The 51,811-nt window shown below is 71.9% G+C and carries 73 protein-coding genes and 3 pseudogenes (2 of these 76 running past the window's edge); 65 read left to right on the top strand and 11 right to left on the bottom strand.

All coding sequences use genetic code 11. The annotated features are described in order from the left end of the window. The 16 genes from DJ476_RS16570 to DJ476_RS16510 all read left to right on the top strand — a co-directional run. Positions 1-274: the 3' portion of a hypothetical protein gene (locus DJ476_RS16570; RefSeq protein WP_112490916.1), read on the top strand. Its footprint begins 5 nt before the window's first position; the window shows 274 of its 279 coding nt (coding positions 6-279); its start codon lies beyond the left edge, outside the window; its stop codon occupies positions 272-274. Next, positions 271-408 carry a hypothetical protein gene (locus DJ476_RS34550; protein WP_162638730.1) on the top strand — a complete coding sequence of 46 codons (138 nt, stop codon included), beginning with the start codon at positions 271-273 and terminating at the stop codon, positions 406-408. Before DJ476_RS16570 ends, DJ476_RS34550 begins: the two co-directional genes overlap by 4 nt. Further along, positions 408-764 carry a hypothetical protein gene (locus tag DJ476_RS16565; protein ID WP_112490915.1) on the top strand — a complete coding sequence of 119 codons (357 nt, stop codon included), beginning with the start codon at positions 408-410 and terminating at the stop codon, positions 762-764. The genes DJ476_RS34550 and DJ476_RS16565 overlap by 1 nt, the downstream gene beginning before the upstream one ends. After that, on the top strand, positions 757-1,005 hold the full coding sequence (locus DJ476_RS16560) for a hypothetical protein (RefSeq protein WP_112490914.1): 249 nt from the start codon (positions 757-759) through the stop codon (positions 1,003-1,005). The genes DJ476_RS16565 and DJ476_RS16560 overlap by 8 nt, the downstream gene beginning before the upstream one ends. Before the next feature lie 65 nt (positions 1,006-1,070). Next, positions 1,071-1,214 carry a hypothetical protein gene (locus DJ476_RS16555; protein ID WP_318294716.1) on the top strand — a complete coding sequence of 48 codons (144 nt, stop codon included), beginning with the start codon at positions 1,071-1,073 and terminating at the stop codon, positions 1,212-1,214. Next, a complete protein-coding gene (locus tag DJ476_RS16550) occupies positions 1,211-1,660 on the top strand; it encodes a hypothetical protein (protein ID WP_112490912.1) in 450 nt (149 codons plus the stop codon). The genes DJ476_RS16555 and DJ476_RS16550 overlap by 4 nt, the downstream gene beginning before the upstream one ends. A 138-nt stretch (positions 1,661-1,798) precedes the next feature. Beyond that, positions 1,799-3,274 (top strand): hypothetical protein, encoded by a 1,476-nt coding sequence (locus DJ476_RS16545; protein ID WP_162638728.1) that lies wholly within the window; start codon positions 1,799-1,801, stop codon positions 3,272-3,274. Further along, positions 3,271-3,585, top strand: coding sequence for a hypothetical protein (locus tag DJ476_RS16540; protein WP_112490910.1), 315 nt, complete (start codon positions 3,271-3,273; stop codon positions 3,583-3,585). The genes DJ476_RS16545 and DJ476_RS16540 overlap by 4 nt, the downstream gene beginning before the upstream one ends. Further along, entirely contained in the window at positions 3,573-3,794 is a 222-nt protein-coding gene (locus DJ476_RS34545) for a hypothetical protein (RefSeq protein ID WP_318294715.1), read from the top strand. The genes DJ476_RS16540 and DJ476_RS34545 overlap by 13 nt, the downstream gene beginning before the upstream one ends. A gap of 103 nt (positions 3,795-3,897) precedes the next feature. Further along, positions 3,898-4,305 carry an Lsr2 family DNA-binding protein gene (locus DJ476_RS16535; RefSeq protein ID WP_112490909.1) on the top strand — a complete coding sequence of 136 codons (408 nt, stop codon included), beginning with the start codon at positions 3,898-3,900 and terminating at the stop codon, positions 4,303-4,305. Then, positions 4,302-4,520, top strand: a complete 219-nt coding sequence (locus DJ476_RS16530) for a hypothetical protein (RefSeq protein ID WP_112490908.1) — start codon at positions 4,302-4,304, stop codon at positions 4,518-4,520. The genes DJ476_RS16535 and DJ476_RS16530 overlap by 4 nt, the downstream gene beginning before the upstream one ends. Beyond that, positions 4,517-4,648, top strand: a complete 132-nt coding sequence (locus DJ476_RS35620) for a hypothetical protein (protein WP_318294714.1) — start codon at positions 4,517-4,519, stop codon at positions 4,646-4,648. The genes DJ476_RS16530 and DJ476_RS35620 overlap by 4 nt, the downstream gene beginning before the upstream one ends. Continuing rightward, positions 4,645-5,226, top strand: coding sequence for a hypothetical protein (locus DJ476_RS35615; RefSeq protein ID WP_318294713.1), 582 nt, complete (start codon positions 4,645-4,647; stop codon positions 5,224-5,226). Before DJ476_RS35620 ends, DJ476_RS35615 begins: the two co-directional genes overlap by 4 nt. Further along, the gene (locus DJ476_RS16520) at positions 5,219-5,428 is read left to right on the top strand and encodes a DUF6011 domain-containing protein (protein WP_112490907.1); all 210 of its coding nucleotides are present in this window, start codon (positions 5,219-5,221) and stop codon (positions 5,426-5,428) included. The genes DJ476_RS35615 and DJ476_RS16520 overlap by 8 nt, the downstream gene beginning before the upstream one ends. A 26-nt stretch (positions 5,429-5,454) precedes the next feature. Further along, on the top strand, positions 5,455-6,198 hold the full coding sequence (locus DJ476_RS16515) for a hypothetical protein (protein WP_112490906.1): 744 nt from the start codon (positions 5,455-5,457) through the stop codon (positions 6,196-6,198). A gap of 78 nt (positions 6,199-6,276) precedes the next feature. Continuing rightward, on the top strand, positions 6,277-6,987 hold the full coding sequence (locus tag DJ476_RS16510; protein WP_112490905.1) for a DNA-methyltransferase: 711 nt from the start codon (positions 6,277-6,279) through the stop codon (positions 6,985-6,987). A gap of 73 nt (positions 6,988-7,060) precedes the next feature. Here DJ476_RS16510 and DJ476_RS16505 read toward each other — a convergent pair whose 3' ends face one another. After that, positions 7,061-7,279, bottom strand: coding sequence for a hypothetical protein (locus DJ476_RS16505; protein WP_019763309.1), 219 nt, complete (start codon positions 7,277-7,279; stop codon positions 7,061-7,063). A 181-nt stretch (positions 7,280-7,460) separates the two neighbouring features. Here DJ476_RS16505 and DJ476_RS16500 point away from each other — a divergent pair, with 181 nt between their 5' ends. The 36 genes from DJ476_RS16500 to DJ476_RS16335 all read left to right on the top strand — a co-directional run bounded on the left by DJ476_RS16500 (position 7,461) and on the right by DJ476_RS16335 (position 34,669). Continuing rightward, positions 7,461-7,763 (top strand): hypothetical protein, encoded by a 303-nt coding sequence (locus DJ476_RS16500; RefSeq protein WP_112490904.1) that lies wholly within the window; start codon positions 7,461-7,463, stop codon positions 7,761-7,763. Next, positions 7,763-7,933 carry a hypothetical protein gene (locus DJ476_RS34935; protein ID WP_167480384.1) on the top strand — a complete coding sequence of 57 codons (171 nt, stop codon included), beginning with the start codon at positions 7,763-7,765 and terminating at the stop codon, positions 7,931-7,933. The genes DJ476_RS16500 and DJ476_RS34935 overlap by 1 nt, the downstream gene beginning before the upstream one ends. Positions 7,934-7,990: 57 nt before the next feature. Next, positions 7,991-8,854, top strand: coding sequence for a protein transporter Sec31 (locus DJ476_RS16495; protein WP_112490903.1), 864 nt, complete (start codon positions 7,991-7,993; stop codon positions 8,852-8,854). Then, positions 8,851-9,501, top strand: a complete 651-nt coding sequence (locus DJ476_RS16490; protein ID WP_112490902.1) for a hypothetical protein — start codon at positions 8,851-8,853, stop codon at positions 9,499-9,501. Before DJ476_RS16495 ends, DJ476_RS16490 begins: the two co-directional genes overlap by 4 nt. 13 nt (positions 9,502-9,514) lie before the next feature. Next, positions 9,515-9,964 (top strand): hypothetical protein, encoded by a 450-nt coding sequence (locus tag DJ476_RS34540; protein WP_162638726.1) that lies wholly within the window; start codon positions 9,515-9,517, stop codon positions 9,962-9,964. Position 9,965: 1 nt separating this feature from the next. Then, the gene (locus DJ476_RS16480; RefSeq protein ID WP_112490900.1) at positions 9,966-10,535 is read left to right on the top strand and encodes a hypothetical protein; all 570 of its coding nucleotides are present in this window, start codon (positions 9,966-9,968) and stop codon (positions 10,533-10,535) included. Positions 10,536-10,955: 420 nt separating this feature from the next. Then, a complete protein-coding gene (locus DJ476_RS16475; RefSeq protein WP_112490899.1) occupies positions 10,956-11,372 on the top strand; it encodes a hypothetical protein in 417 nt (138 codons plus the stop codon). Positions 11,373-11,601: 229 nt separating this feature from the next. After that, positions 11,602-11,853 carry a MerR family transcriptional regulator gene (locus tag DJ476_RS16470; protein ID WP_112490898.1) on the top strand — a complete coding sequence of 84 codons (252 nt, stop codon included), beginning with the start codon at positions 11,602-11,604 and terminating at the stop codon, positions 11,851-11,853. Between the two features lie 14 nt (positions 11,854-11,867). Continuing rightward, positions 11,868-12,965, top strand: a complete 1,098-nt coding sequence (locus tag DJ476_RS35610) for a hypothetical protein (protein ID WP_318294712.1) — start codon at positions 11,868-11,870, stop codon at positions 12,963-12,965. 60 nt (positions 12,966-13,025) lie between these two features. Further along, complete coding sequence (locus tag DJ476_RS16460; RefSeq protein WP_112492539.1) at positions 13,026-13,451, top strand: hypothetical protein; 426 nt, start codon at positions 13,026-13,028, stop codon at positions 13,449-13,451. A gap of 137 nt (positions 13,452-13,588) precedes the next feature. Further along, positions 13,589-13,828, top strand: coding sequence for a hypothetical protein (locus tag DJ476_RS16455; protein WP_112490897.1), 240 nt, complete (start codon positions 13,589-13,591; stop codon positions 13,826-13,828). Positions 13,829-13,979: 151 nt separating this feature from the next. Further along, positions 13,980-14,246: an HNH endonuclease gene (locus tag DJ476_RS16450; protein WP_318294886.1), complete on the top strand. Its 267-nt coding sequence runs from the start codon at positions 13,980-13,982 to the stop codon at positions 14,244-14,246. Beyond that, on the top strand, positions 14,243-14,383 hold the full coding sequence (locus DJ476_RS16445) for a hypothetical protein (RefSeq protein WP_162638724.1): 141 nt from the start codon (positions 14,243-14,245) through the stop codon (positions 14,381-14,383). Before DJ476_RS16450 ends, DJ476_RS16445 begins: the two co-directional genes overlap by 4 nt. 112 nt (positions 14,384-14,495) lie before the next feature. Next, complete coding sequence (locus DJ476_RS16440) at positions 14,496-14,978, top strand: phage terminase small subunit P27 family (protein ID WP_112490895.1); 483 nt, start codon at positions 14,496-14,498, stop codon at positions 14,976-14,978. After that, entirely contained in the window at positions 14,947-16,725 is a 1,779-nt protein-coding gene (locus DJ476_RS16435) for a terminase large subunit (protein WP_112490894.1), read from the top strand. The genes DJ476_RS16440 and DJ476_RS16435 overlap by 32 nt, the downstream gene beginning before the upstream one ends. Before the next feature lie 16 nt (positions 16,726-16,741). Then, on the top strand, positions 16,742-18,082 hold the full coding sequence (locus tag DJ476_RS16430; RefSeq protein WP_112490893.1) for a phage portal protein: 1,341 nt from the start codon (positions 16,742-16,744) through the stop codon (positions 18,080-18,082). After that, positions 18,079-18,771 carry a hypothetical protein gene (locus DJ476_RS16425; protein ID WP_112490892.1) on the top strand — a complete coding sequence of 231 codons (693 nt, stop codon included), beginning with the start codon at positions 18,079-18,081 and terminating at the stop codon, positions 18,769-18,771. Before DJ476_RS16430 ends, DJ476_RS16425 begins: the two co-directional genes overlap by 4 nt. A 1-nt stretch (position 18,772) precedes the next feature. Continuing rightward, positions 18,773-19,606, top strand: coding sequence for an HK97 family phage prohead protease (locus tag DJ476_RS16420; protein WP_112490891.1), 834 nt, complete (start codon positions 18,773-18,775; stop codon positions 19,604-19,606). Next, positions 19,603-20,886 (top strand): phage major capsid protein, encoded by a 1,284-nt coding sequence (locus tag DJ476_RS16415; protein WP_112490890.1) that lies wholly within the window; start codon positions 19,603-19,605, stop codon positions 20,884-20,886. The genes DJ476_RS16420 and DJ476_RS16415 overlap by 4 nt, the downstream gene beginning before the upstream one ends. A 12-nt stretch (positions 20,887-20,898) precedes the next feature. Next, positions 20,899-21,255: a hypothetical protein gene (locus tag DJ476_RS16410; protein WP_112490889.1), complete on the top strand. Its 357-nt coding sequence runs from the start codon at positions 20,899-20,901 to the stop codon at positions 21,253-21,255. Further along, positions 21,242-21,787 (top strand): mobile element protein, encoded by a 546-nt coding sequence (locus DJ476_RS16405; RefSeq protein WP_112490888.1) that lies wholly within the window; start codon positions 21,242-21,244, stop codon positions 21,785-21,787. Before DJ476_RS16410 ends, DJ476_RS16405 begins: the two co-directional genes overlap by 14 nt. Then, on the top strand, positions 21,784-22,125 hold the full coding sequence (locus DJ476_RS34530; RefSeq protein WP_162638722.1) for a hypothetical protein: 342 nt from the start codon (positions 21,784-21,786) through the stop codon (positions 22,123-22,125). The genes DJ476_RS16405 and DJ476_RS34530 overlap by 4 nt, the downstream gene beginning before the upstream one ends. Further along, positions 22,125-22,436: a hypothetical protein gene (locus DJ476_RS16400; RefSeq protein ID WP_167480383.1), complete on the top strand. Its 312-nt coding sequence runs from the start codon at positions 22,125-22,127 to the stop codon at positions 22,434-22,436. The genes DJ476_RS34530 and DJ476_RS16400 overlap by 1 nt, the downstream gene beginning before the upstream one ends. Next, on the top strand, positions 22,436-22,825 hold the full coding sequence (locus tag DJ476_RS16395; RefSeq protein WP_112490887.1) for a phage tail termination protein: 390 nt from the start codon (positions 22,436-22,438) through the stop codon (positions 22,823-22,825). The genes DJ476_RS16400 and DJ476_RS16395 overlap by 1 nt, the downstream gene beginning before the upstream one ends. A gap of 70 nt (positions 22,826-22,895) precedes the next feature. Continuing rightward, positions 22,896-23,555, top strand: a complete 660-nt coding sequence (locus DJ476_RS16390) for a phage tail tube protein (RefSeq protein ID WP_112490886.1) — start codon at positions 22,896-22,898, stop codon at positions 23,553-23,555. Positions 23,556-23,668: 113 nt separating this feature from the next. Next, on the top strand, positions 23,669-23,992 hold the full coding sequence (locus DJ476_RS16385) for a hypothetical protein (protein WP_112490885.1): 324 nt from the start codon (positions 23,669-23,671) through the stop codon (positions 23,990-23,992). Between the two features lie 116 nt (positions 23,993-24,108). After that, positions 24,109-24,414: a hypothetical protein gene (locus DJ476_RS16380; protein WP_112490884.1), complete on the top strand. Its 306-nt coding sequence runs from the start codon at positions 24,109-24,111 to the stop codon at positions 24,412-24,414. Between the two features lie 3 nt (positions 24,415-24,417). Next, positions 24,418-27,921 (top strand): phage tail tape measure protein, encoded by a 3,504-nt coding sequence (locus DJ476_RS16375; RefSeq protein WP_112490883.1) that lies wholly within the window; start codon positions 24,418-24,420, stop codon positions 27,919-27,921. Next, positions 27,922-28,893, top strand: coding sequence for a phage tail family protein (locus DJ476_RS16370; protein ID WP_112490882.1), 972 nt, complete (start codon positions 27,922-27,924; stop codon positions 28,891-28,893). It abuts the gene before it with no gap. 12 nt (positions 28,894-28,905) lie between these two features. Further along, on the top strand, positions 28,906-30,090 hold the full coding sequence (locus DJ476_RS16365) for a siphovirus ReqiPepy6 Gp37-like family protein (RefSeq protein WP_112490881.1): 1,185 nt from the start codon (positions 28,906-28,908) through the stop codon (positions 30,088-30,090). Positions 30,091-30,092: 2 nt separating this feature from the next. Further along, a complete protein-coding gene (locus DJ476_RS16360; RefSeq protein WP_112490880.1) occupies positions 30,093-31,028 on the top strand; it encodes a hypothetical protein in 936 nt (311 codons plus the stop codon). A 1-nt stretch (position 31,029) separates the two neighbouring features. After that, complete coding sequence (locus DJ476_RS16355) at positions 31,030-32,445, top strand: hypothetical protein (protein ID WP_112490879.1); 1,416 nt, start codon at positions 31,030-31,032, stop codon at positions 32,443-32,445. Between the two features lie 68 nt (positions 32,446-32,513). Continuing rightward, positions 32,514-33,413, top strand: a complete 900-nt coding sequence (locus tag DJ476_RS16350) for a peptidoglycan-binding protein (protein WP_112490878.1) — start codon at positions 32,514-32,516, stop codon at positions 33,411-33,413. 12 nt (positions 33,414-33,425) lie between these two features. Beyond that, a complete protein-coding gene (locus DJ476_RS16345; protein ID WP_208853507.1) occupies positions 33,426-33,659 on the top strand; it encodes a hypothetical protein in 234 nt (77 codons plus the stop codon). A 30-nt stretch (positions 33,660-33,689) separates the two neighbouring features. Beyond that, positions 33,690-33,956: a hypothetical protein gene (locus DJ476_RS16340; RefSeq protein ID WP_112490876.1), complete on the top strand. Its 267-nt coding sequence runs from the start codon at positions 33,690-33,692 to the stop codon at positions 33,954-33,956. Next, entirely contained in the window at positions 33,953-34,669 is a 717-nt protein-coding gene (locus DJ476_RS16335) for a collagen-like domain-containing protein (protein ID WP_112490875.1), read from the top strand. The genes DJ476_RS16340 and DJ476_RS16335 overlap by 4 nt, the downstream gene beginning before the upstream one ends. Before the next feature lie 36 nt (positions 34,670-34,705). Here the strand turns inward: DJ476_RS16335 and DJ476_RS16330 are convergent, their stop codons facing one another. Next, entirely contained in the window at positions 34,706-34,918 is a 213-nt protein-coding gene (locus DJ476_RS16330; protein WP_112490874.1) for a hypothetical protein, read from the bottom strand. 106 nt (positions 34,919-35,024) lie between these two features. On the opposite strand from DJ476_RS16330, the gene DJ476_RS16325 reads away from it, so the two are divergent. The 4 genes from DJ476_RS16325 (at position 35,025) to DJ476_RS16315 (ending at position 37,513) form a co-directional block, all read left to right on the top strand. Continuing rightward, on the top strand, positions 35,025-36,251 hold the full coding sequence (locus DJ476_RS16325) for a helix-turn-helix domain-containing protein (protein WP_112490873.1): 1,227 nt from the start codon (positions 35,025-35,027) through the stop codon (positions 36,249-36,251). Between the two features lie 109 nt (positions 36,252-36,360). Further along, complete coding sequence (locus DJ476_RS16320; RefSeq protein ID WP_112490872.1) at positions 36,361-36,780, top strand: hypothetical protein; 420 nt, start codon at positions 36,361-36,363, stop codon at positions 36,778-36,780. A gap of 133 nt (positions 36,781-36,913) precedes the next feature. Further along, complete coding sequence (locus DJ476_RS34525; RefSeq protein ID WP_162638720.1) at positions 36,914-37,084, top strand: hypothetical protein; 171 nt, start codon at positions 36,914-36,916, stop codon at positions 37,082-37,084. A 135-nt stretch (positions 37,085-37,219) separates the two neighbouring features. Beyond that, positions 37,220-37,513, top strand: coding sequence for a hypothetical protein (locus DJ476_RS16315; protein ID WP_112490871.1), 294 nt, complete (start codon positions 37,220-37,222; stop codon positions 37,511-37,513). Positions 37,514-37,557: 44 nt separating this feature from the next. Here DJ476_RS16315 and DJ476_RS16310 read toward each other — a convergent pair whose 3' ends face one another. Then, positions 37,558-37,797 carry a helix-turn-helix domain-containing protein gene (locus DJ476_RS16310; RefSeq protein ID WP_112490870.1) on the bottom strand — a complete coding sequence of 80 codons (240 nt, stop codon included), beginning with the start codon at positions 37,795-37,797 and terminating at the stop codon, positions 37,558-37,560. Between the two features lie 107 nt (positions 37,798-37,904). On the opposite strand from DJ476_RS16310, the gene DJ476_RS34520 reads away from it, so the two are divergent. Next, positions 37,905-38,111: a hypothetical protein gene (locus DJ476_RS34520; RefSeq protein WP_162638718.1), complete on the top strand. Its 207-nt coding sequence runs from the start codon at positions 37,905-37,907 to the stop codon at positions 38,109-38,111. Here DJ476_RS34520 and DJ476_RS16305 read toward each other — a convergent pair whose 3' ends face one another. After that, positions 38,112-39,062, bottom strand: a complete 951-nt coding sequence (locus DJ476_RS16305; RefSeq protein ID WP_318294711.1) for a hypothetical protein — start codon at positions 39,060-39,062, stop codon at positions 38,112-38,114. A 192-nt stretch (positions 39,063-39,254) separates the two neighbouring features. Here DJ476_RS16305 and DJ476_RS34515 point away from each other — a divergent pair, with 192 nt between their 5' ends. Next, entirely contained in the window at positions 39,255-39,419 is a 165-nt protein-coding gene (locus DJ476_RS34515) for a hypothetical protein (RefSeq protein WP_162638716.1), read from the top strand. A gap of 535 nt (positions 39,420-39,954) precedes the next feature. On the opposite strand, the gene DJ476_RS16295 is transcribed toward DJ476_RS34515, so the two are convergent. Together DJ476_RS16295 and DJ476_RS16290 are read right to left on the bottom strand one after the other, a co-directional pair. Further along, on the bottom strand, positions 39,955-40,806 hold the full coding sequence (locus DJ476_RS16295; RefSeq protein ID WP_112490868.1) for a protein kinase domain-containing protein: 852 nt from the start codon (positions 40,804-40,806) through the stop codon (positions 39,955-39,957). A 70-nt stretch (positions 40,807-40,876) separates the two neighbouring features. Beyond that, positions 40,877-41,200, bottom strand: a pseudogene (locus DJ476_RS16290) (hypothetical protein); the annotation flags it as partial. Between the two features lie 1,628 nt (positions 41,201-42,828). Here DJ476_RS16290 and DJ476_RS16280 point away from each other — a divergent pair. Continuing rightward, positions 42,829-43,335 carry a MarR family winged helix-turn-helix transcriptional regulator gene (locus DJ476_RS16280; RefSeq protein ID WP_112490866.1) on the top strand — a complete coding sequence of 169 codons (507 nt, stop codon included), beginning with the start codon at positions 42,829-42,831 and terminating at the stop codon, positions 43,333-43,335. A gap of 105 nt (positions 43,336-43,440) precedes the next feature. Here DJ476_RS16280 and DJ476_RS16275 read toward each other — a convergent pair whose 3' ends face one another. Continuing rightward, positions 43,441-44,262 (bottom strand): aminoglycoside phosphotransferase, encoded by an 822-nt coding sequence (locus DJ476_RS16275; RefSeq protein ID WP_112490865.1) that lies wholly within the window; start codon positions 44,260-44,262, stop codon positions 43,441-43,443. A gap of 387 nt (positions 44,263-44,649) precedes the next feature. Between DJ476_RS16275 and DJ476_RS16270 the strand changes: the two are divergent. Then, positions 44,650-45,252 (top strand): annotated as a pseudogene (locus DJ476_RS16270) (GntR family transcriptional regulator); the annotation flags it as partial. Positions 45,253-45,294: 42 nt separating this feature from the next. On the opposite strand, the pseudogene DJ476_RS16265 reads toward DJ476_RS16270, so the two are convergent. Together DJ476_RS16265 and DJ476_RS16260 are read right to left on the bottom strand one after the other, a co-directional pair. Further along, a pseudogene (locus tag DJ476_RS16265) lies at positions 45,295-45,825 on the bottom strand (NUDIX hydrolase); the annotation flags it as partial. 63 nt (positions 45,826-45,888) lie between these two features. Beyond that, complete coding sequence (locus DJ476_RS16260) at positions 45,889-46,146, bottom strand: hypothetical protein (RefSeq protein WP_318294710.1); 258 nt, start codon at positions 46,144-46,146, stop codon at positions 45,889-45,891. 95 nt (positions 46,147-46,241) lie between these two features. On the opposite strand from DJ476_RS16260, the gene DJ476_RS16255 reads away from it, so the two are divergent. Beyond that, on the top strand, positions 46,242-46,793 hold the full coding sequence (locus DJ476_RS16255) for a YcxB family protein (protein WP_112490864.1): 552 nt from the start codon (positions 46,242-46,244) through the stop codon (positions 46,791-46,793). On the opposite strand, the gene DJ476_RS16250 is transcribed toward DJ476_RS16255, so the two are convergent. Continuing rightward, entirely contained in the window at positions 46,780-48,108 is a 1,329-nt protein-coding gene (locus DJ476_RS16250) for an NAD(P)/FAD-dependent oxidoreductase (RefSeq protein WP_112490863.1), read from the bottom strand. The genes DJ476_RS16255 and DJ476_RS16250 overlap by 14 nt on opposite strands. 96 nt (positions 48,109-48,204) lie before the next feature. Next, entirely contained in the window at positions 48,205-49,149 is a 945-nt protein-coding gene (gene sigJ / locus DJ476_RS16245; protein ID WP_112490862.1) for an RNA polymerase sigma factor SigJ, read from the bottom strand. 210 nt (positions 49,150-49,359) lie between these two features. On the opposite strand from sigJ, the gene DJ476_RS16240 reads away from it, so the two are divergent. From DJ476_RS16240 to DJ476_RS16225, 4 genes are all read left to right on the top strand, one after another. Continuing rightward, complete coding sequence (locus DJ476_RS16240; RefSeq protein ID WP_112490861.1) at positions 49,360-50,109, top strand: excalibur calcium-binding domain-containing protein; 750 nt, start codon at positions 49,360-49,362, stop codon at positions 50,107-50,109. A gap of 84 nt (positions 50,110-50,193) precedes the next feature. Then, positions 50,194-50,766 carry a hypothetical protein gene (locus DJ476_RS16235; RefSeq protein ID WP_112490860.1) on the top strand — a complete coding sequence of 191 codons (573 nt, stop codon included), beginning with the start codon at positions 50,194-50,196 and terminating at the stop codon, positions 50,764-50,766. Positions 50,767-50,872: 106 nt separating this feature from the next. Continuing rightward, on the top strand, positions 50,873-51,763 hold the full coding sequence (locus DJ476_RS16230; protein ID WP_112490859.1) for a DUF2797 domain-containing protein: 891 nt from the start codon (positions 50,873-50,875) through the stop codon (positions 51,761-51,763). A gap of 33 nt (positions 51,764-51,796) precedes the next feature. Then, positions 51,797-51,811, top strand: partial view of an amidohydrolase family protein gene (locus DJ476_RS16225; protein ID WP_112490858.1) — the beginning only. 867 nt of this gene lie beyond the right edge of the window; 15 of the gene's 882 nt are visible here — the first part of the coding sequence; it begins with the start codon at positions 51,797-51,799; its stop codon lies beyond the right edge, outside the window.

The raw sequence follows: 51,811 nt of genomic DNA, 5'->3' as shown, positions 1-51,811 counted from the left end.
CCCCGCAGAGGAGCTGGAGGCCCTCGAGTCGGCGCTGCTCCGCCTCCTGCCTACCGCCCCGCCGACCACGACCGGCCCCCCGGCCGAGGTCGCGGCGGAGGCCGGGCGGTGGGAGGCGTGGCAGCAGGTCGCCCACGTCCTGGGCGTGCGCCTGCCGTACGTGGTGCCGCTGGACGAGGAGCCCGTCCCCTACGCGCTCACCCCCGAGGCCCATATCGCCGCCGCGGCGGCCCGGTTACGGAGGCTGCTCGCCCCCTCCGGGGCCCGGCCGTGAGCGGGGACCTGTGGGTCCTGTGCTCCCTGATCGGTCTCGGCCTGGCCGTCGGCGTGCTCATCGCCGTCGGCTGGGCCGCGGACCACCGCATCACCACCACCGCCAAGCACCGCAAGACCGAAGGGACCACGTGATGGCAGCGCCTGGGTTCACCGCGCCGAAGAGGAAGGCGGCGCCGCGCAAGAAGAGCGCCGGCAGGGCGCAGCAGGAGTGGAACGGCGGGTCGTACGGGGCGCCGCAGCCCGGCCGCCCGGTCGAGACTCCCGGCCAGTGCCGCACCCCCCGGTGCGGCACGAAGGCCGACGCCCTGGACGAGGCCGACCCGGCGCTGGCGGGGTGGACGCGGGCCGGTGTGTACGGGTCGCGGGAGCCGGACCGGGTGTGGTGCTCGGGGCAGTGCGCCGCGTACGGAGTCGCCCTCGCGGAGCTGCGCCTGACCGCCGCCGCCCGCCGCCTGGTCGCCGCCCGTCAGGAGCGGGCCGATGTCTGAGTGGCTGCTCGTCGGGTTCTGCTCCGTGGTCCTGGCCGTCGTCCTCCCCTGGGCCTCCCGGCTCCTGCCCCGCCGCCGCCCCCCGGCCCCCGCCCCGGGGCCGGCCGCCCGGGACACCGAGCGGCGGATGTGGGCGCGCTGCGACCGGCCGCGGTGCGGGCACATGGAGTGGCCGCACGACGTCACCTCGGCCGGTCTGCGCTGCACCCACTGCGGCCACATCAACACCTCGGCCTCGTGAGGCGGCGGCCGCCGCCGTGCGGGGACGTTGGCTTCCCGCACGGCCTGGCCTACGCCCGCCGGTACGTGACCGGCTGGAAGTGCAACCTCCACACCCCCTCCGCGCTGCGCGGCCTGCCCGAGCCCCCGCCGGGCCCGGGCTGGCCGCCCGGCTCCTACCTCAACCACCCCGACAACCAGCCCGACCTCGACGAACAGGAGCAGCCGTGACGATCTCCGACCCCCGCCCGTCGCCCGCCCAACTCGCCACCCCTGCCGCGAAGGCCCGGGCGGCGCGCCGGATGGCCGGCCTGATGGCCCCTGTCGAACTCGGCACGTGGCGGTTCCGCCCGGCCTACACACAAGCCATCCGCCAGTCCGGGATGACTCCCCACCCTCGCCTCCTGGCCCTCGTCATCGGTACGTACGCCAACGGCGAGACCGGTGTGATCCGGGACGACCGGCAGCCCGGCCTGCACCGCCTGGCCACCGACACCGGCCTGACCGTGGGCCAGGTCCTCATCGCGCTGCGGGTCCTGGAGTCCCGCGGCTGGGTCTCCACCGCCGAGCCCACCCCCGGCCGCACCACCCTGCAGCCCCACGTCCCTCGCCACGCCATCGCCACCCTGCGCGCGGCCCGCACCGCCTCCGCCAAGACCGACCAGCCCACCCCGTAACACCCCACCCTGGAGCACGAGTTGTCCGCCGTCGCCGCGCCGCGCACCGCAGCACATGCTGCGGCTGCGCCGTGCCCCCAGCCGCCCCGCGCGGCCACCGGGGCACGCCCGCGCAGCGGCGGCGGCCTGCGTGTTCGTGTGCCCCTGCGCCTGGTTGTAGGTGCTCAGTACCGGGATTCGGCCCTGAGCGTCTACATCAAGATCGCAGCCCTGGCCATGCGCCCGGAAAACTGCCGCGCGAAGGTCACCACGATCGCGGCCTACCTCGGTCTGTCCGTGTCCGAGGTCGAGCGGGCCCTGACTCAGCTCACGACCGCCGGCAGCGACGGGATAGCCGAGGTCATCACCCGGCGCCGTACCTCCCGCGACGGCGAGGGCGAGTCCGCCGAGCGCTGGGTACGCCCGGCCGAGGAGGGCGAGCTGTTCGTGTGGGTCCCCGCCCCTGCCGCCACGTCCCTTCCGCCCCGCCAGCTGCGCCTGTACGCGGTCATCGCCTACGCCCAGATCCGCCGCATGCCGCTCTCCCTCGCGGAGCTGCGCGCCGTCGTGCGCCACCAGTACGGCGACAGCGCGGGTGAGCCGCTGGGCGAGCGGCAGGTGATGCGCCTTCTGGACGACCTGGAGGGCTCCGGGTGGGTCACCATCCACCGCCGCCAGGGGCCGCGCGGCCGCCACGCCTACGAGGCCCACCCGCGCCCGCTGCACCCCGTCCTCGACGACCCCGACACCGCCCCGGCCGAGCCCCCGGCGCCCGCCGCCCGGGCCACCGCGGCCCCTGACATACATGACGGATCGGCTCCCCGCACAGCTGACGGATCCCCCGCGACTGAGGAAGACCGTACGACTGACCGACCGTTGACGAGCGAGGGTTGTGGGGGGATCCGCCGTAGGCGAGATGCGGGTAGTAGCGCGACCGGTCACGGCGAAAAGCGCAGCAACAAGGCGGCGGCCGGTTCGTACCGCGGGCCGGGCCTCCAGCTCTCCCCGAGGGTGTGGCAGGTCCTCGAGCCCGTACGCCACGAACTCGAGCGCATCAGCCCGTACGTGCTGCGGCGGATCGGGCAGGAGATCGGCCGGCAGCTCTCCGCAGGCGTCGGCACCGAGCGCCTCACGGCACGGCTGACCGCCCGCTTCTCCCGCCTCACCGCCCACGGCCCCGCCGCCGAGCACGCCCACCGCGGAGAGGTCGGCCGGTGGATCCTCGGCGCCGGACTCGTCCGGCACGGATGCCGCCTGCCCTCCTGCGAGTCCGGCACCACCTGGTCCACCGGCGAACGCTGCCACCTGTGCGCCAACATCGCCGCCACCGCCCAGGAGATCGCCGCCGAGGAGGCGACCGGGGCGCAGCGGCGGACGGTGGTAGAGCCCCGGCCCGAACCGCCCGCCCGGCCCAGGCCGCCGGTGCGGTGGTTGCCCTGGCCGCCCCCGCCGGAGCCCGGGCCCGAGCCGCCCGGGCCGGACGTACGGGAGCAGCTGCGCGCGGCGGCCACCCCGGAGGCCGTCCGCCAGGCGCTCGTCGAGCACGGCGCCCCGGCCGCGATCCGCCTCTACGGCAGGGCGCTGGTCCTGCCCCACCTGATCGATCCCGAGCACGACGGAAGGACCACCGGATGAAGCCCGCGCCCCGCCACCTGACGCACTGCCGCCGCTGCCGCGCCCCGATCGTGTGGTGCCTCACCACGGCCAACGGGCGCAGGCAGCCCGTGAACGCCGAGCCGGACGAGGAGGGCAACGTCGCGGTGATGCAGGGTCCGGACGGGGTCCTCTACGTCCGTACGGTCACCGCGGCCCGCCCGGACATCAAGCCGGGCGAGTGGCGGGCGATGCCCCACCACGCCACCTGCCCCTCCCCGCCGCCCAGGCGCAGCAGCGGTGGTGGGCAGCGGCAGGTGTCGGGCGTGAGGCCGGTGCCGTGGCAGCGGTGAACCCGACGGTGGCCGCTGCCCGGGACACGCGCGCGCTCCTCGATGAGGAGTGGCCCACCGGAACGTACGGCGGCCGCCGCCCGGGCCCCTGCCCCCACCCCGATCAGGACGCCGCCGCGCACCGCCAGGCCCTCCTGGACGGCCTGGCCGGCTGGACGTGCGGTACCACCACCGAACTCCGCGACCGGGCCACGGGCGAGGGCCCGTGACGGTCGCCGCGCTCCAGGCCCTCATCGATGAGGAGACGCCCGGCATCCCCCGCCACCCGGCCCCCGCCTGCCCCGTATCCGCTTCTCCGCGAAGGACACCACGATGACCACCCCGCCCGTACCCCAGCCCCCGGCCGACGTGCCGCTCACCGTGGGGGCCCTGATCGCCTGGGCACACGCCCACACCGACAAGAGCATTCAGCGCCTGGCCGCCCAGGCCCACGACGCGCTCGGCACCCTGCGCACCCGCCACCACGAGGAACAGGAGCTGGCCCGGGTCACGGCGGAGGAGGCCGAGCTGGAAGAGCGCCTGGCCGAGATCCGTGCCCGTAAGGCCCGGCTCGCTCCCCGGCGCAAGCCCGCCCGGGACTACGACCCGGCGACCGTCCGTACCTGGGCCCGCGGCAAGGGCCTGACCGTCCCGGACCGAGGCCAGATCCCGACCGCCGTCCTGGCCGCCTGGCGGGAGCACCACCCCACGTGCACCGGGGCCGGGGTGCAGCAGCGGTGAGCCTCACCCTGACCATCCGCTGCGACGCCCCCCTCGGCCCGTACGGGGGGTGCGCCGCGTACCTGCCGACCGGGAGCACCGACCAGGGCGAGGCGTACGCGACCGCCGTACGGGCCGGGTGGCAGACCGGCCCCGACCGCTGCCCCGGCCACGCCTACCGGCCCCGGCCCGTCCCGCCCGTACGACACCTCACGAAGGGAACTCCGACCCGATGAACACCCAGCCCAGCCCGGCCCGTACGGCCGCCGAGGACCTCGCCGCCGAGGGCGAGCACGTCCACTACGTCAGCGAGGGACAGAGCCTGTGCCTGTCCGGCGTGTGCACCGTGGTGGTAGGCCCGTGACCGCCGTCTTCGCCCGTCCCTTCCGCCTGATCCAGCGCAACGGTGAGCCCCTCGATGGCGCCGTGTTCCCCAACGGCCGCGCCGTCGTCATGGATGACCCGGACTGGGGGATTTGCTCCGGCGCCCGCACCCTCGACCTCCTGCTCGCCCACAGCTACCACGGCGCCCACATCGAATGGCCCACCGACGTCCCAGCCGAGCACTGCGGACATCCGAAGCCCCCCTTCAGCGAGCACACTCCGCCCACCGAGTGCGTCCTGCGCCCGCACCACCAGGGCAGCCACGCCGACGAGCACGGAACCCGCTGGTGGCAGACCGTCCCCGAGGGGGAGCAGCCGCCCACCACGAACGAGGCGCGCCGAGGAGACCACACGATGACGTCCTGCCCCAGCTGCCGCACCGAACCGAAGGAAAGCGGCCTGTACCTGTGCCGCACATGCTGGTACGGCCTGACGACCGAGGCTCGCAAGCGGCTGCGCCGCCGTGACGGGCAGGCCGTCGCCCGGTTGCGGTCCCTGCACACCCAGCTCGGCCAGCGCGTGCCCCTGGCGGACATCCGGGTGATGCCCGATGCCTGACGTACGCCGCTGCGCCGTGTGCGGGCGCCGCCTGACCGGCCAGACCTCACTGCGCCTGGGCATCGGCCCGGTCTGCGCCCGCAACACCCGCCAGGCCCGCCCCGCCCGGCCGGTCCGGCTGCCCGTGCCGCAGCGGCCCCTCCTGCCCGCCCACATCAACGGCCGCCCGATCGACGACGTCCCCGCCGGCCCCCTCCTCTGAACACCCCGCACCGCCCGGAGCGCACCATGGACACCACCTGCGAGGCCTGCCACGGCCACGCCCCCGCCGACCACTACCTGTGCGAGGCCTGCCAGCACACCCACCTGGCCTGGCTCAGGGAGCTGCCCCACCAGGTGGTGCTGCTCCGGACCCTGCTCCACCCCGACACCGGCCCGGCCCGCCGCGGCTCCACCGGCCGCGCCCACGCCCCCATCCCCGTACGCCTCGACGTCCTGGACCTCCTGGGCCCCGGCCAGGCTCACACGGTGGTGGACCCGCACGGCGACCAGACCGGAGGCGTTCCGATCGGGGCGTTCCTTTCGGGGTGGGCGCACTACATCGCCTCCGACGTCCCCACCGCCTACCGAGACGCCCACGGCACCGCCCACATCGCCCAGGCCCGTCCCGCGACCGCCTGGCCGCGCACCGGCACCGGCCTGGCCGCCTGGTGCACCTGGCACGAGCGATACCTCCCCTACACCGCGACCCGCCCGTACGCCGCCACCCTGCACACCGAACTGGAGGGCCTGATCCACCGCCTCCGGGGGCTCAACCACTACCGCCCGGAGACCCGGGCGCTGGACGCCCCGTGCCCGGGCTGCTCCGGATGGTCGCTCGTCGAGCGCGACGACGAGCTGCACATCACCTGCACACTCTGCCCGGCCCGGCTCACCCCCGCCGAGTACGTCGCCCACCGCACCACCACCATGCGCCAGCTCGCCACCACCGTCCTCCTCACCCTCGACACCCACGGCCCCACCGCCGCCTGACTCCGGTGCACCGTAAAGACGCGAACGTCCGTTCGAATCGATGATCGATACGGACCACCCGACGACTTTGGAGCACCGATGAGCTGGACCGTTCACCAGGGCGACGCCCTTACCCTCCTGCCGACCCTGACCGAGCCGGTGGACGCCGTGATCTGCGACCCGCCGTACAACTCCGGCGGCCGCACCAACGCCGAGCGGCGCTCCCAAGGCGCCCGCGACAAGTACGTCACCGGCGACGCCCAGCACTCACTCCCCGACTTCGACGGGGACACCCGCGACCAGCGCAGCTACACCTACTGGCTGGGGCAGATCCTCGCCGCGGCCTACGCCCGCACCAGACCCGGCGGGAGCGCCCTCGTGTTCACCGACTGGGCGCAGCTGCCCGCCACGTCCGACGCCCTGCAGGCCGGCGGCTACACCTGGCGCGGCATCATCCCGTGGCGCAAGCCCATCTCGAGGCCGACGCCGAACGGGTTCCGTCGCGAGTGCGAGTACGTCCTGTGGGGCAGCCGCGGCGACCCGCTGCGCCACGCCCCCACGATCTACCTGCCCGGCTGGCTGGAGGGCTCCCAGCCCCGCGGCCGCACCCGGGTCCACATCACCCAGAAACCGGAATCGATCATGCGGCAGCTGGTGCAGATCGCGCCCCCCGGCGGGCTGGTCCTGGATCCGTTCGCCGGGTCCGGGACTACCGGGGTCGCGGCACTGGCCGAGGGCCGGCGGTTCGTCGGCATCGAGGCCTCGCCCAGCTACGCAACCACCGCCCGCGAACGCCTCGCTGCGGCCTGACTCGTACGCTGCTTCACAGCGCTGCGCCCCCTGCCCAACTCCCATGGGCGGGGGGCGCAGCTTCGTACGGCGGTCAGCCCTCGTCGGGCGCGCTCAGGTCGTTCCGTCGGCCCTGGGTGATGCCGGCCTGCCGCTGCTCCCAGTAGGCGTCGAACCAGGCGACGTCGTACTCCGGCCTGCTGCTGCCGGGGCGGAAGACGGGGGCCGGCCAGCCCTCGGCCGGGGTGGTCGCCAGCCGGTGGATCAGGGTGCGGCTGCGTCCGACACGTTCGGCCAGTTTCGGGATGGTCATGGTCTCCGGCTCCTGTTCTGGCCCTTCGGGAGGTTCGGGCATGGGGTCATCCTCTCCGAGAAGTGTGGACAATGTCCACACTTCTCGCTACGGTCGTACTCGCCAACAGAACGGCCCCGGTCGGCGCTGGAACGCCATGTGACCGGGGCCGGTCACCCCCTGATGAGCCCAGGAGACGACCATGCGCGATGGTATCCGCGCCATCCAGGCATTACACCGCCCCGCCCCCGACGTACGGACCCGCCGCCTGCTGACCGAGATCGGCCACACGCTGCGCACCGTCAACCCCGGCCAGACCATGCGGGAGGTCACCCGCCTCGCCTACGCCGGACGCACCGCCGCCACCCTCTACGGCTTCGGCACCGCGCAGGCCGTAACCACCACCGCCCTCCTGCTGCGCCACATGCCGCGCCTCGACTCGCCCCCCACCGACATCACCCGCGCCGAGTACGGCATGCGCCTCCTCGCCCAGGCCCGCGACTGATGGCCCGCCCCGCCGGGGAGATCAGCCCCGCCGACGCCGCCCGCCGCTACCAGGCCGGTCTGTCCGCCGCCCGCCGCGCCCCGCTCCCCTCCACCGGGGAGACCCGCACCCAGCTCGGCTCCGCCCGCACCGCGGGCAACGCCGCCGCCACCACCCGCGCAACCCGCTGAACCGCCCGGCCGGGCGCACCAGCACGCGCCCGGCCGGCCTTCGCTCCCGGAGACCCCATGCCCCGCACTCGCACCGTCGAGCGCTCCCGCCTCGTCCCGCACACCATCGACGGCACCACCCACCTCGTCCTCGACCGCTACAAGGAAGAGCTGCCGCTCCCGCCGCGCGACTGGGACCGCATCGTCCTGACCGGCGTCACCGCGGCCGCCGCCGTCATCGGCGTCGCCAGCATCCTCTGGTCCACCGCCAGCATCGGCAGCCTCCTCGACCTCGTCGTCCCGCTCACCGCCGCCGCATACGCCGCCGCCGTCGTCTTCGACCTCGCCTGGCTCACATGCATGGCCCTAGAGTGGCTCGCCCGCTACGACCAGGACCGCGCCGCCCTGCCCCGCGTCGGCTACGTAGCGCTCGGCATCGCCATGGGCGCGGTCGGCACCCACGGCTGGATCAGCGGCCAGTTCGCCATCGGCTGCGTCGCCGCCGCCGTGTCCGGCCTCGCGAAGGCCCTGTGGACCGTCGTGCTCCGTCACCACGCCAAGCCCCTCGACGCCCGCACCCAGCAATGGGTCGACGCCGAGCGCGCGAAGGCCGGCGGCCGCCTTGCCATGGTGTCCGTACGCCGCGAACTGACCCGCGCCGAGCAAGCCGTCACCGCAGAGCAAGCCGCGATCTCCGGAACCTCCGGAACGCCTTCCGGAGAGATTCCGGAACCTCCGGAAGACAACGAGGAGTCTCCGGAGGCCACTCCGGAACCGGCACTGACCGGCCCCATGACCATGGCGGATGCCGTCCGGATGGCGCTCTCCTGCGGCATCTCCGATCCGGAAAAGGTCCTCAGCTACGTCCGCCAGGTGGCCAACGCGAACGCCAAGGAGGAGAGCGTCCTCCGGATTCTCCGGATGGAGCGGAAGACCGCATGAGCGACGATGAGAGCACGATCAAGGCCTGGCTGCGCGACCGGATCGACGGCCCCGCCGTACCCGAGGCAGAGCCGGATCCCCTCGTCCAGGTCCGCTACGTCCCCCCAGCCACCACCCCCGCCAGCCCCGATCCCGACCTGGACCAGGACGACGGCCAGGACGACGACCAGGAGCAGGGGGAGGAGCGGCGCCCGTGGTGGCACCTGGCCCCCGGCCCCTTCGGCACGCCCCGCCGCACCCCCGAGCCGCCCGCCCCGGCCGAGACGGAGATGGCCCCCGGCCTCTACGTCACCGTCCACCAGCCCCAGCCCGCCGCACCCCCGTGGACCGCCCCCGACCCGGCCGCCGAGGCCGCCGCCGAACGCCTCCACCGCCGCAGGATCTGGCTCGCCTACCACGCCGCAGCCGCCGCCGTCGGCTGGGTCACCGGCCTCGTCGCCCTCATGCGCGACCTCCTGGCCGACACCGGCCCCGCCGCCCCCGGCGTCGGTATCGCCATGGGACTGGTCACCTACATCGTCGCCAGCTACCTCCCCGGCCTGCCCTACATGCCCCCCGCGCTACGCCCCGTCATGGTCTGGGCCGCTCGCATCCCCGTCTGCTCCGCCGCCCTCGCCCTGGCCCTCCACGCCCCCGGCACCCTCTAAGGACCCCCCGAACATGCACGTCATCGCAGCACCCTCCAGCGGCGGAGCCGTCCTCGGCTCCCTCGGCGCCGGCGGCATCGCCCTCGCCCTCACCGTCCTGCTGGTCCTCGGCGTACGGGGCCGCGGCCGCATCAAGCTCACCACCGGGCGAGCCGGTACCGTCGCGTTCCTCGCCGGGACCTCCTACGTCGCCGCCGGGAAGATCTGGGCCAACGCCGAGAAGGTCGTCGGCCAGGGCCTGACCGGCTTCGGCGTCGGCTCCGACGGCCCCTTCGGACACGTCGGGATCGGCGCCGTCGCCCTCCTCCTCCTGATCTTCATGCTCGCCGCGCCCCTCACCCCCGTACGGGCCGCCGCCCTCGCGCTGCTCGCCGCGTTCGTCTGGCCCGCGACCGGAGACGGCACCCTCTGGGCCGTCCCCAGCCAGCTCGCCGCCGCCGCCCTGATGATGATCGGAGGCTGACGTGGACGCCTGGATCCGCTTCTGGACCGCCCTCTGGCTCGGCTGGTCCGACCTCAGCCGCCGCACCATCGACCTCATCCTCTGCACCACCCCCACCAAGCCCCCCGACCCGCAGCCCCCGGCCGCGCCCGACGAGCAGGCCCAAGCCGAGACAGGGGAGCAGCAGGAGAGCCCTCCGGAGAAGACCGGGAAGAGGAAGACGCCCCGCCCGGAGAGCTCGCCCGCCCTCCGCATCCTGTGCGTCGGCCTCGCCATCGGGTTCATCTACGGGCTGCCCTGGACCACCCGCATCGCCATCGCGGCCGCCGTCCTGTGGACCATCACCGCGCTCGCCCTCGGCTACCTCGCCACCATGCCCCCCGAGGAGGAGAAGAAGCCCGCCCCGGAGAAGCCCGCCGACGACGGCGACGGCCAGGAGCAGGAGCCGGTCGAGGAGCCCCCGGCGGACACCCGCCACCCCTCCGAACTGCTGCCCCTCGAGCACGTCGCCGTCCTCCTTCACGGGCCTACACCGAGGGCTCCGGCGTCCACCTCGCCCACCTCGCAGAGACCCTCACCACCACCCCTCTGATGGGCCTCCCTGCCACCCCCTGGAAGACCGGCCACGTCCGGGCCCTTCTCACCCGCCACGGCATCCGCGTACGGGCGGGCGTACGGGTGCCCCCGCTGGGGGGCCGCGAAGGGGTGCACCGGAGGGACTTCCCACCCCTCCCCCAACCCCTGCCGCGCCCCCTGTTGTTGGCGATGTTGCCGCAGGTCAGAGCAACAACAACAACGACCACAACACCACCCCGCCCCCCTTCCAGGTCGTCCAGGACCCCGCCAACCCCCACCGCCACCACATCCACCACACCCACTGAGGAGCACCGCATGGCACTGGAGAAGACCATCAGCCTCGAGGCCCTGCGCCGCCGCAACGAGCAGACCAAGGCCGCCCAGAGGCCGCCCAGTTCGGCTGCGCCCAGGCCCACCCAGAAGGCACGATGACGCGATGGACGATGACGGCTACTTCTACGAACCGTTCGGCCCGGTGTACGAGCCGGTCGGCATGGAGGACTGCCCGGCCTGCCCCTGCCACACCCGCAGGGTCTGCGACGGAGCCCAATGGGCCCGCGCCATCCCGCCCACGTACGCCGACGGCCGCCCCTACACCGAGCCCTGCCCCTGCCAGCTGACCGCCAACAGCACCCGGCGCACCGTCCTGTTCATCAACCGAGCCCTGTCCCTGTGCGGGCACTGCAGCCGCACCGTGCCCGCCCCCCAGGCACCCCGATGCCCCCGGTGCGGCACACAGTTCGCCGCCACCTCGACCCACAACCGCGAGATCACCACCAGCCGCCTCCGCACCATGCGCCCTGATCTTCCCGCCCACGAGTACGGGAACGCCCCCGCCGACCTGATCGGCTAACCACCACCGAGAGGACCGACCATGATGCAGAACAACCCGGACCACGAGCCCGACGCCCACGAGGACACGCTCCTCGGCCAGGCCGTCCCCGACACCGACTGGGACTGACCAGACCTCGCCGCTGGACAAGATCAGCATTTAGCGCGACACTGCTGCCACCACCACACGTGTGCCCACAGAGCCCCCGGCCCCCCGGCCAGGGGCTCCGTCGCATCCCCGAGGAGGGCCCGTGGACACCGACCTCCTCACCACCGCCCAAGCAGCCGCACACGCCCACCGCGCCCGCCAACTCCTGTCCGCCGGCGCCGCCGCGATCCGCCCCACCACCATCCGCGACTGGGCATCCCGCGGCCACCTCCACAAAGCCGGACTCACCGAAACCGGTCGCCCCCTCTACCGCCTGGCCGACGTCGCCCGAGCCGAACTCGCCACCCGCGCACGCGCGCTACGCCTCGTCGGCATCCCCGAACAACGCCCGTAGCGAAGGGAGGCGAGATGGCCCTCCCCGAGGACGCCCCCACCATCACGGTCACCGACACCCGCACCCACCCCGACGGCGGCCCCATGCGCGGCCGCGTCATCCTCCGCCCCGCACCCGCCCTCGTCACCAACGCGGAGGCCGGCCACACCGTCCAGGGCGACGCCGAAGGACGCTGGGTCAACGGGGAGCTGTCCATCACGGTCCTGGCCGCCGACGCCGCCGGATTCGAGCCCACCGGGTACACCCACCTCGTCATGGAACGCCCTACCAACGCCCCGGCCCGCGACTACCCGGTGCTCCTGACGACAGCACTCGGCCCGAGAGTCGACCTGGCCGCCCTCGCCCCCGCCGAGCCCTACACCGGGGACTACGTCCTCACCCCCGGACCACCGGGACCCGCCGGCCCCACAGGCCCCCAAGGGCCCGCCGGAGCAACCGGCCCGAAGGGCGACACGGGCGACACGGGACCGACCGGCCCCGCAGGAGACACCGGACCGACCGGCCCGGCAGGAGACACCGGACCGGCCGGGCCCAAGGGCGACACCGGCGATACCGGGCCCGCCGGACCCGCCGGAGAGACCGGCCCCCCAGGCCCGCCAGGAGCTGACGGGGCCGACGGAGCCCCGGGAGAGCAGGGCCCTCCCGGCACCCCGCCGACCGGCGACACCATCGGTGTCACCCGCACCGTCGACAAGCCCACGGACGAGCCCACCCCCGCTTCCACCACCCTGCAGGACGACGACCACCTCACCGTCCCGGTCACCGCGGGCGGCCGGTACGCCATCGCCGCGATGCTCGCTGCAGACGGTGACCCCGCCGCCGACCTCCTCCTCACCATCGCCGCCCCGCCCGGCTCCACCGGCTACTGGGCGCCCGCCGCCATCACCCTCGGAGTCTCCGACGGCACCGGCAGCATCCGCCTCACCCGCTACCCGCCCGGCCAGCCCGTCGGCGTAGGAATCACCGCCGCCGGCGTCATCCTCACCCCCACCGGCACCATCACCGCCGGCGCCGACGGGCACATCTCCTTCCAATGGGCGCAGAACGCCGCCTCCGCCACCCCCACCATCCTGCGCACCGGGTCCTGGATGCGGGTCACCCGAACCGCCTGACACCGGGCCACCGGGTGCCCGATGATGGCCCCCTACGTCACGTACATCCCAGGGGGGATCATGCGCACCCGCACCACCACCGCGCTCACCGCGGCCGCGTTACTCGCCACGCTCACCGCCTGCGGCACCACACCGGACGAGGTCACACCCGCCGCCGGGCCCACCTCGCTCACCGAGGAGCAGCGCGCGAGCGCCCAAGCCGCTGCCGGCGTGCCGGACAAGCCCGACGAGGCCACCATCGCCGCGTTCACCAAGGCCCTTGACGCGATCGACCCGCGCATCGTGGACGGCAAGACCGACAAAGCCATCAGCCGAGGCCTCAACCAGTGCAGCTCCATCAAGTCGTCACCGGACGACAGAGAGAAGCTGGTCGACCTGGCCCTCGGGCGCTTCACCATCGACACCCGCCTCCCCGAGCTGAACACCCCGGAGACCGGCGGCAAGATCAACGACGCCGTCCACAAGAACCTCTGCCCCAACTTCTGACCCGTCCCGAACCGGGTGGCAGTACGGAGGAGGAGTAGCGGCCCTCAGCGTCCTGGACGGGAGCCAGGCCGTACTGCCACCCACCACCAGGCCCCGATCCTCACGGACGGGGCCTTCCCCATGCCCAGGAGGCCCCCATGGCAGAACTCACGACCGAGAAGCTCACCAGGCACACCCTGCACCTCACCCCTCACGAGCTGCAGGCCCTGCGCAAGGCAGCCAAGGCAGCCCTGGACGCACACGACGACGCCCCGGAAGCCGACAAGGCGACCTGGCAGACGTTCATCGACCTGGGCAAGCCCAACACCCGCGGCCACAGGAACTTCGTGGAGCAGCACTCCAACCCCTCCATGATCGGCACCACCCCAGGCCCCTGACCCCTACCCCCCTCGGGAGGCCCCCGGTGCCCACCCGGCCCCCACCCGGTGCGCCGAGCCCGGATGCACCACCCTCGTCCCCAAGGGTCGCTGCGCCGAGCACCAGCCCGTCCCCTGGGCAGGCCGGGACGACAAGCAGGCCCGGTACGGCATCAGTTCAGGTAGGTGGCGCACCCTCAAGCGCATCGTCACCAACCGTGACAGCGGCTGCTGCTACCGCTGCGGGATCGGCCAGCCCGACGCCGACGACGACCCCGACGGTGCTCACCAGCACCAGCTGGACCACATCACACCGATCTTCGAGGGCGGAGCCGTCGAGGACCTCGACAACCTGGGGCTGATCTGCGAGCCATGCCACACCGTCAAGAGCAAGGCCGAGGCCGCGCGGGCCAACCGGGCACGCCGCAGGCCTCGGTGACCGCCGAGGAGCACCTCCTCACCGACGAGCAGCTGGCCCGCGCCGCCGCCGTCGTCCAGGAGCGCCCGCGCCCGTGGGCCATCTTCACCTCGGCACGGCTCCCCTCCCCGGTAGGGGAGTCCAGATTTCCAGATTGATCGCCACGGGACCCGGCGCCGTCAGCTCGGCACACACACGCTCAGAATTGTGAACTCGAAACCGGAGAAATGACACACCGTCACCAGTGACATTGCAGGTCAGGGGGTTGCCATGGGGCGCACCGCCCAGCCCGCAGCGCTGAAGTTGTTGGTCGGCAGGGCCGAGGGCAAGGACTCCGGAGGCCGTACGGTCAACCCCGGGCCCGCCTTCCGGCGCATCGCCCCCAAGCCCCCGACGTGGCTGTCCCGCGAGGCGGCCGCCGAGTGGCGCCGGGTCACCCCCGGGCTGCAGCGCCTGGACCTCCTGAAGGAGGAGGACCGGGCGATGCTCGCCGCCTACTGCGAGACCTGGTCCGTGTTCGTCGCCGCGACCCGCGACGTGACACTGACCGGGCTCACCGTCCAGCAGATCACCACCCGGCCGGACGGGTCGTCCACGGAGAAGACCGTCCCGAACCCGTCCGTCGCCATCGCCCGCAACGCCGGCCGGGAGCTGCGCGGGTTCGCCGCGCAGTTCGGCCTCTCGCCCTCGTCAGAGCAGGCCCTGGCGAGAGGGGCCGACGATGGCAGCGAGGACGACAACCCGTTCGCGTAGGAAGGCGGCCGCAGAGCCGGACGCGCCGGTGCCCGGGGCGTTCCTGGACGATGACCAGCTCGAGGCGCTCAAGCTCTCCCCGGAGGTCGGCTGGTACCTCGTCTCGAGGGGGATCCCGCTCCCGGATAGCCCGCCGCTCATCAAGACCCCCGAGCCCCGCAACGCCCCCGGGGCGCGGTTCGACCCCGACCGGGTCGACAAGGTCATCAAAAGCTTCAGCCTGCTGCGTCACACGAAGGGGCAGTGGGCCGGGCAGCCGCTCGTCCCCGACCCCTGGCAGGTCGCGTGGATCATCGCCCCCGTCTTCGGGTGGGTGCACTGGGACGACGACGCCGACATGTACGTGCGGATCATTTCCGAGCTGTACGTCGACGTCCCCCGCAAGAACGGCAAGAGCACCTTGTCGGGCGGCATCGCGATCTACATGACGTGCGCGGACGGGGAGCCCGGGGCGGAGGTCGTCGCCGCGGCGACGACGAAGGCCCAGGCCGGGTTCGTGTTCACCCCGATCAAGCACTTGGCCGAGCGGGCCCCGGCGCTGAAGGGCCACGTCAAGGCCTACCAGGGCAAGATCATCCACCCGAAGACCGGGTCCTACTTCGAGGTGATCGCGAACGCGGCGGACGCCCAGCACGGGGCGAACCTGCACGCCGGGATCATTGACGAGCTGCACGTCCACAAGAGCCCGGACCTGGTGGAGGTCATCGAGTCCGGTACCGGCTCGCGCCGTCAGCCCCTGATCGTCATCATCACGACCGCCGACTCCGGGAAGCCGGAGACGGTCTACGCCCGCAAGCGCACCCGCATCGAGCAGCTGGCCCGCGGAGTCCTGGAGGACCCCTCGGTGTACGGGGTGGTTTTCGCCGTACCGAAGGACGCCGACCCGTTCATCGAGGAGACATGGAGGGCGGCCAACCCTGGCTTCGGGGTGTCGCCCACCCGGGCCTACCTGGCCCGGAAGGCCCGGGCGGCCCAGCAGTCCCCGGCCGAACTCGCCAGCTTCCAGCGGCTGCACCTGGGGATCCGCACCAAACAGGTCACCCAGTTCCTGGACCTGGACGCCTGGCGGGCCAACGGCGCCCTGGTCGACGAGGTGAAACTCCGCGGCCGCGAGGCCTACGGCGGTCTCGACCTCGGCTCGGTGTCCGACCTCAACGCGCTCGTCTGGCTCTTCCCGGACGACGAGGACGGCAGCCTGGACATGGTCATGCGGTTCTGGACGCCGAAGGACAACCTGCCCTCCCTCGACAAGCGCACCGCGGACGCCGCGTCCCGGTGGGTGAAGGAAGGGTGGCTGCGCACCACCCCGGGCAACGTCACCGACTACCACGCCATCGGGGCGCAGATCCGCAAGGACCTGGACTCCTACGACGTCCGCTCGCTGGGGTTCGACCGGTGGGGCAGCACCAGCCTGACCAACGACCTCGAGGGCGAGCGCGCCCCGATGGTCGGGGTCGGTCAGGGCTTCAAGACCATGAGCCCCGCGCTCAAGGCCGTCAAGCGGATGCTGCTGCTCGGCGCGACGGGCCGGCCGATGCTCCGGCACAACGGCAACCCCGTCATGACGTGGATGGTCGACAACCTCGCCGTCGACATGGACAGCGCGGGAAACGTCAAGCCGGACAAGGCCAACAGCGCCGACAAGATCGACGGCATCAGCGCGCTGTGCGACGCGATGTCCGAGGTCCTGGCCCGCCCGCCCGTACGCCGCTCCGCGTACGAGGACGGCGACTTCGAAGCGATCTGAAGAGAGGGGGCGGCGCATGCCCTGGTGGCGTCGCAGCAGGAAGGCCTCCGGGTCCGGCCAGGTCATCGACCAGACCGGCGCCCTGGTCAAGAGCGAGCAGTTCGACGACCTCGCGGAGCTGGGCCGGTACGTCACCCAGCACGGGATCCGGGTCGTCGACCCCGGTGTCCCGCTGTCCAACTACGCGGGCACCGCCGCCGCGATGAACGTGTGGGAGACCCAGCCGTCGGTCCGCAAGGTCGTCGACTACATCGCCCGCGCGCTGGCCACGATCCCCTGGCACGTCTACGAGCGGGTCTCCGACACCGACCGGCGCCGGGTCACCGACCACCCCCTGGCGCTGCTGCTGGCGAACCCGGCCCCGGCGGTGCCCCCCTCGCGGCTGTGGCACTCGGTGATCGTGGACTGGCTGATCCACGACCGGTGGTGCGTGCAGGTCCTCCCCAACGCTGACACGGCGAGCGGGTGGGAGCTGCGGCGGAAGCCAGCGCGGCGGATGCACGTGCTCGCGGACGACGACGACCAGCCCGCCGCCCTGTACCTGATCTCCTCGCGCGGCCCCGCCGAGACGGTCCCGTTGCCCGGCCCGTACCTGTTCGACCACGGGTACGCCTCGGTCGGTGCTGACGGCACGTCCCCGATGGAGACGATGCAGCAGATCCTGGCCGAGCAGACCGAGGCGGTCGAGTGGCGCCGCTCCGTGTGGCGCAACGGCGCCCGGGTGCCTGCTGTGATCGAGCGTCCGGCCGAGGCGCCCAAGTGGTCCAAGACGGCGAAGGAGCGGTTCCAGGCCGCGTTCAACGCGTTCATGGGCCGGGGCAGCCAGGCCGGCGGGACGCCGATCCTCGAGGACGGCATGAAGCTGGTGACGGTCACCGCGTTCAACCCGAAGGACACGCAGGACATCGAGGGGCGCAAGCTCACCGACGCCGAGGTCGCCTCCAGCTACCACATCCCGCCTGAGCTGGTCGGCGCGCGCGAGGGGACGTTCTCCAATCTGGATGCGTTCCGGCAGATGCTCTACACCCACAGCGTCGGCCCGGACATCACGATGCTGCAGGACGTCCTCAACACCATGCTGGTCCCGATCGTCGCCCCCGGGTCGAACCTGTACGTCGAGGCCAACGTCGAGTCCAAGCTGCGCGGCAGCTTCACCGAGCAGGCGACGCTCCTGCAGACCGCGACGGGCGCCCCGTACATGCTCCGCTCCGAGGCCCGCTCCGTGCAGAACCTGCCGTTCGTGGAGGGCACCGACGAGCTGGTCACCCCGCTCAACGTCCTCGTCGGCGGGCTCGCCTCACCGACAGACACGGCCCCACCTCCGTCGCTCCCAAAAGGTCAGGGCCGCCCCGAGTGAAGGGGCGGCCGGAGGATCTGGGGACGTTCGAGGCGGAGCGGGACGCCTACACCGCGGCGCTCACCGCGTGGGCGCAGCGGCAGGCGGACGGGCTGCTGGAGCGGGCGGACGCCAAGGACGGCGGGCCGCCGGACTTCTTCGACCTGTGGGCCGCCCAGTCCGCCGAGCGGCAGGCCCAACTCGCCGCCCTGATTCAGGGGTTCGGGTTCCGGCTGGCGCAGATCGGGGCCTGGTCCGTCCTCGGGGTGTGGAACCCGGAGGCGGACGGGTGGGACCCGGCGGTGATGGAGGCCTGGCTCGCCACGGCTGCCGCCTCCCACGCGGCCGAGTACGAGCAGGCCGCGTACACCGCGGCGACGTCGGCGGTCATCGATGAGGGTGACTGGCGCGACAACCTCCGTGCTGGGTTGGGCTCGTGGGTGACGGCGGCCGCCGTACGGGCGGTCACCTCCGCCACCGAGGCCCGGTCGTTCGGGTCGCACGATGCGGCCGGGGCGTCCGGCCTGACGCACAAGGTGTGGCGGACCGGGGGCAAGAACCCGCGCGCGAGCCACGTGCGGATGAACGGCGACAGCGTCCCGCTGGGGACGACGTTCGCCAACGGGCTGAGGTGGCCCGGGGATGCGAATGGGGACGCGGCTGAGACCGCGAACTGTAACTGCCGACTCGACTACGAGAGGGGGGTCTGACGTGCCCCGTACGAAGGAATGCCGGGCGAAGATCAAGGCCGTCGGGTCCGCCGACGGGCTGCAGGACGGACAGTTCCGGGCGCTCGTCTCGGTGTTCGGCAACGAGGACTCCATGGGCGACGTGATCGCTCCCGGGGCGTTCGCCCAGGTGCTCGCGGAATGGAAGGCCTCCGGCGACCCGATCCCCGTCGTCTGGGCCCACAAGTGGGGCGACCCGTTCGCGCACATCGGCATCGTCCTGGAGGCGAAGGAGACCGCCGACGGGCTGGAGGTCCTCGCGCAGATCGAGGACATGGACACCAACCCCACCGCGAAGCATGTCCACGGACTGCTCAAGGGCCGCCGCATCAAACAGTTCTCCTTCGCCTACGACGTGGGTGAGGGCGGCTGGGTGGAGACCGACGACCTGGCCGCGCACCCGTGGGGCGAGTACTACGAGATCAAGCGGTTCAGCTCCCTGTTCGAGGTGGGGCCGTGTCTGGTCGGCGCGAACCAGCAGACCGAGCTGCTCGCGGCGAAGGCCCGCGACCTCGCCCACACCGCGAAGGCCGGCCGCGTGCTCAGCCAGACGAACTTCGACGCGCTCACCGCCGCGTACGAGTCGATCGGCTCGGTGCTCGCCGCCGCCACCCCGGAAGAGAAGAACCGCCACCAGAAGACTTCCCCGCCCGCGCCCGCGGCCGGGGGCAAGCCCGAGCAGGAGACCGGCCAGCAGCCGCCCGAGGAGACCGCCGCCGCCGAAGAGGCCGCCGCGAAGTCGCCCGCGCGCACGCCCGCCCAGGTGTCCGCATGGGTCACCACGCTGGAACTGATGACCATGAGGAGCACAGGATGACGCTGCGCGAGAAGCTGCAGGCGCTGCTGAAGGAAGCCGCCGACATCGTCGCCAAGGCGAAGGAAGAGGAGGGCCGGGACTTCACCGAGGACGAGGTGAAGCGGATCAACGAGATCAAGTCCGAGTCGGAGGACCTGGCGGCGAAGGTCAAGGCCGCCGACGACGCCCAGGCCGCCGCGGCCGCGATGGCGGGCAAGGCCGCCGACCGCCCGGCCCCCAAGCTGTCCGGGGTGAAGGACCGCCAGGAGGACGGCGACGCGACCACGCTGGGCGGGCAGTTCGTGAAGTCCGCCCTGTACCAGGAGTTCCGCAAGGCCCACCCGTCCGGGCTCGGTGAGGGCTCCGCCGTCAGTATCGGGCGGACCCGCGTCGGGTCGCTGAAGGAGTGGATGGCCGGCCGCAAGGCCACCGAGGCGCCGCTGCAGGTCGGCCTCGGGCACCTCGCCCCGACCCGGATGCCGATGGTCGACCAGGTCGACCGCGACAACCTGACAATCCTCGACCTCATCAGCCGCGGTGAGTCCGACGGCCCGTTCGAGTACCTCCAGGTCACCGGGGTCACCCGCAACGCGGCGATCGTCCAGGACGAGATCCTGCCCGGCGACCCCGACACCGCGCTCAAGCCCACGTCGACGATCCAGACCGAGCTGGCCGACGCCAAGCCCTACACCTACGCCGACGGCTACGACGTCACCAACGCCCTGCTGTCCAACGCCCCCGCGCTCGCCACCTACATGAACAACGAGCTGGAGTACTCGCTGGACTGGGTGGTGGAGGACAAGCTCCTCAACGGCACCGGGACCAACGGCCAGCCCAAGGGCATCCTCCACACCACCGGCGTGCAGGAGCTGACCTACACCCCGGGCACGGACGCCATGGCCCAGGTCAAGGCGATCCGCCAGGCGATCACGAAGATCACCACCCTGCCCGGGGGGAACGTCACCGCCGCCCTGATGTCCCCCGAGGACGACGAGGCCTGGGACCTCATGCAGGACGCGAACGACCGGTTCTTCGGCCAGGGCCCCTTCGGCCAGGGCCCCAACACCAGCTGGGGCCGGGCCCGGGCGCTGTCGCAGCGCCTGGCCCCGGGCACGGTCATCCTCGGGGACTGGCGGCAGGTCGCCCTCCTCGACGTCGAGGGCCTGTCCATCCTCGCGTTCAACCAGCACAAGGACTACGCGCAGCGCAACCTCGTCTACGTCCGCGCGGAGCTGCGCGCCATGCAGGTCATCTGGAAGCCGAACCGGCTGATCGTCGTCAAGCCGGTCGAGACCCCGTAAGGAGCGCACGGCATGCCCGAACACAAGATGATCACTATCGACGGGATCCGGGTCCGGTCGGACGACGCGGCCCGCTACCGGGCACGCACGGCCCCGACCGAGGGCGGGCAGGCGCCCCCGCTCACGCAGGCGCAGGCGGACCCGCGCACGCAGGAGACCCCCGAGACCACACCGGACCCGGAGGCGTTCGACCCGGCGGAGCACACCGTGCTCCAGGTGATCGCGCACCTGGCGGAGGCGGACGAGGAGGAGACCGCCCGCGTCCTGGACGCCGAGGCCTCCGGCGAGAAGCGCAAGGGCCTCCTCGAGCGCCGGGACGAGTTCCTGTCCGAGGCGCAGCAGCGGGCGGGTTCCGGTGACGGGGCCTGACCCCTACCTCGCGGACCCCGCCGACCTCGCGGTCTTCCTCGGCCTGGCCGTTGACGATGTGCGGATGCTGGCCGCGCTGCGGGCCGCCACGAGGCGGTTTCGTGGCGCGGTCCGGCATCCGGTGTCGCTGGTCACCGACGACACGGTGTATCTGGACGGCACCGGCCGGGAGCAACTGCAGCTGCCGGCGGCGCCGCTGGTGCAGCTGCACAGCGTCCACGTCGACGGGGCGGAACTCGTGGGGGTACGGGCGAAGCGGCGGGCGGGGGTGCTGCTGCACCCGTCAGGGTGCTGGCCCGCCTGGTCGGAGGTGGCCGTCATCTACGACCACGGCCAGGACCCGGTGCCGGAGGAGGTGGCCGAGGCGGTCATCGACCAGGCGCGGGCGATCTACCGCCTGGACCCGGCGATCCAGCAGATCACCACCGGCACCGAATCCGTGTCCTTCGCCGCGACGGCGGCGGTGGGGATCACCTCACAGTGGCAGGCCGCCGTCGAGGCCCACCGGCTCAACCGGGGCGACGACGCATGAGCACGATCGACAACCCGCTGCGGCGGGACACCGTGACCGTCATCGACCGGGTCCTGGTCGGGGAGGACGATCGCGGCCAGGACGTCTACGAGGACGTCGAGCGCGACGTCCCCCAGTGCAATGTCCAGCCCGTCTCCAGCTCCGAGGCGCTCGACGACCGGGTCCAGGTCGTCACCCGGTGGCGCCTCGCAGGCCCACCGGACATGGAGCTGAAGGCCCTGTCCCGGGTGCGGTACCGGGGGGTGCTGTACGAGGTGGACGGGAAGCCCGGCGTCTACGGCAGCTACGGGGGGCTGATGGACCACACCGAAGCGTTCCTGAAGGTGGTGACCGGCTGATGGCCATTCGTTTCGAGTTCGACCCTCGGGTGACCGGGGAGATCATGCGCTCGGCCCCGGTGCGCAAGGCGCTGAAGACCGAGGCGGACAAGATCGCCCCGGTGGCCCGGAGCATCGCGAGAAGCGAGGGTCTCGAGGAGTTCGCACGGTCGATCGAGGTGGTGGAGGAGACCCGGCCCCGCGGCCGGCCGACCGCCGCCGTCGTCGCGGACCGGGAGGACGCCGAGGCTGATGAGTTCGGCACGTCCTCCACGCCGCGCCGCCGGATCCTGGGGCGGGCCGCCCACACCCGTATCGACCGGATCAGCTGATGTGGGCGGACGTCGAGCTGCTCGTGATGACCGGGCTGCGGCCGCTGCTGCCCGGGGTGCGGGTCGTGGACGAGCTGCCCGACAAGCTGGAGACCCGGGTGCCGTTGGTGCAGGTGCTCGTCGTGGGCGGCGCCGACGACCGGGTCACCGACACCGCCACCGTCGACGTCGTCGCCTTCGCCGCCACCCGGGCGGCCGCGTGGGCGCTGGCCGAGCAGGCCCGGGTGGCGATGCACGCCCTGGCCGCCACCCACCAGCCCGCCCAGAAGGCGGTCATTGACGACGTGACCACCGCCCAGCGGCCCACGGTCGTCCCGTACGGCAACCCGGCCGTGCGGCGGGCGGTCGCCACCTACACCCTCTCCGCGAGGGCCCGCTCCACCACCTGATCGACCCGTTGTTCCGTCCCTGGCCCCGCGGCGCCCGCCCGGGGCCTTCACCATGAGAAAGGGGGGCGGGATGCCCGCCGCCGACTTCACCGAGATCGCGGAGCTGCGCCAGGCGCTGATCCGCAAGGCGCTGCGCTATGCGATCTTCGCCGCCGATACGACCGCCGACCGGGTCACCACCCCGTTCGATGCCGGCGGCATCCTCCAGACCCTGCCCACGGGGTACGTGCCCGTCGGGTACACCACCACCGACGGGGTGACGTTCTCCGGGGACCTGTCGACCTCGGACGTCACCTCCGGACAGTCCGCCTCCCCGACCCGCTCCGACGTGGAGTCGGACACGGTCACCGCCCAGTGGGTCCCCCAGGAGACCAACGCGGCCGCCGTGGCCCTGTACGAGAATCTGCCTCTGTCCGGTACGGGGTCCCTGCCCGTCCTGGGGGCGGAGACGTGGACGTGGTCGCGCCCCAAGACCCCGCCGACCCGCTACCGCCGCCTGGTGTTCATCGCGGAGGACCTCAACAAGGACACCGGCAACCCCCTCTACATCGTCCGGCACTTCCCCTCCGCACTGCGTACGGGGCGGGAGGACGAGCAGTGGACCCGCACGGCGGAGATCGCCCGCGGCGTCACCTACCAGGCGTACGTCGACGACACCCTCGGCACCGACTCGGTCACCTGGATCGACGGGCCCGGGTGGCGTGACTACGGCCCGCCGGTCGAGCCCTGATGGCTCGCACCGACCGCACACCGGCACCGCGGCGGCGGCCCAGGGTGAGCCCCACCGCCGCGGTGCCCCCACCGGCTCACCCACCGGCCACCCAGAAACGAGAGAACACCACCATGAGCAAGCCCAACCGTGCCCGCTACCGCCTCTCCGAGGTCCGCCAGCAGTTCACCGACGCCGTGGGCGGCGCCGACGTCGAGTTCGAGACCGACGCCGGAGACGTCCTCACCTTCCCCCACCCTCTGTTCACGGACGCGGAGTGGGACGCGAAGGTCGACGGCGCCGCGACCGCCCACGACAAGGCGGTCGCGATCCTCGGTGAGGAGCAGTACGAGAAGTACCAGGCGGCCGGGCACTCCGACAACGACATCGCGCTGCTGATGATGGCCGTGCAGCAGGACATGCAGGGGCAGATCAAGAAGCGCCCTACACGGTCCTAGACGTCCTCGGGCCCCACCCCGAGGCCGTCGAGGCCGACCTCCTGCACCACTACGCCCCCCGCGACCCCATCGCGGAGTTCTGGCAGGGGACGCTGTCCCTGCGCCAGCTGCGCGTCATGGTCGAAGGACTGCCCCCCACCGGGGCCCTGGCCCGGAAGCTGACCGGCCACCACTGGGAACACCGCGACTTCCTGACGGCGGACGTCGTCGACCTCCTGGGCCAGCTGGTGACCGACTTCCGCAACGCCAACAAGCGCGAGGACGCCCCCGTCCAGTCCTACCCGAAGCCGGTATGGCGCCCGGAGAAACCGTCGGTCAAGAAGCGCCGGAAGAAGAAGGCCCGCCGCGAGGCCGCCGAGGCCCGTACCGGCTACCTGAGGATCGTCGCCCTGGCGACACCCGAGCACGCAGAGAAGGGGTGAGCCATGCCCCGCGCGGGTGCCGTATGGGTCGACGTCCTGCCCAACATGTCGCGATTCGGGCAGCAGCTGGGGCGGGAGATCGGGGAACCGGTCGCCCGCGCCTCCACCGCGGCGGGTCAGGCCGGCGGCGAGGGCCTCATGTCCGGGATGAAGGGCAAGGTCCTCGCCGGGGCCGCCGCCGTCGGTGTCGCCGCCGGGGCACTTCTGGTGCAGGGCATCGACGAGGCCGTCGCCAAGCAGAAGGCCACTGGCAAGCTCAAGGCCCAGCTGGACCTGTCGGCCGCCGACGCGAAGAAGGCCGGCGCGGCGGCCGGGAAGCTCTACGGAGCGACGGTCACGGAGTCCGTGGACGAGGCGGCCGCCGCCGTACGGGCCACGATGTCGGCCGGTCTGGCTCCGCCGAAGGCCACCACGAAGCAGCTGGCCGAGATCAGCACCAAGGTCCAGGACCTCAGCACCCTGTTCGAGATCGACCTCGGGCAGGCCGCCAACGCGGCCGGGCAGGCCGTGAAGACCGGCCTGGCGAAGAACGCGGGCGAGGCCCTGGACATCATGTACCGCGGGTTCCAGATCATGGGGCCGCGCGCGGACGACCTGGCCGACACCTTCAACGAATACAGCACGATCTTCCGGGCGCTCGGCCTGGACATGAAGACCGTCACCGGCCTGTTCTCCCAGGGGATGAAGGCCGGCGCCCGGGACACCGACGTCGTCGCGGACGCGCTGAAGGAGTTCCAGATCCGTACGACGGACGGCTCCAAGGCCTCCGCCGAGGGGTTCGAGCTGCTCGGCATGTCCGCGAAGAAGAGCACAGCGATGTTCGCGGAGGGCGGCGCCGGAGCCGCCAAGGGCCTGCAGACCGTCCTGGACAAGCTCCGCAACATGAAGGACCCCGTCGACCGCAACGCCGCGGCGGTCGCCCTGTTCGGCACGAAGGCCGAGGACCTCGGGGCCGCCCTGTTCGAGCTGGACCCGTCCAAGGCCGTGGCCGACCTGGGGAAGGTCGGCGGTGCGGCCCAGCGGGCCGGGGACGCCCTGCGCGACAACGCCGGGGCGAAGTTCGAGGCATTCAAGCGCCGGGGCCTGATGGTCCTCGGGGACGTCACGGCGAAGTACGTCCTGCCCCGGCTGGAAGACCTGATCGACTTCGTCGACAAGCAGGCCGTCCCCACCATGAAGGCCATCAGCGACGGGTTCATGGCCGGGGTCAAGTGGGTGCGCGAGTACGGCCTGTGGTTCGCCCCGCTCGCCATCGCCGTCGGCGGAGTCACCCTGGCCATGACCGCCTCCTCCATCGCCACCGGCATCACCATCGGAGTGCTCAGCGCCTACTCCCTCGCCGCCCGTACGGCGGCCGCCGTCACCCGCGCCTGGGCCCTGGTCCAGGCCGGGTTCAACGCCGTCATGGCCCTGAACCCCGTCACGCTGATCGTGGTCGGGGTGCTCGCCCTGGCCGCCGCGGTCGTCGTCGCCTACAAGAAGTCCGAGACGTTCCGCAGCATCGTCCAGGGGGCGTGGGCGGGCATCAAAGCCGGGTGGGACGTGGTGTGGAACGGCGCGCTGAAGCCCGGGTTCGCCGCGTTCATGACCGGGCTCAGCGCCGTCGGTACCGCCGCGATGTGGCTGTGGACCAACGCCCTGAAGCCCGCGTTCTCCGCGATCGACACCGGGGCCCGGATCCTCGCCACCGTCATCGGCGTGGTCGTCGTCATGCCGATCGTCCTCGCCTTCCGCGCCCTAGGCGCCGTCGGCAAGTGGCTCTGGGACGTCGCGCTCGGGCCCGTCTTCCGGGCGATCGGCGCCGGCGCGATGTGGCTGTGGAAGACCGGCATCCAGCCCCAGCTGAAGAACATCACCACCGGGATCCGCGCCGTCGGGGCAGCAGGCACCTGGCTCTGGAACAACGCCCTGAAGCCCGTGTTCGGATGGATCGTGTCCGGAGCCGCGTCCCTGTGGTCCGGGGTGAAGACCCAGACCGGACACATCATCACCGGCCTGAAGGCGGTCGGCTCGGCGGGCAGCGCCCTGTGGAGGAACTACCTCAAGCCCTCCTTCGACAGCATCGGCCGGGGCGCGTCCTGGCTCTACAACCAGGGCATCAAACCGCCGATCAACAAGGCCCGGGACCTCGCCAAAAGCCTCGGTGACGCGTTCAAAACGGGCGCGGACGCCGTCGGGAAGGCATTCGACTCCATCAAGGACAAGGCGAAGAAGCCCGTCGAGTTCATCATCAACACCGTCTACAACAAGGGCATCCGCGCCGTCTGGAACGAGGTCGCAGGCGTCTTCGGCGCCCCGAAGCTGGACTGGTTCAAGGGGTTCGCGCGGGGCGGGGTGCTCGCCGGGCAGTCCTCCTACCGGCAGGGCGACGACCAGCTGGTCCCGCTGCGCCGCGGAGAGGGCATCGCCGTGTCCGAGGCGATGCGCGACCCGTACGAGCGGGCGCGTCTCCTCGCCGTCAACGACGCAGCCATGCACGGCCGGTCCCTGAGCCCGTTCCAGGGCGGGTTCGCCCGGGGCGGGATCTTCGACTGGGTCAAGGGCGCCGCGTCCAAGGGCGTCGACCTGGCGAAGGCCGGAGTCGGGTGGCTGAAGGACGGGGTCAAGGCCTCGGCCGTCGCCGGACTCAACGCCGTCGTCAAGCCCCTGATCAACAAGATCGCGGGTAGCGCCTCGCTGTACCGGGACATGATCAAGGGCGTCCCCGAGCGGATGATCCGCACGATCGTCGGCTACGCGGGCAAGGCGGACGGCAAGCTCGAGGCCGCAGGCATCGGCGGAAGAGGCTTCACGGGCGCCCTGTCGTGGGCCCGCACCCAGCACGGCAAGCCCTACCAGTGGGGCGGCAACGGCAACCCGTCCTGGGACTGCTCCGGGTTCATGTCCGCGATCGAGTCCGTGATCCGCGGCCAGAAGCCCCACCGCCGCTGGGCGACCGGGGCGTTCAGTGGGGCCACCGCCCCGCCCGGCTGGGTCCTCAACGCCCGCAGCCCGTTCGAAATCGGGATCACCAACTCCGGCGTGGGCCACACCGCGGGCACCCTCAACGGGGTCAACGTCGAGTCCCGGGGCGGGGACGGTGTCCTTGTCGGCTCCCGCGCCCGCTCGGCCTCCGCCGCGATGTTCACCCACCGGTACGGGCTCAAGGTCAAGGGCTACGCGTCCGGCGGCCGCCCGAAGAAGGGTGAGATCGGCTGGGTTGGTGAACGGGGCCCCGAGCTGCAGGCGTTCGACGGCCGGAGCCGGATCATCGACCACCAGACCTCGGCCCGGCTCGCCCAGGTCGGGGCGGCCGCCGTGCAGCGCATGACCCGCCCGCTCGACCCGCAGGCCCCCCAGGCGCCGCGCGCCCGGACCGTGGTCGCCGCACACCAGCCCACCACCGCCCCGGCGGCCGGCGGGGATTCCTACTACTTCTACCCGCGGACCCTGGACATGACGGTGCACGACCTGGACGTGCTCCAGCGCCGTCGCGACGCCATGGACCGGGTCGGGAGGGGACGGTAAATGCCCATCATCACCGCGCCGGTAGTCAACCCCCCGGGCCCGGGCACACCCGGCGGCGGGGGGCAGGGGCCCATCATCCTGCCCGGCGTCGGGGAGGCCACCGCTCACTACACCGACCCGACCGGGACGGTGTGGCCGCTGACCTCCCCGGGCGCCGGGTGGTTCACCCTGCCCGACGGGGTGTCCGGGCTCGGCGCCGCCCGGTACGCCCTGACGACCGATCCGCAGCCGCGCGGCGGCGGGCGGATGCGGCATGCCCAGCCGCAGCCCCGCACGATCATCTGGCCCCTGTACGTCTACGGGGACACGCACATGCAGTTCGTCGAGCGGTGGCGCCAGCTGGCGACCGCGTTCACCCGGACCCTGCGGGAGGGCCCGGGGACGCTGACGATCGCTCGCCCCAACGGCACCTCCCGCAGCGTGCGGGTGTTCTACCAGGAGGGGTTCGAGGGGCGGGGAGTGCAGGGCAGCGGCCTGGTCTCCGACGCGGCCGCTCTGGTCCTGTGGTGCGAGGATCCGTACTGGCAGGACACCGCCCCGGTCACCGTCCACCGCGAGCAGGGCGAGGGGATCGACTTCCTGGACCCGTACCCGTCGGTGACCTCCTCCCAGGTCCTCGGGGACACGACCCTGACCAACCCGGGCGACGCCGTTGTCTGGCCCGAGTGGCGGATCACCGGTCCGGCGTCCCTGATCACCTTCACCCACCAGGGCACCGGCGAGGCCTTCACCCTGGACCCGTCCGCGACCGGACACGGCAACCTCGCCGCCAGTGAGCAGGTGACCGTACGGACCGACCCGCCGCAGGTGCGGGGGCCGGGCGGCGACAACTGGTTCGCCGCCCTCAACTGGCCCTCGGCCGTCCTGTGGGGCCTGACCCCCGGGGTGAACCCGGTGGCGTTCGAGCTGCTCGGCTCCGGCCCCGGCTCGGCCGTCGACCTCGCTTTCCACCCCCGGTACGAAACTGCATAGAGAGGGGCCGTAGTGGCGATCGAGCTGTGGATCACCGACCGCGACCTGGTCCTGCAGGGGGATCCGCTCGTCGGGTGGCGGTCGCTCACCTGCGAGCAGCGGCTGCGGGAACCGGGCAGCGGCACGGTCACCCTCACCGCGCACCCCGAGGTCATGTCCCAGCTGCAGCCCGGCAACCGGCTCGTGGTCGTACGGGACCGGCAGATCTGGATGGCCGGCCCCCTCGAGGTCCCCCAGGAGTACGGGTGGGACCTCGAGTCGGACGCCGAACCGGGCACCGTGACCGCGAACTTCTCCGACGACCTGGCGGTGGTCGCCGGTCGGCTCACCTACCCGGAGCCTGCGAAGAGCTGGGCCACGCAGACCACCACCACCGACATGGTCCGCACCCTCACCGGGGTCTCCAGCGCCATCATCCGCACGCTCGTGAACGAGAACTGCGGGCCCGGCGCCCTGGCGGCCCGGCGCATCCCCCAGCTCGTCCTGGACACGGCGCCTCCTGCGGGAACAACCCGCACCCTGACCACCCGCATGGAACCCCTCCTGGATGCCTGCCGGACCGTCGCCGTCCCCGACGGCATCAACTTCCACACCCAGCAAGTCGGGGGCCAGATCCTGTTCGGAGTGTCCGCACCCCGGGACCTGACCGGCACCGCACGGTTCTCCGCAGGCCTCGGCAACCTGCGGACCGTGCGGTTCACCATGGGCGCCCCGCTGGCCACCTCCGAACTCGTGATGGGCGGGGAGGACCCGGCCCAGCAGGTCGGGGCCGGAGAACCCGCCAACACCCGGGCGTACACCGAGGTGGCCTCCGGTGCCCACACCACCTGGTACCGGGTCGAGAAGCTGATCCAGGCCGCCGGGAAGACCGACGCGGCCGGGGAGCTGACGCAGGAGGGGCTCCTCGCCCTCGGCAACGACAACCCCCAGGCCTCCCTGTCGACGGAGACGGTCGACACCGAGGACCTCCAGGCCGGCCGGGACTACCGGCTCGGGGACCGCGTCGCCGTTGTCCTGCCCACTGGCCTGACCGTCACCGACACCGTCCGGGCGATCCGCCTGGAAGCCGACAGCGCCGACGGCGCCGAAAAGGTCACCTCCGTGATCGGCAGCGGAGACTCCACCACCAGCGCATCGCTGGTCGCCACGGTGCGCCACCTCGCGCGCCGCCTAGGACAACTCGAAGCAAGGGGGTAGCTGTGGCTGATACGTCGTATCCGAGCCCGGCCCACAACGGCAGGCAGGTCAACGACCTGGAGTACGAGCGGATCGCCTCGAGGTTCTCCGACGACGGGGTGTACGGGGACCCGACCGACGCCCCCGTAGTCTCCCCGGGTACCGGCCTGGCCGTCAGTGTGCGGGCCGACGTGGCCGCCAGCGTACGCGGGCACGGCTGGTACTCCGGCAGCACATCCTTCAGCCTGCCCGTCCCGGAGAACCTCTCCGGCCAGCTGCGGACCGACTGGGTGGTGCTGCGCCTGGACCGCTCCGACTGGACCGTGCGGGCCGCCCTCGTCACCGGCACCCCCGGCTCCGGCGCGCCCATCCTCACGCAGGACATCGGAGCCACCGGCGTCTACGAGATCCCCCTCGCCCAGGCCCAGACCCTGGGCGGCGCGTCCTCGGTCACCGTCACCCGCGCCGAGCTGTACGCCGGTACCCGATGCCGCCCCTGCACCTCCACCACCCGCAACCCCCACCCGAGGCTGGGTGAGGAGTGCTTCGAGACCGACACCCGGCGGCGCATGATGTGGGACGGCACCGGGTGGCGTGCCCTGTGGGAGGACAGCGGGGAGATTGTTCTGACCGCATCGGCCTCATCGGGCTGGGCCGTGGACGGGGGCACGGTCCTCCAGCTCAGGGGTGGGACCGCCTACCTGCGGATGGGCTCCTGGCGGCGCACCAGCGCTCTGGCCGCCGGCACCGAGAGCAGGGTGCCCCTGACCCTTCCGGCCGCTGCTGTGCCTCCGGTGCACTGGCAGTACGTCCTCGTCTACATCACCGGGGCCCGGCTGGGACGGCTCACCGTCTACAGCCGCGGCCACGCCCGCGCCGGACAGGTCTGGCTGACACAGCACCCGGCGATGTCCGCCGACGAGTTCGTCGTCTCCACCACTACTTCCTGGGCGGTATGACATGGCGCGTTTTCAGTTCGGTCAGGGTGTCTCCGATTTCGTGGTGCGCCCGTCGGACGGCCTGTGGATGGTGGCTGCCGACACCGAGGTCCGCTTCTGGGACGCGCCGGTCGACGGCACCCAGTACACCGACCTCCTGGACGCCACCGGCAACCCGGTCGCCTACGTGATCAGCGACTCCTACGGGCAGGTCCCCCGCTTCGAGGGCCCCGACGAGGTCTTCGGGATGTGGGCGGACGCCGGCGGCGCGCGCCGCGCCTGGCTCTACGCGCACACCAGCGGCAAGGGCGAGCCCGGCCAGGACGGCAGCCACTGGTACTTCGGAGACGGCGACCCGGAAAGCACCGTCGCAGATCCCCTGGAGGGGGACCTGTTCGTCGATACCGGCAGCGGCGACCTGTACTCCTACACCGGCAGCGGCTGGGTCCTCCAGACCAACATCAGGGGCCCCGAGGGCCCGGCCGGAGCCGGTGAGGTGGCCTCCGTCAACGGGCAGACCGGCGCCGTACTCCTGTCCGCGAGCGACGTCGGGGCCATCGCCACCACCGCCGTCGGCTCCCCGTCCGGCGTCGCGGGACTCGACGCCACCGGCAAAGTCCCCGCCGAGCAGCTGCCCGCCGCCGCACCGGCCCCGGTCCAGTCCGTCAACGGGCAGACCGGCGCCGTGGTCCTGGCCGCGGGCGACGTCGGGGCGGCGACCTCCGGGCACACGCACACCGCGGCCGCCGTCGGCGCCCTCGCCACCACCGCCCGCGGAGCAGCGAACGGAGTCCCCTCCCTCGACGCGACCGCCCGCATGCCCGCCGCCCAGCTGCCTGCCACCACCCCCCGGAACCTGTGGACGCCGCAGGCGCTGGGGTTCCAGGCCTGGACGTGCGACCCGTATACCGTCGCCAACCCCGTGGCGAAGTACCTGACCCCGCAGCGGTTGTACGTGTGCGGGATCAACATCACCGAGGACACCCAGGTCAACCGCGTGATCATGTTCGCCCGCGGGTACGGAGGCGTCTCGAGCAACCGGTACGCCGCCGGTATCTACCGCGAGAACGGCACCAAGGTCACCTCGACCGCGTCGCCGGTGGCGCTGGCCGCGGCAGGCCAGACCACCGGCAGCCCGCCCCAGATGATCAACAGCCACATCGGGGCCACCGCCATCTCCATGCCGTCCACCGTCACCCTGACGCCCGGCCGGTACTGGGTGACCTGGGTCCTCACCACCGGCGGCACGGCGGACTACAGCTTCTTCCACATCCAGAACGAGGCCCCCGTCTCGCCGGCGAACTTCTTCTTCGGCACGCCGTTCGCCCGCGCCTGGTACCTCGCCTCGCAGAGCAACACCCCCACCAGCCTGAACCAGGCCGCCGCCGGGGTCCTCACCGACCACGACATTCCGATCATGGCCCTCGCCCTGGTCTGACCCACCCCACTTCCCGCCCCGCCCCGGAGCCGCCCGGCCCGGGGCCTTTCCATGCCCGGAGGGCACCCATGGCCACACCACTCACCGCCGACCAACTACTCAAGGCGCTCCGCGACGAAGGCGTCACCGTCGTCGAGCACCCGGGGTGGCGCACCAACAACCGCAATCACAAGGGGCCGTGGGGCCCGGTGCATGGCGTGATGATCCACCACACCGTCACCTCGGGCACCGCCGCCTCGGTGAACCTCTGCTTCAACGGCCACTCGGCTCTGCCGGGGCCGCTGTGCCACGGGGTCATCGCCAAGGACGGCACCGTCCATCTCGTGGGGAATGGGCGCGCGAACCACGCCGGGGCCGGGGACGACGACGTGCTCCAGGCGGTCATCGCGGAGCGCGAGGTCCTGCCGCCGGACAACGAGGCGAACACTGACGGCAACCGGTACTTCTACGGCTTCGAGGCGGTCAACCTCGGGGACGGGAAGGACCCGTGGCCCGCCGTCCAGCTCGAGGCGATCGAGCGCGCGTCGGCCGCCGTCTGCCGGGCCCACGGGTGGAACGAGCGCTCCGTGATCGGGCACCTGGAATGGCAGCCCGGGAAGATCGACCCGCGCGGCTTCACCATGCCGTCCATGCGGAGCCGGATCGGGACGCGGCTCGGCACCGCACCGGTCCCGCCCGCGGCCGCCAAGCCCGCACCGAAGCCGAAGCCGAAGCAGCCGAAGTACGAGCCGTACCCGGGTGCCTCGTTCTTCCGGGTGGGTCGCAACAGCCCGGTCATCACCGCGATGGGGAAGCGCCTGGTGGCCGAGGGATGCAGCCGGTACACCGTCGGCCCGGGCCCACGGTGGTCGGAGACCGACCGGAAGTCGTACGCGGCCTGGCAGCGCAAGCTCGGCTACACCGGCACCGACGCCGACGGCATCCCCGGCAAGACCAGCTGGGACCGACTCCAAGTCCCCAACACCTAAGGAGAATCGATCATGCAGAGACTCGTACTCGACATCGCGGAGCGCTCCGCGTGGACCGGGGCGCAGGCCGCCCTGGGCGTGGCTGCCGTGGGGGTCGCGGACATACCCGTGTGGTGGGCGGCGCCGATCGCCCTGGTCCTCGCCTCTGCGAAGAGCTGGGTGGCGGGGCGGCTGGTGGGCCGCGCCGGTACGGCGTCCACGCTGCCGGCTACCAAGGACCCGGCGACCCCGCCGATGGGTGCCTGATCTGACCGTCTCGTGCGCTGGAGGTCCGTAGTGGACGCTGCGATGCTCACCGCGCTGGGTGCACTGCTGGCCTCGCCGGTGGCAGCCGCAGCCGCCATCTACGGATCCAGGGGCGCCACGCGAGCGGCCCGGGAGGGCGGAGTGGTGAGCGGATTCAGCACCTTGACGGACCAGTTGCAGGAGGAGCGCGCCGAGCTGCGTACGGAGCTGGCTACGGTACGGGCGGAGCTGGCCGCCGAGCGGGCGGAGTCCGCTCGGCTGCGGCTCCTCCTGGCCTCGCGGGGAGGGGAGCCGTGACGCGTACGCAGCAGATCCTCTACCAGCGGCGGGCCTGGCTGTGGGTGGTGGCCGCGCTCCTGGCCCTCGGCGGAGGGTTGGCGCTCGCCTTCCTCCAGATCCACCGGGCGGAGGAGCGGGCGGGGGTGCTGGCGACCGAGGCGGACCGGCGGGGGGACGCGGTCAGCACGCTGGCCGGGGACGTCCGCGCGCTGCGGGCACAGATCACCGCGGGCGGGGGAACACCGGCTGCGCCGGACCCGGCCCAGCAGATCGACGACCTGCCCGCAAGGGCGGAGGTACCGGTGCCGATCCCGGGGCCGCCGGGGCCGGAGGGGGTGCGGGGTGAGCGGGGTCCGGCCGGGGAGCCCGGGCGGGACGGGGCGCCGGCAACGCCGGTCCCGGGCCCGTCGGGTCCGTCCGGGGTGGCCGGTACGCCGGGGCGGGACGGGGCGGACTCCGTCGTGCCCGGCCCCGTCGGCCCGGCTGGACCGGCCGGACCGGCTGGTCCTGCCGGTCCGCAGGGTCCGGCGGGGAAGGACGGGGCCGCGGGGAAGGACGGTGCTCCTGGCCGTGACGGCCAGACCTGTCCCACCGGGTACACCCTCCAGCCGCCGCCGGGCGATCCGGATGCTCTGGTGTGCCGACGTACGGGGGCGCCGTCCCCGGACCCCACCGGTACGCCCGGGCCGCTCGCCGCAGGCCTGGACCCCACCCGCCGCCAGTACCCCTGACCAAGCCCCCACCGCCACGGCGGTGGGGGCTCTTCGTCATGCCCCGGCAGTGTCGGCCGGGTGCCGTACGGCCCGCTTGGTGGCCATCTCCAGCTCCAGCCGGGACAGCCCCTCGGTGGCTGCGGCGTGCTCCCGGTACGCGGCCTGCACCGCGTCCGCCGTCGCCACCGTCAGGGCGCCCGCCTGCTGCTCCGCCCACGCAGCGGACTCCAGGGCGAGGATGTGCTCGGGGATGTCGATGTCAGCCATGGCCGGAATCGTACGTCTCTGGGGCGGAGAGTTTACGTACGGGACGCCGCCACGCCCGCCTGCTCTCGTACTCTGGCAGCCCGGACAGACGTACAGGGGGCAGGGCATGACCACACACCACGTCGGCCAGCGCATCCGCGAAGTGCGCAAGATACGGCAGCTCACCGTCCGCAGGCTGGCCGAACGCGTCACCATCTCACCGAGCCTGCTGCAGAAGATCGAGGCCGGGACCCGGAACCCGTCCTCCGGGCTCATCGCCCGCATCGCCAAGGCGCTCAGCGTCGGGCCGGACCGTCTCACCGGCCAGCCCTTCATCAACGGCTCGGAACGCGAGGACCAGGTCCAGGCCGTCATTCCCGAGCTGCGCCGCATACTCCTCACGTACGACAACCCCGACGACCTGCCGGTAGCACCGCGCCCGCTCGCCGTCCTGGCCGCCGAGATGGACCACGTCACGCAGATGCGGCAGGACGGCCAGTACGTCAGCATGGGCCCGCTCCTCCCCGGCCTCCTGGCCGAGCTGACCCACGTCGCCCACACCGCGCGCGGCGAGGAGCAGCAGCGGGCGTTCTGGTGGCTGGCCCGTGCCTATCGGGCCACGAACAGCCTCGCTCACAAGCTGGGGTATCACGACCTGTCGCTGACGGCGGTGGAGCGGGTGCACTGGGCGGCCGACCGGTCGGGGGATCCGCTGATGCAGGTCACCGCCGCCTACCTCCGGTCCGGGGCGATGATCCGCATGGGCGCGTACGGGTCGGCGCGCCGCCTCCTCGAGGACCTGGAGCAGGAAGTGGAGCGCTTGGCCCCCGAGGCCTCGCTGAGCACCGCCCAGCTGGCCGTGCAGGGCGCGATCCTGCTCAAGCTGGCGATCCTCGAGGCCCGGGACGGTCGGCCCGATCAGGCGACGCAGCGGCTCGCGGAGGCCCGCGCGGCCGCCGGCATCCTGGGCGCAGACAGCACGGCGTACGAGATGTCGTTCGGTCCGACGAACGTGCGGATCCACGAGGTCGCCGCGTTGATCGACGCCGGGGACACGGAGCAGGCGGTGGCGAGGCTGCGGGAGTGGGGGGCGGAGCAGGACCGTACGGAGTGGGAGCTGCCGCGCGACCTTGCGAAGGAGCGGGCGAGCCACCACCACATCGACGTCGCGGCCGCGCGCCTGGCCGAGGGGGACCGGGGCGGGGCGTTCGCGGACCTGGCGACCGCCCGGGGTATCTCCCCGGTGCATACCCGGTTCCACCCGACCACGCGGACCACGGCCGCCGCACTGGTGCGGCTGGACCGGCACTCGGACGATTCGGTGGCAGCCTTCGCCCGGTGGGCTGGAGTCTGACGACCTGTCAAGCGGGTCGGGCGAAATTCATGCTCACAAAGTGTGGGCGCAGCCCACATTACCGTGAGCAATCATCCCCTCACACGCCCACCGTGTGAGGGGATTACTCATGCCAGCAGCATCCGACGCCGCGGCGGAATGGCTCGCCCGAGCCGATCCGGACCGCAGCCACGCCAACCGCTGGTTACAGTCCGTCGGCCTCGTCCTCCTCCCGCTCGGCATCCGCTGGTGCGCCGTGAAGACGCGTGAGCACGAGGGCCTGGCGGCCGCCGCCGAGATCACCGGGCCCGTCATCCACGACCCGAGCGGCCGGGTCGTTTACTTCCTGGTCCCCGTCAGCGCGGGCCGGGCGTGGGACTGCCCGCACTCCGAGATGCTGGGCTTGGCCTGCTGGCTGGGCACCCCGGCCCCTGACCGGCTCGAGCCCCCGGGCGTCTACTGGGTCAGCCCGCCGGACGGCAGCGGTCTCCTGGTCGACCCGCAGGCCCTGCGCACCGCGCTCACCCGCCGGTCCGAGGCCGTCTCGTGACGGCGCGGACGACGCCGGACGACGCGGCGTACAAGGCGTTGATAGGGCACACCACCACCTGCGCGACCTGCCGGGCGGGAGTTGCCTGCCCGACGGCCGCACGGCTCGGCCGCGCCTGGCGGGAGACGCGCCGATGATCATCGACTTTGCCGAGCCGGACCCTGATCTCGGCTGCCAGTTCTGCAGTCGACCCCCGGTCGCTGCGGCCCGCTTCACGGGCGCGGTCTGGGAGCACCTCTGCGCGGCGTGCGCGGACAGAGAGCGCCGGCGCGGCGGGCTGCCCCGTCCGTACGCGGTCGCCTGACCCTCTCGCAGACTTCCGCCCGGCCGCGCAACCCCTGGAAGGACTGCGGCCGGGCGGGTCACCACCCACCCATCAGGACGGAGGCACCACCATGCGTACCCACACCCGCCCCGGCACACCCCCCGGGCGGCGCCGATGACGATCACTCTGTCCGAGACGGACGTCCGTACCTGCGAGGCCTGCTGGACCAAGCCGGTCACCGCGGCCCGGAGCACGGAGGTCGGCCGGGACCTGCTGTGCGAGGAGTGCGCGGAGGGGAACTGCCCGCGCCGCGTCGACCTCTTCCCGCCGCTCGGCATCTTCGGGCTGTCCGCCCGGCGGATCGAGATGGGCAAGCACGGCAGCGGCTCCCCGAAGATGCCGCCCAACCCCGGGCCGCCGTTGCCGAACCCGCCGCCGACCCCGACGCCCGGCCGGCCCCCGGTGTAGACCGGTCCAGCCCACGGGTCCCGGCCGTGCGCACGTCCGGGACCCTACCCGCGCACAAACGCCTGCAGGGGAACGCCGATGGCGTCAGCGATCTTGATCAAGGTTTCCAGTTGAGGGTTGCTGTGCCCCTGCTCGATCCGGTTGTAGGTGTCGAGTGAGATGCCGGCCCGGATAGCGACGGTCTCCTGGGTGAGGTTCGCGTGGAGGCGAGTCGCTCGGAGTTGGTCAGCGATCTGCAGGCGCCGGGCCCGGACGCGCTCGGGGGGCAGCGGCTCGTGGTACACCCGCCCACCACACCGGGCCCCATGATCACTTGTCTTTAGGGTTGACCGTAAATCTGCTGATCAAGCACCCTGCCGTTCAGCGCGACCAGCACGACAGGAAGGCGCACATGACACCGGATCGCGACGAGTGGCGAGCACGGACGAGCCACCCCGTGATGGTGGACACCAGATCCGGTGCCGTCGGCCGCCTGGTCGAGACGAGTGCGAGCGCGGTAGTCCTCGAACCGCTCACGTCGGGACCCGAGTGGACCGTGCCCACCGCCCACGCACGAGCGGCCACCCCCGAAGAGGTGGCCGCCGCGCTCGCGGAGTGACTACGCCTCCGCCTGCTGGCGCCCCCACCAGGCCATCAGCTGATACACCGTCTGCGCCCCCACGGCAGCGCGCGCGGCCGCGATCTCCTTCGTGACCGTCCGGTCGGACAAGCCGAGCCGCGGCCCCACACCGTGCTGGGGCTCACCCTCCTCGAGGGCCCGCAGGATCGCCTTCTGGCGCTCGGTCAGCATCTCGCTGGACACATCCCCGTCCTGCCACCTCGTGGCACGTGCCCACATGTGCTGGTAGACCGTATGGGCCCACGCCACGGTGGCCCGGTCGGTAACGTGCCAGCCCGCATCCTTGTCCCGGCCGCCCGGTACGCAGTTGTCGATGAACAGGTGGTGGCCGTCGATGATGACTAAACGGGGGAAGGCCTCCTCCAGGGTGGCGATCTCCGCCCCGGCCTCCACCGCCGCCGCCAGGTGGCCTGCCGTCGTCGCATGGTCCCGCACGGCCACGTTGTAGAGGGACCGCACGGAGATGCCGCGGCCCCGCAGGTCCAGGACCCGTTCCATTCCGGCGCGCTGCACCTCGGGGTCGCGGTCGACGGGGGCACCGGGCTGGGCCGTCCACATCTCCGAGGACGCCGTCCGCAGCGCCTGGGCGATCCTCGCGTTCATTTCGTCTCGCGTCTCGAGCAGCTCGCTGAGGCCGCTGTACCAGCGGTGCGCGTCGTACGCCGCCGTCAGGCCCTCCATCGCTGGCAGCTCCGCCATGCACTGGGCTGCGCGCGTGATCGTCTTCTGGACCTGCGCCAGAGCCTGCTGGACGGCCCCTCGCGGATCGTGGGCGATGTACTGACCGTCGCGGTCTGGATTGGGAGCGATCAGGCCCAGACTCACCAGACGCCCGACATCGTGACCTGCCGGGGTCTCCCCGCCAGTAGCGACCGCACGGTACGTTTCACGGTCATCCGGGGAGAGCGGCAGGTCGGGCAGTCCAGTCATTCCGGGCTCCTTCAGAGTTGTACTAGATACCGCACCTGCTGTTTCTGGCACACCCTAAACCCTTCCCTTCACAGGATCACCATGCGAACCTACATTCAGTGACGCCACAAACCACACAGGCGTTCGAATCGCGTTGTGGAGGGGACCCATATGCGGACTGCACGATCACTCAGACGGGCAGCGGCGGTGGCCATGCTCGTCGCTCTGCCGATCCTGGCGGCTCCCGCCGTCATCGAAGCCCAGCCCGACCGCGTCGCCGTGGCAGGAGACGACCCGGGCTGGGGCCGGTCGGCACCGCCTACTCCGCCTCCCACCGAGCCGCCCGCCTCACCGATGGGCGACCCCGGCTGGGGCTGATGTCCTGCGCGTAACACGCACGGAACTGCACGATCGGCCCGGCAGACAACGGTGTCTGCCGGGCCGCCGCACTAGATGATCAACGGGGAAGGGCACTTCATGAACAGGCTGCTGGCATTTGAGCTTCTCGTCGCTGCGGGGCTCATCCTTCTCGTCCGCCAGGGGCGGGGTCTGCGGCGCCAGATCGAGTCCATGAGGGCTGAGACTGCGGCGGCCCGCATCGCCCGGGCTCTAGACGTGGACAGCTCGGTGCCGTGATCTCGGCCCTCCCAGGAGGCCCTTGACCGCCCGGGAAGTCTCACAACTTCTCACACTCGTCTCACAGACAGCGCCTGAAGAGGAGGAGCCAGGCCTCTGACCTGGCCCCCACGCCCTTCTCCTGGACCGTGTGGACTGTGCGGACACCCTCCGTACAACTACGGATCAGAAGGTTGCAGGTTCGAATCCTGCCGAGTGCACAGCAGGCGAGAGGCCCCAGGAGAAATCCCGGGGGCCTCTCGCGTTGCCCGTACAGCAGCGAAGTACAGCGATCACATCAACCCGGAGTGGCCTGGCGCAGGGCCTCACGGACCTCTTGGACCGTGGGCCTGTCGCCGGGATCCGGGCTGAGCATGGTGTCGATCAGGCGGCCCAGCTCACCCGGTGCTCGAACGGGCCGACGTCTGCCGCTGGCGACGGCTCGCCTCTGCTCCGGGCGTGGTGCGTCGTCCGGGTACTCGACGGCCCGCCGGCCCGTGGCGGAGATGAGCAGGGACGCACCGAGGGCGTAGACGTCGGCTTCCTGCGTCGCCTCAGCCTCCCCGGTCGCGAGCACACTGCGCGCGATCTCCGGCGCCTCGTAGTGGACCAGGCAGCCGCGGAACGGGAAGTCGTACTGCTCGGGGACGTGCCCACCCCGTGCCAAGGCCAGGTCGATGAGGTGCGTGCGCTCCGGACCGATGATGAAGTGTGCGGGTTGCACATCGCCGTGAGCCCAGCCCATGGCATGGAGCTCGGCCAGCGCCTCTGCGCAGCCGAGGGCTTCGCTGATGTGAGGTTCCGTACGAGAGCCCGGCTCCCGACAGGGCTTCCAGAGTTCGTGGAGATCAGGCCCCTCGCGCCACGGCTGGACGTTCCAGGTGCCCCGCTCCCATTCACCGTACGCGGAGTCGTCGGAGCCGATCCGGTGCAGCACGGTGCCTTCGCGGGCGGGGGCGAGCGACGTCCAGGGTTGGGCGGACCAGTCGGCCGTAGCCTCGATGGGATATCCGACCTTCACGGCGTATTGCCCTCGATGGCTCTCGACCTCCCAGACCATGGAGCCCCGGCGATTGACGACCAGGCGCTGAGCCGTGGGCATAAGCGCATCGAGCACCGGGATCGGCAGTTCAGGGGGTGTCCGGGACAACGTCTGTTCTCCTTCCGGGCAACGCGGCCGACCTCGCCTAGAGGCCGGCCGCGCCGCTGGTGTCGTGTCGCTACGCCTGACCGTACGGGCGGCCGCAGTCCGCGTCGCACTGTGCGAAGTTGGTGCCGTCCACGGTCCAGAGGTCGTCGAAGACCATGAATCAGGCCGCCTTCATCGCCTGCGCGAAAGCGGCGACCACCTCCGGGTCACGCCCACCAGCGCCCGACTTCGGGTTGTGGTGGAGGAAACGGCCGGCGAACCGGTGGCACAGGTCGGCGTACTCCTTCGTATGCAGGATGAGCGCGTGCAGACCGAGGTCCACGTCGTCCGACGGGACCATGGGGACGGTTGCGGTCGCGGTGGCGACCACGAAGGCCACCGCCTGGTCCGCGAGCGTGCATCTGGTTCGGCAACGTGGGCGCACGCCCCCCGAACTGACAGGTCACCGGTGCAGGCGAATCACGACAATGTTGCGCTTCCGGCCAATCCGCCTTGGTTGTATCTGAGGTGTCCTACCGTGATCATCACGCACAGCAATCAGGGGGGACCGTGAGTACACCGTCGACACCGCAGCGACCGCCGCGCCCTGATGAAGTGCTGGCCTTCCACAACGGGGACACGCTGGAGAACATCCCCGTCATCCGCGACGAAGCGGCCTCCCGACCGCCGCAGTTCCCTTGGAAGGCGACGTTGACCGTGGGAGCGGTGGCAGCTGTTGTTGGTGCCTGCCTGGCCGTGCTTCTGCACCAGCACACTGGATCGGGTCGGACTCCCGACGGGAAGGCGCTCCCCCAGGCGACACGCAGCACCACAGGGGACGGACACGGGAACACTCAGGCCTCGCCGGCACCCCCAGAGCCGACCTCCTCGTCGAGCGTCCCACCGTCCCGCTCTGCGAGCGCATCGCCGTCCTGCATCTCGGTGACCTACAAGACGCCCGAAGGTCCAGCCAGCTGCGAGCCGAAGGCCGAAGTTTGCGTAGCTGGTGCACCATGGCAGGTAGCAGACATCGAAGGACTGTGCGGCGGCCCCGTACCTCTCCAGGCCATCCACGTTATTTCGCAGCCGGCCACCGGAGGGGACCCCGGAGCTACCTACTGCCTCGCGTGGACAGGTAGCAGTGACGGCGCGGGGAAGGACGCCACTCTTCTCATGAACGCGGCAGGCTATCAGTGTGGTGCCTACCTGGTCGGTTCGGACGGACAGGTGATCCAGACGGATGGCTCCTCTGTCTTCTCGGACACTCCTCAGTACTGCGAGGGGCCCTATCCGGGCACCAGGATGACCTACCCGGCCGTCTTGAACTTCCCGAACGAGGGCGGTGCGCAAGCGCCCATGTATGTCTGCGTTTCTGAGAACGCAGGCGCGTGAGCGCGAGGAGCAGACCACCGTCGTCGCGGTGCCGAGCTGCCAGACCGCAACGAAGTACAGCAACCACAGCGACCGACTACGACCCTCGGCGGGTCTGAAGCACCTTGCGGCGGCCACAATGACCCCCATTGGCCGATCTCTGTAGAGTTACGGATCAGAAGGTTGCAGGTTCGAATCCTGCCGAGTGCACAGCAGGCCAGAGGCCCCAGGACAAATCTTGGGGCCTCTGGCGTATGTCGTGACGGCAGTGTTCGACGAAACCGCTCCGATCGCGCCGGTCCCCTTCGCGGAGTGAAGGGCGATCTGCCTGCCGGCGTCGGGTGAGACTCCCCTGCCCTCGTGCACGGCGGCCTTGAGCGTGGCTCGGGCCGGTGGGTGGGTGTTGCTGGAGGTGCACGGAGCGTGCCGGCTTCGAGGTTTTTGGACATGGCCGGGTAGTTCCGGAGGCAGGCTCACGGGGCGACCGCGTACACGGTGGCCCGGTACACCTGACCTGATCAACGGGAACCGGCGCTCGGCGCAGACGATCCGTTGGACCTTGCCCCGATGGCGTCGGCCTGATGGGGCAGTTCCGATGAGTCCCTCAAGCCGATTTGCCGTGATGTGGTATTTCGATGGTTCGGTGCAACGGGCGAATGTAGCGTCGCGATCATGGAATTACCGAACGGAATCACTACCGACCAGGCGCCGGCGAACCCGGCCGCCACCGATGACATGCTGGCCACTCAGCCGGTCGGCTACTGGTGCGGCCTGACCCATGAGGCCGTCACCCGGCATCTGCGTGACGCCATGGCCAAGACCGACGTCACGCAGCCGCAGTACTGGGTGCTCAACCGTGTGAACGGTGGACCCGCTGCGCCGAGCCGCGAGGAGGTCGTCGCGCAGCTGACGCCCCTTGCCGACGGTCCGCACGAGATCGCCAGGGTTGTCGACCAGTTGCTCCACCGCGACTGGCTCCGGGTTGATGACGGGCAGTGCCTGCACCTCACGGATGCCGGGGAGGCCGCCAGAGTGCGGATGCGCGAGTTGGTGACCGAGGTACGCGCCGAAGTCCACAAGGGCATCAGCGACGAGGAGTACGTGGCCGCGCTCAAGGTTCTGCGCAAGATGGTGGCCAACGTCGAGGCCCACGGGGCTCCCTGCGGAGTCCACAGGTAGTAGCAGGTAAGGCCCCGGTCCGCCTCGAAGGGTTGGGCCCTATTCGTGTGATCTCACTGTTCTGAGGTCTTTGCTGATCTTGCCTCGCCGGGCGGAGAGCTCGGCTCAACCAGCTCTGCGGTGCTCGTGCCAGACGGTGGCGGCTGTCGCGAGGCGCAGGGTCCATGGGTCGGGGGCGGCGTTGCTGATCTCGGACCAGAGGTTGTGGTTGGCGGTGGCGAAGGCGGTGATGCCTTCGGCGGGGGCGGTGTGCCAGGAGGGGATCTCGGCGGCCCAGCGCTCGGCGGATGCGGGGGTGTGTCCGGCGGCGATGAGCCAGATGACCCAGTAGCCGGCGTCGAGCCAGACCGCTCCGCTGGTGGCCCAGGCCCAGTCGACCAGGCGGGCCCGGTCGCCCGGGGGAGCGTGGTCGTCGACGAGGACGTTGGTGTTGTTCAGGTCGGTGTGGAGGAGGTGGGGTCCGGCGAGGAAGCGGAGGTCGTCGGGGTGGGCGGCGTACTGCTCCAGGCGCTGTTCGGCGTGGCGTAGTTCGATGCCGGGGCACGGGGTCTCGCCCAGGCGGCTCAGGAGGGCGGCGACTTCGGGGAGGTCGGGGGAGCCGGGGGCGTAGTCGGCGTGGTGGCCGGTGAGGGCTTCGAAGCCGAGGAGGTCCCAGCCTGAGGATTCGACGTGCCAGTGGAGGGCGGGGGCCAGGCCGGTGAGGAAGGGGGCGACGGCGGCCTCCCGGTGCTGGGTCCAGGCGCGGGGGTGTTCGGTGCGCAGGCCCTTGACGTGCCAGGTGCCCGTGGCGGAGGCGACGCGGGCCGCGATCTCGCTGTTGAAGCCCTCGGCCGTCTCCTCGATCGTGAGGAGGGGGCCGGTGTGCTCTTCGACGGCGGTGCGGGCGGTGGGCGGCAGCCGGTCGAGGCCGATGCGGGTGGTCGCCATGGGGCTTCACTCTTCCACGGGGGTGGGGGCTGGGGTTTTGGAGGGAAGAACGTCCTGAAGCCCCCGTGGTTCTGTCCGGCCGGTTGTCTACTGGTACGGGGTGTCGTCGTTGCAGCCCGGGACGGTGCCCTCGGCGGCAGTAGGTGTTCAGCGGTGCCTTCGCCTCCTGGTACGCCTTGGTGAACAGTCGGCAGCCGTCACCGTCGGGCCCTGGGACGGTCACCGGGGGCTGTCGAGCGGCGGGTAGAGGCCCGGGTTCTCCGGGGCATCCGCACTCGACATGGTGAGGTTGTGATCTCCCTTGCCCGAGAGCAGCAGGCCCGCCGTTGCGCGCTGGGCACCGGGATTCCCGTCGCTTTTGGAAGACGGCATGAGCGCATCCCTTGGCAGGCGCTCGGTGTTCTGCAGAGCGAGGGCATCGTCGAGTCGCGGAAGGGCGCTGGAGTCTTCGTGCGGTCGTTCCGCCCGCTGCGTCGCCAGGGCATCCAGCGTCTGGCCCGGTCCCAGTGGGGTGAGGGCCGGTCCGTGTGGTCCGTCGACACCGAGGACCGGACTCTGGTCGTCGACCGAGTGCGCGTCACCGAGCAGGGGGCGCCCGAGCATGTGGCCCGCGTGCTGGGGGTGGAAGAGGGCGGACCCGTATGTGTTCGTAGTCGGCGCTTCGTGCTGGACGGCAAGCCGGTGCTTCTCGCCACGTCGTATCTGCCGGCGAGCCTGGTGGCCGGGTCGGCCATCGCTCAGGAGGACACCGGGCCCGGCGGCACGTACGCGCGGCTTGCCGAACTCGGTTCGGAGCCGGTCCACTTCCGTGAGGAGATCCGGTCCCGCATGCCGACGGCGGCCGAGGCGGAGCAGCTGAAGCTCCCCACCGGGACGCCCGTCATGCTGATCTGCCGGACCGCCTTCACCGCCGAGGGCCGTGCGGTCGAAGTCAACGAGATGACCCTCGACTCCGCTTCGTACATCCTCGAATACGCCTTTGACGCGTAGCGGTTCTTCGTCGTCGGGCAGCGCCGACCCGGTCTCGGGCCAGCGGATCGCCTCGTCCATGAGGATGTAGAGCAGGCCGACCAGAGAGCCGCTGCTGACGATTTCGCGGCGGTCGATCATGGTGCGGATGTTGGCCAGCGGGATCCACTCGATGCGGTCCGACTCGTTCTTCTCGGTCGGGGGGCCTTCATGCGTGGCTCCGTCGGCGCGGAAGAGGTGGTGCTGGGAGTCGGTGATGCCGTTGGCCGGTTCGGCGTAGATCAGGGGCCTTACCGGGCCGGGGCGCCAGCCGGTTTCTTCCAGGACTTCGCGGGCCGCTGCTTCGGCCGGGGTCTCGTCGTTCTCGACCAGGCCCATGGGGAGTTCCCAGGCCCAGGTGTCCGTGATGAAGCGGTGGCGCCACATCATCAGGACCTCGTGGCGCTCGTTGACGACGGCGGCCACGGCCAGGTTGCGGAGCCTGACGACGTGGTGGTCGAAGCGGTTGCCGTCCGGGGTCTCGATGTCGGTGACCCACAGGTTCACCCAGTGGTTCTCGTAGACCGGGCGTTCACCGTGGATCTTCCATTGCATCGCTGTCGCCCCTCTCGATCAGGGTGTCAGCATCGCAGGGTTTTGGGGAGGGGCCGTTCTTCTTTAGGTGTGTGCGTCGGTGATGCGGGTCTGCGCGTTCATGACCACCTCGTGGAGGCGTCCCGGCTGTACGCCCTCGCGTGCCATCCACTCGTCGAGGCGGGGGCGCAGGTAGGCGGCCATCCAGGGGCCGTGGCGGCGTAGGGCGGAGCGGTTGACCGAGATCTCTTCCTGGATCTCTCGTCGCAGGTCGTCCGTCCAGCCCTGCTCGCGGTCCATCGGCTCCAACGGGGCCTTCAGGGCGGCTACCGCCTGGTCCAAGGCTTCTGTCAGGTTCGTGTTCACTTTTCTCCCGCCCGAACACCGTTGAGGCCGACTGCCATGGTGTTTGTACCGGAAGCCTAAAATCCCTGCTCATGGGGACTATGGGCGGGGATCTGCCGGAGAGCGCCACGGAGCGTGGAGCCGGCGCGGAGTTTGTCTATCGGCCTACCGCCGCGGACTTCGGGGAGGCACTGCGGGCGCGGGCGTCGGGGACGGCGGCGGGGCGGGGACAGGTGCTGGTGATGTTGCTGGCCGTCGTTCTTCCTGCGGTGCTCTTTGTGCTCGTTGCCGGTCTGGGGCCGTTGGCGAGCGTGTTGGTGCCGGTGCTTTCGCTGGGGGTCATGGTCGTGGCCCTGGTGCTGGGGATGCGTGCCCAGGCCCGGCAGCTGTTCAACATCGTGGAGCCGTACGGGGAGTGCCGCATGGTGGCCGACGAGCGGGGTGCGGTCAGTACCGGTGAGCGGGCGTCGTTCACCACCGAGTGGTCGGTGTACAGCGGGTACCTGGAGACCCCTCGGCTCTTCGTGCTCTTCGGCGGTGAACGCGCGGCCGGAATCGCCGTATTGCCCAAGCGGGGCGCCCAGGATCCCGCGGATGTGGAGCGCCTCCGGGGGATCCTGGGGCGGAACCTCAAGCCGTTGTAGCCTCCGGTGCCGATGTGGGAACCGGAGTGGGCCTGACGACGGTGGGGCGGCGGCGGGCGGGGACGGCCAGGGTCGGGTTCGCCACACCCCAGGCCGCGCCCTTGCAGACCAGTTCCTTGTAGAACGCGGCCAGACGGCCCGTCAGTGCAGCCGTACGGGCGCGGTCGTCGGCGGTGACGTACTGGATCAGGCCCTCCTTGCGGCCCAGCGAGATGCACTGGTTGAAGTAACGCAGCGGGGCGGTCGGGGACTTGGCGCCGGTCAGGCGGGCCGCGATCGAGTCGGCGGCCTGCCAGGCCATGGGGACGCCCGAGGCGCACGACATGCGGAGCGGCTTGTCGCCGGGGCCCTGCGCCAAGGCCGCGTCACCGATGGCGTACACGTCCGGGTGGGAGAGCGAGCGCATCGTGCCGTCGACCTCGATCCGGCCCGTGGCGTCGGTCTTCAGCGTGGTCGCCTGCGCGATCGGGTGGGCCGCGAAGCCTGTCGTCCAGATCGTGACCGATGCGGGCAGGTCGCCCGCCGTGGTGGTGACGTGGTCGGCCCCGACCCCGGTGACCGTCGTGTTCTCGTGGACCGTGATGCCCAGGCCCGCCATGACCTTCCGCAGATGGCGGGCGCCCTTGGGGGAGAGCCAGTCGCCCAGGGCGCCTCGGGCGGCGAGGGTGACCTCGAGGTCGGGGCGGGCCTCGGCGATCTCGGTCGCCGCCTCCAGTCCGGTGAGCCCGCCGCCCACGACGACCACGGGCTGCCCGGCGCCCAGGGCGGCCAGGCGTGCGCGCAGCCGGAGGGCGCCGGGGCGGCCCGCGATGTCGTGGGCGTGGTCGGCGGCTCCGGGGACGTCGTGGGTGCTCCAGGTGGAGCCGAGGGCGTACACGAGGGTGTCGTACGGGAGTTCCTCGACGCCGGAGCTGCCGGAGCTGCCGGAGCTGCCGAGCCCGTCGGACGCGCTGGATCCGCCGGAGCTGCCGAGCCCGTTGGACGCCCCGGGCCCGCTGGACCCGCCGGGCTCCGCCTCCGTGATCGAGACCGTCCTGCCGTCCGCGTCCACCGCCGTCACCCTCGCGAGCCGCAGCCGCACCCCCGTACCCGCGAACATCTCGCTGAACGGGCGGGGCCTGAGCTCCTGCCCGACCGCCAGCTGGTGCATCCTGACCCGCTCGACGAAGTCCGGCTCGGCGTTGACGAGGGTGATGGCGACGTCCTCGCGGCGCAGCCGCCTGGCGAGGCGGCCGGCGGCGATCGCTCCGGCGTATCCGGCCCCGATGACGACGATGCGGTGCTGTCCGTGCCCGTGTGCGTTTCCGTGCTGCATGGCCTGTGCTCCTGTCTCGCGCGGCTTCGCCCCTTGAACCGGGCAGCCCGTCGATTCCTGACAGGGGTGGGATGTGACCTGCATCACGTGCGTGGGTCAGAAGGCGTGGAACAGGGGTTCCCCGTGCCCCATGGCCGCCCACCGCCTCGTCGCGCGCTCCAGCTTGTCGGGGTTGGCCTGGCTGCGGAACGCGGCGATGCCCTCCGCCGTGATCTCCAGGCACAGGATGCCCACGACCCGGCCGCCGACCACCGCCACCAGGGCGGGGGAGCCGTTGGCGGTCGTCGCGTGGATCTCGGCGGAGCCGCCCACCAGGTCGCGCTTGGCCTTGCCGGGCTTGAACAGGCCCCGCATGAACTTCGCGACCGCCACGGCCCCCTCGAACGCCTTGGTGCGGGCCGGTACCTTTCCGCCGCCGTCGCCGATCGCGATGGCGTCCGAGGTCAGCAGCCGTACGAGCGGTTCGGTCCGGCCGCTGGTCGCGGCGGCGAGGAACTCCTCGACGACCGGCCGGGCGGCCTCCGCGTCGATCTCCGTACGGGCCCTGCCCTCCGCGATGTGCTTCTTGGCGCGGTGGAAGAGCTGCTGGCAGGAGGCCTCGGTGATGTCGAGCATCTCCGCGATCTTCCGGTGCGGGTAGTCGAACGCCTCCCGCAGCACGTACACCACCCGCTCGTTGGGCGAGAGGCGCTCCATGAGGGCGAGTACGGCGTACGAGACCGACTCCCGCTGCTCGGCCGTGTCGGCGGGGCCCAGCATCGGGTCCCCGGCGAGCAGCGGTTCCGGCAGCCACTGGCCCACGTACGACTCGCGCCGGGCGCGGGCCGAGGTGAGCTGGTTGAGGCAGACGTTGGTGAGGACCTTGGTCAGCCAGGCCTCGGGGACCTCGATGCGGTCGACGTCGGCCGCCTGCCAGCGCAGGAACGTGTCCTGTACGGCGTCCTCGGCATCGCTCGACGAGCCGAGCAGCCGGTAGGCGATGGCCTCCAGACGGGGCATGGAGGCCTCGAACCGGTCCATGTGCGTCTGCGTCAGCGCCATGTCCGGATCCTAGCCCCGGGGGCGGACGTGGGCAGGCGGCGGCGCCGGGCGGCGGGGTGGGCGGTGCGTCGGCGGGCGCGACGCCCACCGTCCCGGTCCCGCCCGAGCGCCCACGGTCCTGCCCGAGGCGGCCGTCCGGACAAGATCGAGGGGCGGGGGCGTCCGCGCGGGAGGAAGCTGGAAGGGCGGGGCTCCTCGGCGAGGTGTGTGATGGGCGAGAACGGTGGACTTCTTCGGTCGGGGCTGCGGAACGCGGGCTGTGCGGTGGTCGTGGGAGCCGTCGGGATTCTCGGGGCGGGGGCCTGTGCCGGGAGCGGGTCCGGCGGGGCCGGTGAGAGCGTCGCGCCCGCCTCCACCTCCGTGGCCGCGCCCTCGTCCTCCACTCCTGCCGAGGTCACCGCCACGGTGACCAGTACCGTCACCGCCTCTCCCGAGACGCGGACGGACACGGAGACGAAGACGAAGGTGCCCGAGAAGAGCCCATCGCCCTCCACCTCGGCCTCCCTGAGCGCGGAAGCCACCGTCGTCGCCTACTTCGACGCCATCAACGCCCGTGACTACCGGGCGGCTTGGGAGCTGGGCGGCAAGAACCTCGCCGGTGATTACCAGGCCTTCGTCGACGGCTTGGCCGACACCGAACGCGACACCGTCCGGATCCTCGGTGTCCAGGGCGACACGGTCCGGGCGGAGCTGGAGGCCCTCCAGACCGACGGCAGCCTCAAGCTCTTCGAGGGCACCTACACCGTCCGGTCGGGCGTGATCACCTCCGCCGACGTACGGGAGGTGACCGGGCCCGAGGACCCGTCGAGCGATGAGCCCGGTGGCGTGTATTACGAGAACTGCGACGCGGCCCGGAAGGCCGGAGCCGCGCCCCTGCACCCGGGCGACCCCGGCTATGGGGACCACCTCGACCGTGACAGTGACGGCATCGCCTGTGAGCCGTACGTTCCCCGCCCCTGAGGGCGCCTACGCGTCGTCGGGCCCCGACGGGGTAGCCGAGCTGGTACGGGGTGTGAGGGACGCGCCCGGCTCGGAGGTTGCCGGATGAGGTCGCGGAGGCACGGCCAGGTGCAGCGGTGGCAGGACGAGTGGTGGGCCGTGGGGCTGCTGGTGCTCGTGGTGTGGGTCGGTATCCGGCTGGCCTTCGACGGGTGGTCGGGGTGGCCCGGGATTCTGGCCGGCGGGCTCGTCTACGCCGGGTTCATGGCCTGGTACGTGATGCGGCACCGACGCCGTGACGCCCGGGCGGTGGGGACCGAGGCCGCCCGCGTGCCGGAGCTGGAGCGGCGGATCGCGAGGAACGGCGAGCTGCCCGACGATCCGGCCGAGCAGGCCGCCATGGTCCGGCTGATCCGGCGCCGGGAGGCGAAGCTGCGGCGCCATCAGTGGTGGGCCTTCCCCGTGCTGGGGCTGCTCCTCTTCGGGATCCCGATGCTCTGGTTCGCCGCCGGGAACCTGGTGGCGGGTGTGTGGGGGCTCGGGTTCGGGGCGGCGTTCCTGGGGTGGATGGCCTGGTTCAACCGGCGCTTCGTCCGCCGCATGGCCGGGATGCGGCGGCGGATCGAAGGCGTCGGGGCGCCCGGCGCCCCGGGGGGCGTTGTCACCGGCGGTCGTTAGCCTTGACGGGGCGGGGCCCGGAAGCGGGGGCCCGGGGTCCGGGGGCCTGAAGCCGCTTCGTGTGGCGTGAAGAGTTGCCTCGTGCGGCGTGGAGAGCGGAGTTCGGGTGGCCTTCGGGTGGCGGTGTAACGGGGTCGCGTGGCCGGGGGACGGGCCCGAGCTGGGGTGGAGCCGGGGGCGTGAGCGGCGCGTGAGCGTTCTCGCGTACGGGAGCGGGCTCGGGTTCCGGGCCGTGGGGGAGCGGCACTGCGTGGGGGCCCGGGAGAACCCGTGTCCTGTCGCGGCCGTCGTGCCCGCGCGCTCCACCGGGGGCCGGTGCCCGGAGTGTGCGCGGCTGGACCGGGCCCACTCGGTGGCCGCCGACACCCTGGCCGACGACCCGCGACCGTACCGCGTCTATCTCGCCTGGTTCGGGCCCGGCCTGGTCAAGGTCGGCATCACCCGGGAGGAGCGCGGCGGGGCGCGGCTGCGGGAGCAGGGGGCCGTGGCGTTCACCTGGCTGGGGCGCGGGCCCCTGATGGCCGCCCGGCGGACCGAGGAGGTGGTGCGGGCCGCCCTCGGGGTGCCGGACCGGATTCCGTACGCCCGGAAGCGGGCCGTGCGGGGGCAACTGCCGGGCGAGCGGGAGCGGTTCGGGGAAGTGGTGGAGTTGTACGGGCGGGCCGGCGGGCTTCAGGGGCGTGGGTGGCCCGAGTCGTTGGAGCCCCTGCCTCTTGAAGTCGTCGACCATGCGCGGGCTTTCGGGCTTGACCGGTCGGCCCGTGCCACGCGGGCCGTGGGCGAGCTGGTCGACGGGGGTGTGGTCGCGGGGCGGTTGGTGGCTGCCGCCGGGCCCGATCTGCATCTCGCCGTGGACGACCGGGATGGTGTGGTCGTGCTGGATACGCGGCTGATCACCGGGTGGGAGCTGGCGGCCGCCACCCCGCCCGGGAAGGGCGAAGTAGGTGTCCCCCTCATCGACATCGCGGGCGGCGGCGTGCAGGGTGGGTTGTTCTGACCTTGACCGGCAAGACCCTGCGAGGAGCTGCGTGTGGAAGACGACAGC

It is taken from the genome of Streptomyces bacillaris (assembly GCF_003268675.1).
Classification (GTDB): domain Bacteria; phylum Actinomycetota; class Actinomycetes; order Streptomycetales; family Streptomycetaceae; genus Streptomyces; species Streptomyces bacillaris.
This window is presented reverse-complemented; position numbering and strand designations above follow the sequence as displayed.

What these genes read in the sequence shown, in the direction of transcription:
- DJ476_RS16410 (WP_112490889.1), top strand. Translation starts at nt 20,899, where the DNA reads ATGCCCGAACACAAGATGATCACTATCGACGGGATCCGGGTCCGGTCG.
- DJ476_RS16430 (WP_112490893.1), top strand. Translation starts at nt 16,742, where the DNA reads ATGCCCTGGTGGCGTCGCAGCAGGAAGGCCTCCGGGTCCGGCCAGGTC.
- sigJ (WP_112490862.1), bottom strand. Translation starts at nt 49,149, where the DNA reads ATGGCGCTGACGCAGACGCACATGGACCGGTTCGAGGCCTCCATGCCC.
- DJ476_RS16415 (WP_112490890.1), top strand. Translation starts at nt 19,603, where the DNA reads ATGACGCTGCGCGAGAAGCTGCAGGCGCTGCTGAAGGAAGCCGCCGAC.
- DJ476_RS16560 (WP_112490914.1), top strand. Translation starts at nt 757, where the DNA reads ATGTCTGAGTGGCTGCTCGTCGGGTTCTGCTCCGTGGTCCTGGCCGTC.
- DJ476_RS16350 (WP_112490878.1), top strand. Translation starts at nt 32,514, where the DNA reads ATGGCCACACCACTCACCGCCGACCAACTACTCAAGGCGCTCCGCGAC.
- DJ476_RS16375 (WP_112490883.1), top strand. Translation starts at nt 24,418, where the DNA reads ATGCCCCGCGCGGGTGCCGTATGGGTCGACGTCCTGCCCAACATGTCG.
- DJ476_RS16385 (WP_112490885.1), top strand. Translation starts at nt 23,669, where the DNA reads ATGAGCAAGCCCAACCGTGCCCGCTACCGCCTCTCCGAGGTCCGCCAG.
- DJ476_RS34520 (WP_162638718.1), top strand. Translation starts at nt 37,905, where the DNA reads ATGACACCGGATCGCGACGAGTGGCGAGCACGGACGAGCCACCCCGTG.
- DJ476_RS16280 (WP_112490866.1), top strand. Translation starts at nt 42,829, where the DNA reads ATGGAATTACCGAACGGAATCACTACCGACCAGGCGCCGGCGAACCCG.
- DJ476_RS16455 (WP_112490897.1), top strand. Translation starts at nt 13,589, where the DNA reads ATGGCAGAACTCACGACCGAGAAGCTCACCAGGCACACCCTGCACCTC.
- DJ476_RS16315 (WP_112490871.1), top strand. Translation starts at nt 37,220, where the DNA reads ATGACGATCACTCTGTCCGAGACGGACGTCCGTACCTGCGAGGCCTGC.
- DJ476_RS34530 (WP_162638722.1), top strand. Translation starts at nt 21,784, where the DNA reads ATGAGCACGATCGACAACCCGCTGCGGCGGGACACCGTGACCGTCATC.
- DJ476_RS34525 (WP_162638720.1), top strand. Translation starts at nt 36,914, where the DNA reads ATGATCATCGACTTTGCCGAGCCGGACCCTGATCTCGGCTGCCAGTTC.
- DJ476_RS35620 (WP_318294714.1), top strand. Translation starts at nt 4,517, where the DNA reads ATGAACACCCAGCCCAGCCCGGCCCGTACGGCCGCCGAGGACCTCGCC.
- DJ476_RS16460 (WP_112492539.1), top strand. Translation starts at nt 13,026, where the DNA reads ATGCGCACCCGCACCACCACCGCGCTCACCGCGGCCGCGTTACTCGCC.
- DJ476_RS16520 (WP_112490907.1), top strand. Translation starts at nt 5,219, where the DNA reads ATGCCTGACGTACGCCGCTGCGCCGTGTGCGGGCGCCGCCTGACCGGC.
- DJ476_RS16535 (WP_112490909.1), top strand. Translation starts at nt 3,898, where the DNA reads ATGACCACCCCGCCCGTACCCCAGCCCCCGGCCGACGTGCCGCTCACC.
- DJ476_RS16390 (WP_112490886.1), top strand. Translation starts at nt 22,896, where the DNA reads ATGCCCGCCGCCGACTTCACCGAGATCGCGGAGCTGCGCCAGGCGCTG.
- DJ476_RS16370 (WP_112490882.1), top strand. Translation starts at nt 27,922, where the DNA reads ATGCCCATCATCACCGCGCCGGTAGTCAACCCCCCGGGCCCGGGCACA.
- DJ476_RS16275 (WP_112490865.1), bottom strand. Translation starts at nt 44,262, where the DNA reads ATGGCGACCACCCGCATCGGCCTCGACCGGCTGCCGCCCACCGCCCGC.
- DJ476_RS16500 (WP_112490904.1), top strand. Translation starts at nt 7,461, where the DNA reads ATGCGCGATGGTATCCGCGCCATCCAGGCATTACACCGCCCCGCCCCC.
- DJ476_RS34935 (WP_167480384.1), top strand. Translation starts at nt 7,763, where the DNA reads ATGGCCCGCCCCGCCGGGGAGATCAGCCCCGCCGACGCCGCCCGCCGC.
- DJ476_RS16510 (WP_112490905.1), top strand. Translation starts at nt 6,277, where the DNA reads ATGAGCTGGACCGTTCACCAGGGCGACGCCCTTACCCTCCTGCCGACC.
- DJ476_RS16505 (WP_019763309.1), bottom strand. Translation starts at nt 7,279, where the DNA reads ATGACCATCCCGAAACTGGCCGAACGTGTCGGACGCAGCCGCACCCTG.
- DJ476_RS16435 (WP_112490894.1), top strand. Translation starts at nt 14,947, where the DNA reads ATGGCAGCGAGGACGACAACCCGTTCGCGTAGGAAGGCGGCCGCAGAG.
- DJ476_RS16400 (WP_167480383.1), top strand. Translation starts at nt 22,125, where the DNA reads ATGGCCATTCGTTTCGAGTTCGACCCTCGGGTGACCGGGGAGATCATG.
- DJ476_RS16330 (WP_112490874.1), bottom strand. Translation starts at nt 34,918, where the DNA reads ATGGCTGACATCGACATCCCCGAGCACATCCTCGCCCTGGAGTCCGCT.
- DJ476_RS35610 (WP_318294712.1), top strand. Translation starts at nt 11,868, where the DNA reads ATGGCCCTCCCCGAGGACGCCCCCACCATCACGGTCACCGACACCCGC.
- DJ476_RS16250 (WP_112490863.1), bottom strand. Translation starts at nt 48,108, where the DNA reads ATGCAGCACGGAAACGCACACGGGCACGGACAGCACCGCATCGTCGTC.
- DJ476_RS16325 (WP_112490873.1), top strand. Translation starts at nt 35,025, where the DNA reads ATGACCACACACCACGTCGGCCAGCGCATCCGCGAAGTGCGCAAGATA.
- DJ476_RS16395 (WP_112490887.1), top strand. Translation starts at nt 22,436, where the DNA reads ATGTGGGCGGACGTCGAGCTGCTCGTGATGACCGGGCTGCGGCCGCTG.
- DJ476_RS16495 (WP_112490903.1), top strand. Translation starts at nt 7,991, where the DNA reads ATGCCCCGCACTCGCACCGTCGAGCGCTCCCGCCTCGTCCCGCACACC.
- DJ476_RS16490 (WP_112490902.1), top strand. Translation starts at nt 8,851, where the DNA reads ATGAGCGACGATGAGAGCACGATCAAGGCCTGGCTGCGCGACCGGATC.
- DJ476_RS16345 (WP_208853507.1), top strand. Translation starts at nt 33,426, where the DNA reads ATGCAGAGACTCGTACTCGACATCGCGGAGCGCTCCGCGTGGACCGGG.
- DJ476_RS16565 (WP_112490915.1), top strand. Translation starts at nt 408, where the DNA reads ATGGCAGCGCCTGGGTTCACCGCGCCGAAGAGGAAGGCGGCGCCGCGC.
- DJ476_RS16540 (WP_112490910.1), top strand. Translation starts at nt 3,271, where the DNA reads ATGAAGCCCGCGCCCCGCCACCTGACGCACTGCCGCCGCTGCCGCGCC.
- DJ476_RS16320 (WP_112490872.1), top strand. Translation starts at nt 36,361, where the DNA reads ATGCCAGCAGCATCCGACGCCGCGGCGGAATGGCTCGCCCGAGCCGAT.
- DJ476_RS16355 (WP_112490879.1), top strand. Translation starts at nt 31,030, where the DNA reads ATGGCGCGTTTTCAGTTCGGTCAGGGTGTCTCCGATTTCGTGGTGCGC.
- DJ476_RS16515 (WP_112490906.1), top strand. Translation starts at nt 5,455, where the DNA reads ATGGACACCACCTGCGAGGCCTGCCACGGCCACGCCCCCGCCGACCAC.
- DJ476_RS16235 (WP_112490860.1), top strand. Translation starts at nt 50,194, where the DNA reads ATGAGGTCGCGGAGGCACGGCCAGGTGCAGCGGTGGCAGGACGAGTGG.
- DJ476_RS16305 (WP_318294711.1), bottom strand. Translation starts at nt 39,062, where the DNA reads ATGACTGGACTGCCCGACCTGCCGCTCTCCCCGGATGACCGTGAAACG.
- DJ476_RS16240 (WP_112490861.1), top strand. Translation starts at nt 49,360, where the DNA reads ATGGGCGAGAACGGTGGACTTCTTCGGTCGGGGCTGCGGAACGCGGGC.
- DJ476_RS16440 (WP_112490895.1), top strand. Translation starts at nt 14,496, where the DNA reads ATGGGGCGCACCGCCCAGCCCGCAGCGCTGAAGTTGTTGGTCGGCAGG.
- DJ476_RS16255 (WP_112490864.1), top strand. Translation starts at nt 46,242, where the DNA reads ATGGGGACTATGGGCGGGGATCTGCCGGAGAGCGCCACGGAGCGTGGA.
- DJ476_RS16475 (WP_112490899.1), top strand. Translation starts at nt 10,956, where the DNA reads ATGGACGATGACGGCTACTTCTACGAACCGTTCGGCCCGGTGTACGAG.
- DJ476_RS16380 (WP_112490884.1), top strand. Translation starts at nt 24,109, where the DNA reads ATGGTCGAAGGACTGCCCCCCACCGGGGCCCTGGCCCGGAAGCTGACC.
- DJ476_RS34540 (WP_162638726.1), top strand. Translation starts at nt 9,515, where the DNA reads ATGCACGTCATCGCAGCACCCTCCAGCGGCGGAGCCGTCCTCGGCTCC.
- DJ476_RS34515 (WP_162638716.1), top strand. Translation starts at nt 39,255, where the DNA reads ATGCTCGTCGCTCTGCCGATCCTGGCGGCTCCCGCCGTCATCGAAGCC.